The following is a 44,037-nucleotide window of genomic DNA, read 5'->3' on the forward strand; positions in this document are numbered from 1 at the left end:
GGGGGGGGGCGCCGTCCGGTCAGGTGGCGTTGAAGTACTTGGCCTCGGCGTGGTGCACGACGATGGCGTCGGTGGACTGCTCCGGGTGCAGCTGGAGCTCCTCCGACAGGTCCACCCCGATGCGCTGCGGCTGCAGCAGGCGCACCAGGTCGCTGCGGTGCTCCAGGTCCGGGCAGGCCGGGTAGCCGAAGGAGTACCGCGAGCCGCGATAGCCTTGGCCCAGGATGCCGTCGATGTCCGGGGCGTCCTCGGCCACGACGTCGAGCTCCTCGCGGATGCGGGCGTGCCACCGCTCGGCCAGGGCCTCGGTCAGCTGCACCGACAACCCGTGCAGCTCCAGGTAGTCGCGGTAGGAGTGGGCCTCGAACAGGGTCGCGGTCACCTCGGCGACCCGGGCGCCCATGGTCACCAGCTGCAGGCCGAGCACGTCGGGGCGACCGTTGGCCTGCACCCACTCCCTCGACTTGTGGAAGTCGGCCAGGCAGAGCCGACGGTCGCGGCGCTGGCGCGGGAACGTCCACCGGGCCACGACCTCCTCGGAGTCCGGGCCGGCCAGGACGCACAGGTCGTCGCCCTCGGACCACACCGGCACGTAGCCGTAGACCACGGCGGCCTCGAGGATGCCGTCGGTGCGGACCGTGTCCAGCCACTGCCGCAGCCGCGGCCGGCCCTCGGTCTCGACCAGCTCCTCGTAGGACGGCCCGCCGTCGGCCCGGGACCCGCGCAGGCCCCACTGGCCCAGGAACGTCGCGCGCTCGTCGAGGTAGCCGACGTACTCCTGCAGCGGGATGCCCTTGATCACGCGGGTGCCCCAGAAGGGCGGGACGGGCACGGGGGCGTCCGGGTCGACGTCGCTGCGACCGGTCGGGGCGTCCTGCTCGGCCTGCACCAGCGCCGCCGGCCGCTGCCTGACCCGGCGGGCCCGCAGCGCGGGCAGGGCGTCCCGCTCGCCCCGCTTGACCTGCATGATCGCGTCCATCAGCCGCAGGCCCTCGAAGGCGTCGCGGGCGTAGCGGACCTCGCCCTGGTAGATCTCGGCCAGGTCGCCCTCGACGTAGGCGCGGGTCAGCGCGGCCCCGCCCAGCAGCACGGGCATGTCGGCGGCGATGCCCCGGGAGTTCATCTCCTCGAGGTTCTCCTTCATGACGACCGTGCTCTTGACCAGCAGGCCGGACATGCCGACCGCGTCGGCGCGGTGCTCGGTGGCGGCGCGCAGGATCTCCGACACCGGCTGCTTGATGCCGATGTTGACGACGGTGTAGCCGTTGTTGGTCAGGATGATGTCGACGAGGTTCTTGCCGATGTCGTGGACGTCGCCCTTGACGGTGGCCAGCACGATCGTGCCGCGCCCGCCGTCGTCGGTCTTCTCGATGTGGGGCTCGAGGTGGGCGACCGCGGTCTTCATCACCTCGGCCGAGGTGAGCACGAACGGCAGCTGCATCTCGCCGTTGCCGAACAGCTCGCCGACCACCTTCATGCCGGCCAGCAGGTTGTCGTTGATGATGTCCAGCGCGGTCTGGCCGTTGGCGATGGCCTCGTCCAGGTCCGCCTCGAGGCCGTTGCGCTCGCCGTCGACGATGCGGCGGGCGAGCCGCTCGCCCAGCGGCAGGGCGAGCAGCTCGGCCTGCCGCTCGGCCTTGACGCCGGCGGTGTCGACGCCGGAGAACACCTCGAGCAGCCGCTCCAGCGGGTCGTAGCCGGGCCGGCGCCGGTCGTGGACCAGGTCCATCGCGGCGTCGAGCTGCTCGGCGGGGATCCGGGACAGCGGCACGATCCGGGCGGCGTGGACGATGGCGGAGTCCAGGCCCGCCTTGACCGCCTCGTGCAGGAACACCGAGTTGAGGACGACCCGGGTGGCCGGGCTCAGGCCGAAGCTGACGTTGGACACCCCGAGGGTGGTGTTGACGTCGGGGTGGCGCTCCTTGAGGACCCGGATGGCCTCGAGGGTCTCGATGGCGTCGCGGCGGGTCTCCTCCTGGCCGGTCCCGATGGGGAACGTCAGGGTGTCGACGACGATGTCCTCCTCGCGCATGCCCCAGTCCTGGGTCAGCGCGGTGATGAGCCGCTCGGCGATGGCGACCTTGTGCTCGGCGGTGCGGGCCTGACCCGTCTCGTCGATGGTGAGGGCGACGACCGCGGCGCCGTGCTCGACCACGACGGGCATGACGCGGGCGAACCGGCTGCCCGGGCCGTCCCCGTCCTCGTAGTTGACGCTGTTGACGACGCCCCGACCGCCCGACAGCTCCAGACCGCGCTCGACGACCTCGGGCTCGGTGGAGTCGATGACCAGCGGCAGCGTCGACGCGGTCGCCAGCCGGCCGACGACCTCGGCGACGTCGGCGACCCCGTCCCGGCCGACGTAGTCCACGCAGACGTCCAGCAGGTGGGCGCCGTCGCGGGTCTGGCCGCGGGCGATGTCGACCAGGTCGTCCCAGCGCGACTCGAGCATGGCGTCGCGGAACGCCTTGGACCCGTTGGCGTTGGTCCGCTCCCCGATCGACAGGTAGCTGACGTCCTGCCGGAACGGCACGTGGGTGTAGAGGCTCGCCACACCGGGCTCGGGGCGGGGACGACGCTTCTTCGGGGCCGCCCCACCGACCCGGTCGACGACCGCGGTCACGTGCTCCGGCGTGGTGCCGCAGCAGCCACCCACCAGCGCGAACCCCAGCTCGGACGTGAACTGCTCGTGCGCGTCGGCCAGCTCGGCCGGGGTGAGCGGGTAGTGGGCCCCGCCCTTGGACAGGACCGGCAGGCCCGCGTTGGGCATCACCGACAGGCCCATGTCCGCGTGACGGGACAGGTGGCGCAGGTGCTCGCCCATCTCGGCGGGGCCCGTGGCGCAGTTGAGGCCGACGCCGTCCACCCGCAGCCCGCGCAGCACGGTGAGCGCGGCGGGCGTCTCGCTGCCCAGCAGCATGGTCCCGGTGGTCTCGATGGTGACCTGGACGTAGACGGGCAGGCCGACCCCGGCCGCCGCCATGGCCCGCCGGGCCCCGACGACCGCGGCCTTGGCCTGCAGCAGGTCCTGCACGGTCTCGACCAGGAGCAGGTCCACCCCGCCGGCGAGCATCCCGGCCACCTGGTCGGCGTAGCCGTCGCGCAGCGAGGCGTAGGTGGCGTGGCCGAGGCTGGGCAGCTTGGTGCCGGGCCCGATGGACCCGATGACCCAGCGCGGCCGCGAGGGCGTGGACCACGCGTCGGCGGCCTCCCGGGCGATCCGCGCGCCCGACTCGGCCAGCTCACGGACCCGGTGCTCGATGCCGTACTCGCCCAGGTTGCCGACGTTGGCGCCGAAGGTGTTGGTCTCGACCAGGTCGGACCCGGCCTCGAAGTACGCGTCGTGGACCGAGCGCACGATGTCGGGCCGGGTGACGTTGAGGACCTCGTTGCAGCCCTCGTGGCCCTGCATGTCCTCCAGCGAGGGGTCCGCGGCCTGCAGCATGGTGCCCATCGCCCCGTCGGCGACGACGACCCGGGTGGCCAGGGCCTCGACCAGCGAGGCAGCGCGCGAGGTCATGGGCGCGAGTGTAGGTGCGTAGGCTTGCCGCCGGTCCGGCAGTTCCGGGAGGTGGCATGACGGAGAACGACGCAGGTGGTACGGCTCACCCCGATGGTGACGGTCCCGCCGGTGGCGAAGGAGCACCCCTGCTCATCGCCGCGTTCCGGGGCTGGAACGACGCCGCCGACAGCGCGAGCGACGCCGTGGAGCACCTCGTCGAGTCCTGGGCGGCCGTGCCGGTCGCCGAGCTGGACCCCGAGCCCTACTACGACTTCCAGGTCAACCGGCCCGAGGCGGTCGTCGCCGCCGACGGCACCCGTGAGCTGGTCTGGCCCGGTACGAGGGTCCTGCGGGCGCACGTCCACGGCCGCACGGTGCTGCTGGTCGACGGCACCGAGCCGTCCACCCGCTGGCGCACCTTCTGCGCCGAGATCCTGCAGGTCGCGGCCGCCCACGGCGTGCAGCGCGTGCTGACGCTGGCGGCGCTGCTCACCGACGTCCCCCACACCCGCCCCATCCCGGTGAGCGTCACCACGCAGGACCCGGACTCGGCGCAGCGGTGGGGGCTGGAGGTGTCCAGCTACGAGGGCCCGACCGGCATCGTCGGCGTGCTGCAGCACGAGGCGGCCCGGCTGGGGCTGGGTGGCGTGTCGTTGTGGGCCGCGGTGCCGCACTACGTGGCCCAGCCGCCCAACCCCAAGGCGACCCTGGCCCTGCTGGGCAAGCTGGAGGACCTGTCGGGCCTGTCGAGCCCGGTCACGGAGCTGCTCGAGGAGGCCGACGCGTGGCAGCGCGGGGTCGACGAGCTCGCCTCCGACGACGAGGAGATCGCCGAGTACGTGACGCAGCTGGAGGAGGCGCGCGACACCGCCGACCTGCCCGAGGCGTCCGGCGAGGCCATCGCCCGGGAGTTCGAGAAGTACCTCCGCCGCCGCGAACGCTGACCCGCCCCGGGGCGGGGCGCGGTCCCGGTGGGCTCCGACGTCCGCGCGGGGCCCCGGGCCGTACCGACCAGCGACACGACACGCGGGCTCGACGGCCGGACCGCCGGATCGGCAGCTCCTGTGTCGCTGGTCGGTACGGGGGCAGCCGACCCCCGCCCCGGCCCGGCCCCGCCCCGGCCCCGCCCCGGCCCCGCCCCGGCCGCGCCTCGGCCGAGCAGCAGCCGAGCCCTGCTCGCCCTACAGCCGGATGCCGAGCAGGGCGTCGACGGCGCGGGAGACCAGGCCGGGGGCGCCCAGGTCGTGGGGCTCGGCGCCCTCACCGGCCTCCTGACGGGTGCACCAGTCGTCGACGGCCGCCAGCGCCGTCGGGGCGTCGAGGTCGTCGGCCAGGGCGGCGCGCACCCGGGCCAGGGTGGACCCGGCCTCGGGCCCGCCCTCCCGGGACACGGCGGAGCGCCAGCGTGCGGCCCGGGCGGACGCGGCCTCGACCTCGGCGGCGCTCCACGTCCAGTCGCTGCGGTAGTGGTGGGACAGCAGCGCCAGCCGGACCACGTGGGCCGGGACCCCGTCGGCGGTCAGCCGGTGGACGAACTCCAGGTTGCCCTTGGACTTGCTCATCTTCTCGCCGTCGAGCCCGACCATGCCGGTGTGGGCGTAGCTGCGGGCGTACGGGCGCAGGCCCAGGGCGTGGCTGTGGGCGGCGCCCATCTCGTGGTGGGGGAACGCCAGGTCGGACCCGCCCCCCTGGACCGTGAACGCGTGCCCGAGCTCGGCCAGGGCGATGGCGACGCACTCCACGTGCCAGCCGGGACGGCCGTCCGGCAGGCCCTCCGACGGCCAGGACGGCTCCCCGTCGCGGCGGCCCCGCCACAGCAGGGGGTCCAGCGGGTCCCGCTTGCCGGGACGGTCGGGGTCGCCTCCCCGCTCCGCCGCGTGCAGCAGCATCGTGTCGCGGTCCAGGCCCGACACCGCGCCCAGGTCGTCGACGGCGGCCACGTCGAAGTAGACGTCCTCGACGTCGCTGCCGTCCACGGGCAGCCGGTAGGCCGCCCCCGCCTGCTCCAGCCGTCGCACCACGGCCCCGACGTCGCCCACCACCTCGGTCACGCCGACGAACGCGTGCGGCGGGATGACGGCCAGCGCGGCCATGTCGTCGCGGAACACGTCGGTCTGGGTCTCGGCCAGGTCCCGCCAGTCGACGCCGGTGGCGGTCGCACGCTCCAGGAGCGGGTCGTCGACGTCGGTGACGTTCTGCACGTACCGGACCGGGTGGCCGGCGTCGAGCCAGGCCCGGTGCAGCAGGTCGAAGGCGACGTAGGTGGCGGCGTGGCCGAGGTGAGCGGCGTCGTAGGGGGTGATGCCGCAGACGTACAGCCCGGCCGTGCCGTGGACCGGGACGTCGACCACGTCGCCGACCGAGCTGTCGAACAGGCGGACCTCCGGGCCGGTTCCGGGCAGGTGGGGCAGGGACGGCTCCGGCCAGGACTTCACGGCGCGCAGCCTACGACGGCCCCGGACCCGGCCCCGCCACGGTCCGGTCCGGGGACCCGGGCGGCGCCGGGGCGCGACCTGCCGGGGCCGGGCGAAGCGGGGCTCAGATCGCCGGCCACGGGATGGACGGCCAGCCACCGGACGGCTCGGGCATGGCGCCGCCGTCCCGCAGCCCGCGGACCCGTTCCCGGGTGCGCTCGACCTCGTCCAGGCGCAGCAGCCGCTCGAGCATCTCCGTGAGCGGGGAGCCGTCGGCCAGGGCGTCGGCCAGGTGGTCGAGCTCGGACCGCTCCCCCGCGCCCAGCGGCTGCCCGGCCCAGCCCCAGAGCACGGTCCGCAGCTTGTCCTCGGTGTTGAACGTCAGGCCGTGGTCGACGCCCCGAACGGCCCCGCCCGGGCCCCGCAGCACGTGCCCGCCCTTGCGGTCGGCGTTGTTGGCCACCGCGTCCAGCAGCGCCATCCGCCGCAGCCGCGGGTCGTCCCGGTGGACCAGCAGCAGCGGGTCCCCGGCGCCGTTCTCGGCCTCCAGCACCGTCAGCCAGCCGTCGGTCAGGTCGTCGGGGTCGACGACGTCGACCAGCGGGTCGTCGTCGACCTCCTCCACCCACAGCTGGACGCTGCCCGGCCCGAACGGCCCGTCGGGACGGGGGACCGTCAGCGGCACGGTGTCCCAGCCGGCCGCGTCGGCCAGCAGGTAGGAGGCGACCTCGCGGTCGGCGAGCGTGCCGTGGGGGAAGTCCCACAGCGGCCGCTCGCCGCGGACCGGCTTGTAGACCGCCCGCACCGAGATCCCGTCCAGGGACACCTCGACCAGCAGGGTGGCGTTCGACGCCTGGACGAGCCGGCCGACCACCTCGACGCGACCGCTCATCAGGACGACCGCGAGGGCTGCGGGGTCCGCCACCCGGGGGTCGGTCGGGGCGACGTCGGGCAGGTCCGTCGCGGACGTGTCGGGGCCAGGACGAGCAGGGCTCACGCGACCAGTGTCAGCGTCGGTAGCCGTTGGCGCGCGGGCAGACGTGCCCCTCGGGGTCCAGGGGGTCCCCGCAGAACGGGCAGGAAGGCCGGCCGGCCTGCACGACCGCCTCGGCACGGACCACGAACGCCCGGGCGGCCGCGCCGTCCAGGCTGACCCGCAGCATGCCCAGCGCGGGGTCGGCCTCGGCGGCCTCCGCGGGGTCGCTGACGCCGTCGGTCTCGGTGACCTGCAACGCCTCGATGACCACGCGGTCCCGGTCGGAGTCCCAGGCCAGGCTCATCACGCCGACCCGGAAGTCCTCCTCGATCGGGGTGGTGAGCGGGTCGGTGTCGACGCTGCCCTCGGGGGCCAGCGCGGGGACCGGCGCCGTGCCGCCGCTCCGGCTCACGACCAGGTCGAGCAGCTCCTCGACCCGCTGGGCCAGCACCTGGACCTGCGCCTTCTCCACCGCCACCGAGGTGACGCGGCCCCGGTCGCTGGCCTGCAGGAAGAAGGTCCGCTGCCCGGGCTCGCCGACGGTCCCGACGACGAAGCGCCGGGGCGGGTCGTAGTCGTAGACAGGCACCTGGCCACCCTATCCGCGACCGTCGGTGCCAGAGCCCGCTCCCCCACCCACGACGGCGTCGGAGCTGTCAGCCGTGCGCGAACGCCCGCGCCGCGGCTTGGTGCCGGTGAAGCCGGACAGGTCCCCGCCGGTGTCGTTGGACCGCAGCAGGAACGGCCGGGTAGCGGTGTAGCGGATCGCGGTGACCGACGCGGGGTCGGCCACGACCCGCTGGAACGTGTCCAGGTGGGACCCGACGGCGTCGGCCACGACCGCCTTGATGACGTCGCCGTGGGTGACCGCGACCCAGACGGCGTGCTCGCCGACCTCGGCGCGCAGCCGGGCGTCGGTGTCGCGCACGGCGGCCACGGCGCGGGCCTGGACGTCGCGCAGGGCCTCACCGCCGGGGAACTGGGCCGCCGAGGGGTGCTGCTGGACCACGGCCCAGTGCGGCTCCTTGGCCAGGTCCTTCAGCGCCCGGTTGGTCCAGTCGCCGTAGTCGCACTCGCTGAGCCGGTCGTCCAGGACGAGCTCGGGGCGGTGCCGGAGCCGGCCACGGGGCCCGTGGACGGCCCGTACGGCCTCGGCGGTGTCGACGCACCGCTGCACGGGGCTGGACACGACGGCCGACAGCGCGACGGGGGCCAGTCGCAGGGCCAGGGCCTCCACCTGGGCGCGCCCGACGTCGTCGAGCAGCACCCCCGGGGTACGGCCGGCGAGGACACCGGCGGTGTTGGCGGTGCTCCGACCATGACGCAGCAGCAGGACCGTGGGCACGGGGCGAGGGTACGTGCCGCCGGCCCGGGTCGGCGCCGCCGCCCGGGTCAGGCGCGCTCGGCCCGGCTCAGGCCTGGACGGTCCCGGTGAGCAGCAGGGCGTAGATGACCGCGGCCAGGCCGATCCGGTACCAGACGAAGATGCCGAACCCGCGGGTCGAGACGAACTTGAGGAACCAGTGGATGACGACCAGGGCCACGGCGAACCCGATGACGGTGGCCAGGATCGTCGGCCCCCAGGCGACCGGCCCGGAGCTGATCTCCCGCAGCTCGAACAGCCCGGAGGCGTACACCGCCGGGATGGCGAGCAGGAACGCGTACCGCGCCGCGGCGGCCCGGGTGTAGCCGAGCAGCAGGCCCGCGGTGATCGTGCCGCCGGAGCGTGAGACGCCGGGGATGAGCGCCAGCGCCTGGGCGAAGCCGTAGAGGACGCCGTCGCGCCAGGTCAGGTCCCGCAGCACCTTGACCTCGCTGGCTTTCTTGTCCGCGTAGCCCAGCAGCAGCGCGAACACCCAGAGCATGGTGGCCACGATCCACAGGCTGCGCAGGTCGTCCCGGATGAAGTCCTGGAACAGGAAGCCGAGCACCCCGATGGGCAGCGACCCCAGGATGATCAGCCAGCCCATCCGGGCGTCGGGGTCGTCGCGGGGGCGCTTGCCGACCAGCGACAGCGACCAGGCGGTGATGATGCGGACGATGTCGCGGAAGAAGTAGACGACGACGGCCGTCTCGGTCCCGATCTGCGTGACGGCCGTGAACGACGCGCCGGGGTCGGTGCCCATCAGCTCTCCGACCACGCGCAGGTGCGCGCTGGAGCTGATGGGGAGGAACTCCGTCAGGCCCTGGACGAGGCCGAGGACTGCACCCTCGAGGTAGCCGACGCTCATCCCGCACGACCCGAGGCGTCGAGCGCCTCGGCGGCCGAGCGGAGCATCTGCAGACGGGCGGGCAGATCGGGGGCGAAGGGCACGACGTTGAGGGTAGTGACCCCGGCGTCGGCCAAGGCCGCCATCCGTTCCGCGATACGTGCGGGCGGGCCGAGCAGGCTCGTGCGGTCGACGAACTCGGTGGGGACGGCCGCGGCCGCGTCGCGGGGCCGGCGGTCCAGGTAGGCGTCCTGGACCTGCTCGGCGGCCTGCTCGTAGCCCATCCGCCGGGCCAGGGCGTTGTAGAAGTTCTGCTTCCGGCTGCCCATGCCGCCCAGGTAGAGCGCCGCGTAGCCGCGGACCGGGTCGGCCGCCGCCTCGACCACGTCGGCCTCGGGGCCGTCGGGGGTGACGACGAGCGGGCTGGTGGCGCACACGTCGAACCCGGTGAGGTCGTCCAGGCCCGCGACCCGACGTCCGGCCAGCAGCCGCTCCAGGGACTCCCCCACGTGCTCGGCGGACACGAACAGCCCGAGCCAGCCGTCGGCGACCTCGCCGGTCAGCTCGAGGTTCTTGGGCCCCAGCGAGGCCAGGTAGACCGGGAGCCGGTCACGGACCGGGACGACCGTGAGCCGCAGCGCCTTGCCGGGCCCGTCCGGCAGCGGGAGCACGTGGTGGCGACCGGAGTAGGCGACCGGCTGACGGGACAGCGCGAGACGGACGACGTCGACGTACTCCCGGGTGCGACCGATGGGCGCGTCGAAGCGGACGCCGTGCCAGCCCTCGGACACCTGCGGCCCGGACACGCCCAGCCCCAGCCGGAAGCGTCCGCCGGACAGCGTGTCCAGGGTCGCGGCGGTCATGGCCGTCATCGCGGGGGTCCGGGCGGGGATCTGCATGATCGCGCTGCCCACGTCGACGGTCGAGGTCTGCGCCGCGATCCACGACAGCACCGTCGGCGCGTCGGAGCCGTAGGCCTCGGCCACCCAGACGACCGAGTAGCCGAGCCGGTCGGCCTCCCGGGCGAGCGCGAGGTTGTCGGCGTCGTTCCCTGCACCCCAGTACCCGAGGTTCACCCCTAGTCGCACGCGGCCCACCCTAGCCACCCCCCTACGCTGCCCGTGTGGAGCACAGAGCGGTGGGGACCAGCGGGCTGACGATCTCGGCGCTCGCGCTCGGGACCCTGCACTGGGGCGCCGACACCGACGTGCACGAGGCCGGTGAGATCCTCGAGGTCTTCCTGGAGGCCGGCGGCACGACCATCGACACCACCGCGGGCATCGGCGTCGGCGAGGAGGTCCTGGGTGGCCTGATCGGGTCGGTGGTGGCGCGCGAGCAGGTCCGGGTGGTGGCCAAGGCCGGGGTGGACGGTGAGCTCAGCAGCCCGCGGGTGGACGTGTCCCGGGGTCGGCTGATGGCGTCCCTGGACCGCACGCTGCGCCGGCTGGGCACCGACCACGTCGACCTGTGGCTGGTGCAGGCCTGGAGCCCGGAGGTCCCCCTGGCGGAGACCCTGTCGGCGCTGCAGTGGGCCCAGCGGACCGGGCGGGCCCGCTACGTGGGGGTGAGCAACTACAGCGGGTGGCAGACGGCCCGCGCCGCCACGCTGGAGCCGGACCTGGTCGCGACGAGCGTGGAGTGGTCGCTGGTCGCCCGCGGTGTGGAGCGCGAGGTGGAGCCCGCGGCGCTGGCCCTGGGCCTGGGTGTGCTCGCGTGGAGCCCGTTGGGTCGGGGCGTGCTCACGGGCAAGTACCGCGTCGGCACGCCCGCGGACTCCCGGGCGGCCTCGACGCACCTGAGCAGCTTCGTGTCGCCGCACCTGACGTCGACCGCACGTCGGGTGGTCGAGGCGGTGGTCACCGCCGCGGACGGGCTCGGGTGCTCGCCCCAGGCGCTCGCGCTGGCCTGGCTGCTGGACAAGGACGTGGTCAGCTCGGCCGTGACCGGCCCGCGCACGGCCGCCCAGCTGCGGGGGGCGCTGCCGGCCCTGGACGTGGAGCTGCCCGACGAGATCGTCGGCGTCCTGGACGAGGTGTCGGACCTGCTCGCCTACTGAGCGGGGCGCCCAGGGGCGGCCGGGTCGGCGCCGCGGCGGCCGGGTCCGAGCGCCGCGGGCAGCCGGGTCAGAGCCGGGGAGCGTCGACCGGGCCGGAGTCCTCGGACTCGTCGTCCTCGTCCTCGTCGTCGTCGAGGTCGTCCTCGTCCTCGTCCTCGTCGTCGTCGTAGTCCTCGTCGTCCTCCTCGTCGTCCTCGTCCGTGAGGTCGAAGGGGGTGACCTCGTCGTAGGCGTCGAACAGGGCGTCGTCGTAGGCGACGAAGGCCGCGGCCAGCTCGTCGTAGGCCGCCACGACACCGGGGTCCAGCTCCGAACGACGGCCGGACGCCGCCTCGAAGTGACGCTGCAGGGCGACGACGAACTGGTCCAGTGCGGCGCGCGGGTCGGAGGCCATGACGGAACCGTAGCGCCGCCGGGACCCGGTGCGGCAGCCGGATCTGGCGTGCCGTCCGTTTCGGTGTACGCCGGGGTGGCACCATCGGTCCCGATGACGACCGCGACACGTCCACCGGCCGAGTTCGAGTACCGCGTCATGGTGGTCGGCCGAGGTGCCGACCGGGGCGAGCTGCGCCAGCAGCTGACCGACGCCGCGGAGTACGGCAAGTGGGAGCTGGCGCGCACCCGCATCTACGTCGGCGGTGCCCGCAAGATGTGGTTGCGACGGCGGATCATCCGGGTCTCCCGCACGATCTGAGCGGTCCGGCCCGCCCGGGGGCGGGCCGGCGGCCCCCCTCAGCAGGTCCGGATGAACCGTCCCAGGGTGCGGGCGCCGAACTCCAGCGAGGACACCGGCACCCGCTCGTCGGTGCCGTGAAAGAGCGACGCGAAGTCGAAGCCGCTCGGCAGCCGCAGCGGGGCGAAGCCGAACCCCCGGATGCCAAGCCGGTCGAAGTGCTTGTTGTCCGTCCCGCCCGACAGGCAGTACGGCAGCACCGCGGACCCGGGGTCCTCCGCCTGCAGGGCCGCGGTCATGGCGTCGACCAGCGAGCCGTCCGCGGTGGTCTCCAGGGCGCGGTCCTCGTGGACCACGTCGATCGTGATGCCCTCGCCGGCCAGCTCGTGGACGGTCCGCATGACGTGGTCGCGGTCACCGGGCAGGAACCGGCAGTCCACCAGGGCGCCGGCCCGGGCGGGGACGACGTTGTGCTTGTACCCGGCCTGCAGCACGGTCGGGGTCGACGTGTTCTGGGTGGTGGCCCGGATCCAGCGGGCCGTGGTGCCGAGCTCGGCCTCCAGGGCCTCGACGTCGTGGATCGGCAGCGGGGACCCGGACAGCGCCCCGTAGCCCTCGGCGAAGGCCTGGACCGACGCCGGCAGCGACGTCGGCCAGCGGTGGGCGCCGATGCGCGCCACGGCGCCGGCGAGGCGGGTGACCGCGTTGGCGTCGTGGACCTGCGAGCCGTGCCCCGGCCGGCCGGTCGCCGTCAGCCGCAGCCAGAGCAGGCCCTTCTCGGCCACCTGCAGCAGGTAGGCGCGGGTGCCGGCGACCTCGACGGAGAACCCGCCGACCTCGCTGACGGCCTCGGTGACGCCGTCGAACAGCTCGCGACGGTTCTCGACCAGGTGGCGGGCGCCCTTCATGCCGCCGGCCTCCTCGTCGGCCAGGAACGCCAGCACGACGTCGCGCGGGGGCCGCTCACCGGCCCGGCGCATCGCCAGGACGTTGGCCAGGATCATCGCGTCCATGTCCTTCATGTCGACCGCGCCGCGGCCCCACAGCTCGCCGTCGACGACCTCGCCCGAGAACGGGTGGACGGCCCAGTCCGACGCCTCGGCCGGGACGACGTCCAGGTGGCCGTGCAGCAGCAACGCGTCACGGCCGGGGTCCTCGCCCTCCCAGCGGGCGACCACGCTCGCGCGTCCGGGCTCGCTCTCGACCAGCTCCGGTTCCAGGCCCGCGTCGCTGAGCAGGGCGGCGACGTGCTCGGCGGCCTTGCGCTCCCCCGGTCCGGAGCCGTCCCCGTAGTTGGACGTGTCGATGCGCAGCAGGTCGGCGCAGATGTCGGTGACGAGCTCGTCGGCGGTCGGTGCGGTCTGCTCGCTCATGCGCAGCACCCTACGTGCCGCCCCCCGGTGGTCCCCCGGGTCGGTCCCCCGGCGAGCCCGCGGTCAGCGGGTGCGCTCGGTGACCGTCCGCCGCAGCTCGTCGCGGGCGTCGGCGACCGTCTGCGCGGCGTCCGGCAGGCCGGGCTGCTCGACGCCGCTGGTACGCAGCGCCACCTCGGTGTCCAGCGCGTCGCGCAGCCGCAGCAGCGCCTCCGACAGGGCGTTGAGGTCGGCGGCGCGGGCCGGCTTCTGCTCCTCGTTGGTCGCGGCCCAGACCCGACGGTCCAGGTCGTCGAAGCGGTGGGCGCCGTCCTGCCAGCGGGTGGCCAGCGTGCTCGGGTCCAGGGCCCGGTCCTGCACGGCCGGCACCACCCGCTCGTCCAGCCAACGGGCCTCACCGGTGAGCTCGTGCCACTGCGCCGCCCAGGCCAGCTCCGAGGCGCGGGCCCGTCGCAGCGCGAGGATGGCCGCGACCAGGCCGACGAAGGCCAGCACCAGCAGCAGCCAGCCCCACCACGGGATGCCACCCGCGGCGTCCGCGGCGGCGTCGACCAGGCCGGGCTCGGCCGACGCGCTCGCCGCGGGCTCGGACACCACCGCGCTCGGGACGGGTGCGGGCACGGTGGGGGCCGGAGCCGCCTCCGCGTCCGTCGTCGGTGCGACCACGGGCGGGACCGCGGTCTCGACCGGGACCTCGGGGAGCACCGTGGGCACCCCGCTGGGCAGGGCCGTCGGGATGGTGATCGGGAGGTCCGTGGGGATCTGGGTCGGGGTCCCCCCGGGCAGCCCGTTGCACCCCCCGGCCGACGCCATGACCGCCGTGGTCATGACAGCGAGGACGAGCAGCTTCGGCGACATCGTGGGACCTCCTGGGGCGGTGGTGTGCCCACCCAACCTGCCATGGACCGCCGGGACCAGCAGGTGTGCCCGGCGATTCGCCTGCGTGCTATCTTTCCGGTCGCGCTCGTCACGGCCGCACCATGCCCGTGGCGGTCCACTCGTCCGGGTGGCGGAATTGGCAGACGCGCTAGCTTGAGGTGCTAGTCCCTTAACGGGGGTGGGGGTTCAAGTCCCCCCTCGGACACACGAGAACGATCGGGCCGGGTCCTTCGGGACCCGGCCCTCGTCGTGCCAGGGGTCGGACGAGGGCCTGCCGTGGTCGCCGCGCCCCGGCCCATGACCTGCGGTCGTGGCGCCATCAGGAGGAGAGCGGGCCGAAGGCGTCCTGCAGGTCCACCAGCACACCGTCCTTGGCCGCGACGTAGGCCTCCCGACGGACGGCCGCGGCGTAGGGCGAGGTGAAGGTGCCGGGGCCCAGCTCGGTGACGTCGGGCCCCCGGACGAAGAGCGCCTCGGCCAAGGGCACCGGGGTCCCTCCCGCAGCCTCCGCCAGCAGCTCCGCCAACGGCCTCCCGACCCAGGGTTGTGTCTCGGGCAGGCTCCTCGCGAAGTGCCACATGCGGACCGCGGAACGCTCGGCCAGCTCGTGCTCCCCTCGTTTCCACAGCGAGGCCAGGAGGCTGATGGCCCGCGCTCTGATGTCGACGTAGAACTGCATCGTGTACTCGTCCGGCGGGGTGTTCGGGCCGGCGACGTGGAACAGGTACGCGTGCCTGACGGCACGACCCAGCCACCCGGCCGCGTCGTAGGCGTCGCCGTCGATCTGGGCGATGTCGGCCCGGAGCCGGTGCAGGTCGCTCATCAGCTCGTGGTCGGTGTACCCGTCGCCGTCGTCCGACCGCACCTCCGCCCCGGTCCGGCCCCCCTCCGCCCCGGGGTCCAGCGCCTGGATCTCCTCCGCCGCCCGCCTGGCCAGGCTCATCACCCGACGACGATCCGCGGCCGACAGCGCTTCCCCGGCGGTCCTCACCCTGGTGATCAGCGTGTCCGCCATCTCGAAGTCCACCCAGGCCCTGTCCCAGCTGTCGTCCTGCCTGCCCCCGGCGAACAGCTCGTTGGCCTGCTCGTACAGGCGTACGGCGGTCTCGCAGTTCGCCGACGCGTCCAGCGGGTCGACTGCCCGGAAGCGCCACGCGTGCGCGCGGAAGAGGTGGATCAACGCCGAGACGTGCGTCTCCTCGTCGCTGAGCTGGGTGTGTCGCCGACTCAGCCCGCAGGCCGCCTCGATGGAGTCCAGCGCGCCCTCGACCTGGTCCCACCTGGCGACGGGTGACTTGTGCGACCGGAGCGGGTACTCGTGCAGCAGGACCTCGAGGCCTTGCTGGAGCAGAGACATCTCCGGCCAGTCCGTCTGGAGACCGGAGGTGCCTGTCGACCTGTTGGCCCAGGCCCGGCCCACCAGGTCCGTGAGGTCGGCCAGCAGCCGGTCGCAGAAGTCGTAGTGCAGGTACATGCCCCACCACCAGAAGGCGTCGAGGAACAGCGTGGCCGCCTCGAGCACGACCTCCTTCCGTCGTGACTCGCCCACATGGGCCGCGTGGTAGAGCCACTCGCGCTGCTTCTGCTGCCACTCGGGCGACTCCGTGAGGTACCAGTCGCCGTAGCTGCGGACCACGCCCTTGCTGTCCTCCTGGTCCTTCTTCAGCACGGTCCGGTAGTGGGCCTCCGCGAGCTCGTGGAGGTGCTGCAGCTCATCGGGGAAGTTGACCCGCATCCGCGTGAGCATGCTGGTCCGCACGAACCGGCTGACCCGGGCCGCCTTCCGGTCGGTCGAGGGCTCCACGCAGGAGAGGCTCAGGACCGTCTGGAACAACGGCTTGCTCTTCGGCAACGAGCTCGTGTCCACCTCGGGCGTCAGCGTGCTCATGAGCTGGGCGTCGAACCTCCGGGGAACGGCCACGGCACGGACGACGTCGATCAGCCACTCCTGGTCCCTCGCCTCGAGGACGCGCTCGATGAGCTCTGCGGCACGCTCCTCCTCCGTGTCCTCCAGCCCCTCCAGGAGCCTCGCGGCGGAGTTCTGCCGCAACGCGCCGCGCAGCAGGTCGCCCACCAACCGGAGTGTGGCGGCGTGGCCCTCGGTGAGCTCGAAGACCAGCTGCGAGATGGCCTTCTCGACGGCAGGTCCCTGGTTGATCGTGTTCAGGTACTTCCTGACGTCGTTCGCCGACAGGTTCTTCGCCTCCAGCTGCACCGGGGTCCGGGTGCTGTCCGTGTCGTTCTCGTCAGGCGGCGTCCGACTCGGCGGGGTGCGCGTGCGCACGACGAACGAGTCCGCCAGCGCACGCCCCGCGCCGTCGGACCCGTCCCCCGCGACGTGCCGCAGGAGCCAGACCCCCAGCTCCTGCTCGGCCACGCGGTCGAAGTTGTCGAAGAGGACCACCGGTCTCGTCCCGCTCCGCTCGAGGTGGAGCTGCCACTGCACCGCGAAGGTCGCGATCACCTTCTCCGCTGCGTCCACCCAGGCCAGTGCCAGGTCCTGCGGGTCGAAGGCCCTCTCCAGCTCCTCGAGGCTCATGTCCAGGTCGCTGACGCGTCCGGCCACGACGCTCTGCTGCCGCGACTCGTTGACCTTCGCCTCCACGGCCGCCTGACCTTCCGCGGCGTCCACCTGGTGCAGGATCTCCAGCAGGACTCGGCACAGCTGACCGAAGCTGGCCTGCACGGCTCCGACGGAGACCCGCTCCCCGGTCTGCCCCGGGTGCCCCGGGTCGAAGTCGAGGAGGTCCACCAGCACCACGTCCGGGAAGCCGTCCTTGTCGTCCTTGATGCGCCTCAGCAGTGTCGTGCGTCCTGCGCCCGAGTCCCCGACGAGGTCACCGGCCCGGACGCCCTCGGGCCTCCGCACCGCCGCCCGCAGCTTGTCGAGCAGGGCTTCGCGACCCACGAACACCTCGTTGTGCGACGTACTGGCCATGTCATCCCCCTGTCAGGTACCCCTGGATCGATCGATGTCGGCGAACGTCGGTTCCTGCTTCGGCGTGCTGCGGTCCTCCGGCCAATCGAGGTCCTCGTCGTTGCTCACGCCTACTCGGCTGACGCCCCAGAAGGTTGCCCCCTCCACCTCGGTCCTGCGGCCGCAGACGGCGCCGTCGAGACGGACGTCGATGAGAACGGCGTCGCGCAGGTCCGTCCCCACGAGCCTGGCGCGCGCGAGGGACACACCGTTGAGGTACGCCCCTCGCAGCTGGGAGCCCGTGAGGTCGATCTCGTCGAGGGTGACGCCCTCGAGGTTGGCCAGGCACAGGTCCGCGTTGGAGAGGTTGAGCTCGTCGATGTGGTCGCCGAAGTCCTTGACGAAACCCATCAGGAGCTCGAGGGCGGTCTCGACGTCTGCGGGCAGGCCCCCGGAGTTGCGTCCCCAGCGCTCCAGCGCCGCCTTGGTCGCGGTGACGTCAGCGTCCGGGCTGTGCTGGGGTGCGGCTGCGATCTTGTCCTCGAGGCTCGTGCCCACCGGCCCCTCGGACTCGTCGCCGCCCAGCATGGCGCCGCCCCGCTGCTCACGGATGTAGGCGCTGAGCGCTGCCGCGCAGGCGGGCCGGTGCTCCTCCGACTGACGAGCGAGGCTGTCCAGCGAGAAGAGACCGCCGATCCGGACGGCCGACGACTTGTTGGACAGCATCTCCATCGCCTTGCCCAGGAGAGCCAGGTGGCCCTGCAGCAGCACCCGACGACCCTCCTCCTGCTCCTTCTCACGCGTCAGCTGCAGCTGACGCGAGGCCAGGTGAGCCTCTGCACGCTCCTTCTCCTTGGTCCGCTGGAACTGCTGCCACGCCAGCAGAGCGGCGGACAGGCCGGTGATCCCGATGAGGAGCTGGGTCACTGCGGTGCGCGTCTCTGCCTGGTAGCCGAGCCTCGCGATCTCGACCTCCGCCCGGACCCCGTCGCCCACCTCGTCGACATCCATCTCCATGCCGGGCACGACCGGGTACAGCAGCGCCGGGAGCACGGCGAACGACAGCCATCCGATCGCCATCGCGAGGACCACACCCGTGATCGTCAGCAGGACGGTCACCCACCTCGCCACCGGCCTCCGGTCACGCTCCCCCGCCGGTTGCGCCGCACCGTCGCTCTCCTCGGTCTCGGCGTGGGTCTCGGTCGCACCACCGGTCTCGCGGATCTGCTCCCCACGTCCCCCCATGACCAGCCTCAGCCCGACGGCGGGAGGTCGTGGGCCTCGGACGCCGCCCCGTCCGGGCACCGCCAGTCGTACCGCCGGGTCACCTCCGCGACGGTGATGTCGTAGCGGTGGAAGAACTCCCGGCGTCCTCGTTCCCGGCTCAGGACGTGCTCGGGGTGCTCGCGCCAGCGGGTGACGCTCACGGCGTCACCTCCTCGGCGGCGGCACCCGTGCCGCGGACCTCGGGCCATCGGGCCACGTCCCACCACTCGCCCTGCTCGTCGTGGCGGGCGGCGAGCTCGAGGAGGCCCAGGACCTCCGGGTCGTCCAGGGCACCGGGGCCTTCGCAGGCGACGAAGTACTCCCGGAGGAAGTCCGCGAGCCCGGCCACCTCGCCCTCCGCCTCGCCCAGGCGGAGCAGCAGCATGCCGTCCACCCGGGCCGAGCTTCCCTGCAGCGACGGCTGGACGTACGGCAGCGGGGCGAGGCTCGCCCCGTGGCGGCCGTAGAACCGCAACCGCGCCTGCGGGTCGCCTCCCATGGCCTCGCTGGGCCACACGGCCGGGTCGTCCACCTCGGCCAGGACCAGGGGCGCCGGCGCGTCACCCCACCAGGTCGGCAGGTCCTCGGTGAGCAGGGTCGTCCCCAGCCCCGAGCCGCGGGCGGCGTCGGACACCGACAGGTACGACAGCAGCAGCACCCGGCGGTCCTGGAACCACTCCCCGAGCATCACGGCCAGCGGACGACCGCCGGCGAGCAGGACCGTCGACGGCGACCGACCGCCGGTCCCGTAGGCCGTGCGGAGCTCCTCGGGCGACAGCAGCTCCTCCGGACGGAAGACCGGGGCGAGCAGGTCCTCGTAGACGGCGCGCACGGTCTCGTCGTCGCAGTCACGCAGGGTGGCTCGAACGGGCTCAGGCAGGTGCATCGCCCCTCCCGCGGCTCCACCGACTGGAGTGGGAGCATCCCCCGGAGGGCGGCCCCGGTCCAGCACCACCGGCGCGTCGGGTCGTCTCCCGCCCGGCGTACCGGGACAGGGGGGACAATACGGTCGCCGCACCCGACCACCCCCACCAGCAGGAGGCCCTCGTGCCCGTCCCCCCGATGCCCGACGACGTCGCGGAGCTGTTCGCCCGCCCCAACCCGGCGGTCATGGCGACCATCGCGGCCGACGGCCGTCCGGTGACCGTCGCCACCTGGTACCTGGTGGAGGACGACGGCACGGTGATGCTCGGTCTGGACGCCGGTCGCGCCCGCCTCAAGCACCTGGAGAAGGACCCGCGGGTCTCGCTCACCGCGCTGGCGGGTGACGACTGGTACACCCACGTCAGCGTGCAGGGCCGCGTGGTCTCGACCCGCCCCGACGAGGGCCTGGCCGACATCGACCGGCTGTCCCGGCACTACACGGGCCAGGACTACCCGTCCCGCGACCGCCCCCGCGTCACCGTGCACGTGCAGGTCGAGCGCTGGCACGGCTGGGGCGCGGCCAAGGACTGACCGCGAGGCACCGCACGGGGGCCGACCACCGGAGCGACCGCGCCTCCGGCCCCGGCGTGATCGTCCCGACGTGATCGGCCCCGACGTGATCGGCCCCGGCGTGATCGGCCCCGGCCTCAGCCGGTGACCAGCGTGAACCCGCCGGGCAGCACCTGGACCGGTACCGGTCCCGCCCCGGCGTCGGTCCGCCGCACCAGGGCGCCCGTCGCGTCGTGCACCTCGACGACCACGGGGCCGGCGCCGGGTGCGTCGACGGAGACGGTCCGCGCGGAGTCCGCGGCGCTGTGCAGCAGCACCGTCCCGCCGTCCGGACCGTCGGTGACCAGCCGCGACACGAACGGCTTCAGCAGCAGGGCGTCCACCCGGGCCGGGTCGGCGCCGCGTCGGCTGCTGCCGGCGGTCACCTCGGTGCCACCGGGTGCCAGCACGCCGCGCAGGGTGGTCGGCAGGATGGCGCCGGGCGCCTCGGTGACGCCCTGCTCGCCGCCGCTGCCGACCAGGAGCCGACCGAGCGGGGCCCCGTCGGCGCTGAACGTCAGCACCGGGGCCCGTCGGTCCGGCACCAGGTCGACCACCGGGGACACCAGCCGGGGCTGGTCGTCGACGGGGACCGCCCAGGTGACCGACGACCCACCGGCCATCGACAGGTAGGCGCCGGCGCTCCACTGCGACTCCCCCGTCCAGGCCGAGGGCGGGGTGACGACGGTGGCCCCCCGCCCGGTGGCGGACTCCGCCTCGACGACCTGCACCCCGTCCAGCTCGACGAGCTCGGTCGAGGCCTGGGCGAGAGCCGCGACGTCGGGCCGGGCGTCCAGGGCCAGCATGGTCAGCAGGCCGTGGATCGCGGACTCGGCGCCGGAGTTGCGGTTGATGTCCCCCGCCGCGCTCAGCCCGTCGTAGGTGACGCCCGTCTCCGCGACGTACATCGGCTCGCCCGCCCGGTTCGCACCGAAGTACCAGGACGCGGTGAGACCGGCGAGGCGGTCCAGCGACGGCCGGTCCGCGGCGTCGGCCACCGCGACCAGGGACTGCACCCGCGAGTCGACGCCGTAGGCGATCTGGGTCAGGTCCCCGGGCACCGGCAGCCAGCCGTTGACCATCCCCGTGGAGGTCAGCAGGTGCGGGGTGAACACCGCGGAGTCGGTGACCGCGGCGGGCAGCAGGTCCGGACGGTCCAGGCCGTCGGAGGCCACCGCGAGGGCGGCCGGCATCTGCGAGGCCCAGGCGTGCCAGAACGACTGCGAGTGGGTCCACTGCACGATCGCGCCGTAGGGCCACTGCTGGGCGTCACCGCCCGACATGGCCGCGATGCCCTCCGCGAGCTGGGCCATGGCGACCTCGGCCCGCCCGGTCACCGGGTCGTCGGCCGGAGCGGCGTCGACGTAGGCGGCCAGGCCGAGGACGGCCTCGGCGCTGGCGTCGGCGCCGTCCACGATCAACCAGCCGGGCACGCGCCGGCCGTCCGCGACCTCCCAGGTGCCGTGGTCGTCGAGCACCTGACGCTCGAGCGCGGCCAGCGACAGGTCCATCCGCTCGCGCAGGAAGGCGGCGAACGCCGGGTCGTGCTCGGCGAAGGCCGCGTAGCCCTCGCCCAGCGCCCAGACCGTCCGGGCCAGCCAGTAGGAGGCGTCGGAGTCACTGGGGTCGGGCAGCTCGACCGGCTCGGGGCTGGGCTCCAGGGTGCCGTCCGGCTGCATCCACAGCACGACGTTGCCGGCGTCCGGACCGGTCACGGTCTGCAGGTAGGTGGTGCCGCGCAGCAGCTGGTAGGCGCTGTCGCGGCTGTCGAGGTCCCCGGTCTGCTGCCAGTGGCGCAGGTAGACCACGGCCGCCCGGGTCAGGTCGTCGGCGTTGAACGCCCCCTGGCCCCAGGTGTCGGTGGCCGGGTCGTAGGGCCCGCCCCCGACCCGCTCGAACACGCCGTCGCCCCGCGCGTCGGCGTAGGTCCACAGCACGCCCACCCCGGGCTCCTCGTCGAGGCGGTACGTGGTGTGGCCCTCCTGGGCGGGCGGGGCGACCGTGTCACCCAGGAAGTCGAGGTGGTCCAGGTTGGCGAGCGGGCCGTCCACGACCGCGGCGACGGTGGCCCCGGCCGGGGGCGCGGGGGCGGCCGTGGCGGCGGGGGCGAGCAGACCGGCCCCCAGCGCGAGCGCGAGGACGGGCACGAGCAGATGCCGGGGCGTGGTCATGGGGTCTCTCCCTGGTCGGGGGCGGGGGTCGCGGCGACGTCGCCGTCGACCCGGTCGAGCCGGGCGACGCCGATCTTGGAGTCGGCCATGCCGTAGAACACGTAGCGCTGGCCGTCGACCTCCTCGACGGCGGTGGGGAACACGACGTTCGGCACGGTGCCCGACCGCTCGTCCGGGGTCTCCGGTGCGAGCAGCGGGTGGTCGGTCCGGGCCAGGACGCGGGCGGGGTCGGCCGGGTCCAGGAGCATGGCGCCGGCGGCGTAGTGGACGTGGCTCTGCGGCGCCCAGCCCTCGGCGATCTCCCCGGCGACGCCGTGGTGGATGAGCAGCCAGCCCTCGGGGACCCTGACCGGCGGTGGCCCGGCCCCGATCTTGGTGACCTCCCAGTCGTAGCGCGACAGCGCCACGGGTCGGTGGTGGGCCTGCTCGACCAGGGCCGTGATGTCGGCCTCGACCGCCTCGGCGTCGGCGTAGGAGATCCAGATGCCGGGCCGGGGGTCGGTGGTGCCCGCCGGCAGGTGGTGACCCTCACCGGGGCGGACCCAGCCGATGTCCCACATCGGGCGGTGGAGCATGGCGTAGGTCGGTCGCCCGTCCGGGCCGGGCACCGGCTCGGGGAAGAACACGGCGTCCTTGTTGGGGAACAGGTTGAGGTCGGTGTCCAGGTCCGGCTGGTAGCCGAAGTGCACGGGCCCGAGCCGGCGCCAGCTCCTCAGGTCCTCCGAGACGGCCAGGGCCAGCCGCGGCCCCAGCGGCCCGAACGCCACGTAGGTCATCAGGTGCAGGCCCAGGCGCGGCACCCAGGTCACGCGGGGGTCCTCCACGCCGGCGTTGCTCGTGCCCCGCTCGAAGCCGACGTCGGGCGCCAGCACGGTGCCGCGGCGCTGGACCCCGGTCGGGACGCCGTCGGTGAGGAGCACCTCGGCCAGCCCCACCCGCGACACGTTGCCCGCGCTGACCAGTCGGGGCAGCAGGTGCAGCCGCCCCTCGGGGTCGCGACCGCTGGCGGGGTTGAGGACACCCTCGGCCTCGTGCGGGTCGTCCGGGTCCGGCGACATCACCACCCCGACCCGGGTGAGCGTGTAGGGGACGTGGGTGCTCGGGGTCGTGCTCGTGGGGGTGGTCATGGTCAGCCCTTCACGCCGGAACCGACGTCGTTGGACACGAAGTGGCGCTGGAAGGCGACGAACAGGGCCACCGCCGGCGCGGCGAGGACGCAGGCGCCCGCGAGGATCGCGCCGAACGGGTTGGCCGCCCGGGCCGAGACGTTGCTGATGTAGTTGGCGAGCGAGACGGCCAGGGGCTGCATGTCCTGGTCCTTGGTGACCAGGAACGGCCACAGGAACTCGTTCCACGGCCCGATGAACGTCAGCAGGACCGCGGTCAGCAGGGCCGGTCGGACCAGCGGGACGGCGATCGCCCACAGGATCCGCAGCTCTCCGGCCCCGTCGATCCGGGCCGCGTCGAACAGGTCGCGCGGCAGCTGCAGGAAGTACTGCCGGAAGACGAACACCGCGGTGGAGTTGATCGCGAAGGGCAGGATCATCCCGAGGTAGCTGTCGGACAGGCCGTAGTCGCGGACGATCAGCACGTACAGCGGGATGATGAGCAGCTGGAACGGCACGACCTGCACCAGCAGCATGAGCGCGAACACCGCCCCGCGGCCGCGGAACTCCAGCTGGGCCAGCGCGTAGCCCACGAGGACCCCGAGGACCACCGTGGCCAGCAGCACCCCTCCGGTGAAGATGCCCGAGTTGATCAGCGACCCGACCAGGTCGACGGAGCCGTCGATCTCGGCGTAGTTGGAGGTGGTGAGGTCGCCCGGGGCCGGGACCAGCCCGGTGAGCCCGGGGTCCGGGTCCTCGGTGAAGGACCCGACGAGCATGTAGTAGAAGGGGAACAGGAACAGCAGGGCGCCCAGGAGCAGCAGCAGCATGCGGGGCACTGAGGTGTGCGTCCCGTCGCGGTGCGACCGCCTCGGCGCGGCGGGCGGGAGCACGGCGAGGGAGCCGGGCGTGGTGGTCGCGCTCGCCATGGTCAGTCCCTCTCGAGCAGGTAGCGGTTGACCAGCGAGACGGCGAGGACGCCGAGGACGAGGACGACGCCGAGCGCGGCGGCCACGTCGGGGTTGCCCTGCTCGATCCCCCGTTGGTACATCAGCAGGACCGGCGAGGCCGACGCGCCGTTGGGGCCACCACCACCGGTCAGCAGGTACGGCTCGGTGAACAGGTTCGCCCCGGTGATGGTGGACAGCAGCACGACCAGCGTCGTCGCCGGCCGCACGCTCGGCACCGTGATGGAGACGAACGTCCGCACCCGTCCCGCGCCGTCGACCGAGGCGGACTCGTAGACCTCCTTGGGCACGTTCTGCAGCGCGGCCAGGTACAGCAGGATGAAGAAGCCCAGCTGCTTCCAGGTGACGAAGATCGCGATGACGGGCATCGCCAGGCCGGAGTTGACCAGCCAGGACGGGTCCGGGGCCAGGCCGCCGAGCACCTGGTTGACCAGCCCGGTGGTGCTGAACAGGTACAGCCACACCGCCACCACGGCGACGCTGGCCGTGACGTAGGGCACGTAGTAGGCGACCCGGAAGAACGACCGGAACCGGATGGCGCCGTTGAGCGCCGTCGCGAGCACCAGCGACAGCGCCACCGTCAGCGGCACGTTGATGACGAGGAACACCACGATGTTGCGGAAGGAGCGTCGGACGTCGGGGTCCGACAGCACCGTGACGTAGTTGTCGACGCCGACGAACGGCCGGTCCACCACCACCCCGGGGGCGGAGAAGAAGAAGTCGTGGAACGACATCCAGAACGCCAGGCCCAGCGGGTACGCGAAGACCGCGGCCAGGAACACGACGTACGGGGCGGCGAACAGGTACCCGACGGGTTGGCGGCCGAAGGTGCGCGTCCACCGCCGGCCGGCCCTCGGCCGTCCCCCCGGCTCCCCTGTCCCCGCACGCGCGGGGACCGGGGTCGAGGTGGCCATGTCGGCCTAGCCCTGGCCGACGAGTCCGTCGACGTCCTCGGCCGCCCCCGTGAGGGCCTCCTGCACGTCGACCTCGCCGAAGATGACGGACTCGGAGTACGCGTCACGGAAGGTCTGCCACACCTCGATGGAGCCCGGGACGTTGGGCACCTCGACCGTGCGCTCGGCCTGCGCGGCGAACGTCCGGTAGTCCGGGTTGGCCTCGAAGTACGCCGCGAACGTGGCCGGCAGGTCCTGGCGCATCGGCATCTGACCGGTCATCTCCAGCAGCGCCGCGTCCTGCTCCTCCGAGGTCGAGAACTCGAGCACGTCCCACGCGGTGCCCTGGTTCTCGCAGGCGGTGTACATGGCGACGTTCTTGGCGTCGCTGAAGGTGACGACCTCCTCCGCGGCGACGCCGCTGGAGGTCGGGACGGGGGCGACGCCCCAGTCGATGTCCTCGCCGTAGACCGCGACGGCCCACGGGCCCACGATCGACATCGCGGACTGCGCGTCGCCGAACGCGTCGCCGTTGTAGGCCTCGCGACCGGCCAGGCCCTCGTCGTAGACCGTCCGCCAGAACTCCGCGACCGCGACGCCCTCCTCGCCCGCGAACTGCGCCTCGCCGTCCTCCACCAGCAGCGTGCCGCCGGTCTCGGCCGCGAACAGCGGGTAGAAGTCGAACCACGGCTGGAAGAACTCCGAGCTGGGCGAGGGCCAGATGGCGTGGGTGGCGACCCCGCTCTCGACCAGGGTCCGCGACGTGGAGAGGAACTCCTCGTAGGTGGCCAGCGGCGGGTTCTCGGCGTCGAGGCCCGCCTCGGTGAACATGGCCTTGTTGTAGAAGATCATGACGGGGTTGGCCTTCCACGGCAGCTGGTAGAACGCCCCGTCAGGCGAGAGGTACTGCTCGGCCTTGTCCCCCGTCCGCTCCTCGATGTAGGCCCGTGCGCCCTCGACCTCGTCCAGGTTGACCAGGCCACCGGCCTGCTGGAACTGCGGGACCGCCGCAGGGGAGGTGTTGTAGATCAGGCAGGGTGCGTTGCCGGCGGTGATGGCCGCGGCGATGGCCTCCTCCGAGCTCTGCCCGGCGGGGATCTCCTGGGCGCTGACCTGCGCGTCGGGGTTCTCGCTGTTCCAGGCCTCGACCATCGCCTCGCCCCAGGCCACCTCCTCCTGGTTGTTGGAGTACCAGATGTCGATCGGGCCGGTGGCCCCGGCCGCGGAGGCGTCGCCGGACGGCTCGCCACCACCTCCGCAGGCGACGCCGGCCACCAGGGCCAGCCCGGTCAGGGCTGCGGGCAGGACTCTTCTCACGGTCACTCCTCGGGGGTGCGGCGGGACGGACGGGACGGTGACGACGGCCCGAGGTCCGGGGGCCGGTGCGCGGTTCGGGGGCGCGGGCCCGGGGGGCCGCTGGAGCGACGGACGACCAGGCGCGCGGGCGGGAGGTCGACGTCCTCGCTGGTCCGCCCCTCGACCAGGTCCAGCAGGACGGTGGCGCTGCGCTCGCCCCACCCGACGGTGTCGGCGCGGACCGTGGTCAGCGGCGGGTGCATGTGCGCGGCGGGCGCGATGTCGTCGAACCCGGTGACGGACAGGTCACCCGGCACGCTCAGGCCGAGCTCACGGGCGGCGGTCGCGCCCGCCATGGCCATCAGGTCGTTGGCGTAGACCACCGCGGTCGGCGGGTCGGCGGCGCGCAGCAGCTCGCGGGTGGCCGCCGCGCCGCTCGCCGGGGTGAAGTCGCCCTCGACCTCCGGCCCGGGCGGCAGGCCCAGCTCCGTCATCGCCGCCGCCCACGCGTTGCGCCGGGAGTCGCCGTGCAGGTAGGAGCGGGGACCGGACACGTGGCCGATCCGGGTGTGGCCGAGCGCGGCGAGGTGCCGCACCGACGCCGTGATGCCGGCGCGGTCGTCCAGGCGCACGGCCGGGAACGGGGACTCCCCCGACGTGGCGTTGAGGGTGACCGCGGGCAGCCCCAGCCGGTGCAGCCGGGCGGGGCGGGGGTCGTCGTGGCGCAGGTCGGACAGGAACACCCCGTCCACCCGGCCGTCCCGGGCCAGGCGTTCGTAGCCCTGCGCCTCGGCGGCCTCGTCGCGGACCACCTGCAGCACCAGCACGTGGCCCTGCTCGCTGAGGACGGTCTCGACCCCGGCGATGAAGCTGAGGAAGAACGGGTCGGCCCCCAGCAGCTCCGGCGGGCGGGCCACCACCAGGCCCAGGGCGAAGGCCCGCGACGCGGACAGCGCCCGGGCCCGGTGGCTGGGCCGCCAGCCGAGGTCGTCCGCTGCGGCCAGGATGCGCTCCCGGGTGTCGGGACTGACGCCGGGACGGTCGTTGAGGGCGAAGGAGACCAGCGTCTTGCTGACGCCTGCGTGCCGGGCGACGTCGACGATGGTGACCGGTCGCTCCGCCACGGTCACCTCCCAGCGCCGGGTGCCCGCCGTCGGGCACCTCGTCACTTAAACCGGTTCAGTCCCGGCTGTCAAGGAAATGGGGCGTACCGGACCGATCAGGCGAACGGGGCGGCCAGGTGGCCGATCCGGGCCTGCTCGAGCACGTGGTCGCGGAACAGCAGCGCGGACGGCAGCATCCGGCGCGACTCGGACCAGACCAGGCCCAGCTCGCGCGTCGCCCCCCGGTCCGTCAGCCCGACCACGTCGCACCGGTCCCCCACCGCGGACGCCGGCACCAGCGCGACCCCGAGCCCGGCGGCGACGAAGCCCTGCACGGTCGCCAGGTCGTCGGCCTCGAACGCGATGTCGGGCTCGACCCCCGCTGCGGCCAGCAGCTCGTCGTGGGAGCGACGAAAGGGCGACGGGCCCCGCATCACGACGAACGGCTCCTCCGCCGCGGCCGCGAGGCCCGTCGCCCCTCGACCGGCCAGCCGGTGACCCACGGGCACCACCAGCACGAGCGGCTCGGTGAGCATGCGCGCCCAACCCAGCCCGGGGGTGCCGGGCCGTCGGCTGGCCAGCTGCAGGTCGACGGGGCCGGAGTCCGGTGGTGCGTCCGTCGAGGCCGCGCTGCGCAGCAGCCGGACCCGGACGCCCGGGTGGTCGGCGTGGAAGCCGCGCACCAGCTGCGGCAGCAACCAGGTGCCCATCGACCGCTCGAACGCCACCCCGACGGAACCGGTCTCGGGGTCCAGCAGCTGCTCGACCGCCGCCAGGCCGTCGTCCAGCTCGTGCAGGGCCACGTCGACGTGCCGCTTGAACGCCGCCCCGGCCTCCGTCATCCGCAGCGTGCGGCCCTGCTTGCGCAGCAACGGCGTGCCGACCTCCACCTCGAGCCGGGCCAGCGCCCGGGACAACCCGGGTTGGCTGATGTGCTCGACCTGGCTCACCTCGGTGACGGTCACGCCGTCGGCGACCTGCTGGAACCAGCGCAGCGTCTCGGTCTCCATCCCATGACGCTAGCGCATGCTTCGTCGCCATCATGGTCATTGGACGCATCGACGCAGGTCACGGACACTTGCACCATGACGAACCTGACGACCATGTGGACCGCCACCCGCGACGACCTCCGTGCGCGCCGTGTGCACCGGGCCGAGACCCGTCAGCTGCAGCGCGAGCTGGCGTCCTACAGCTCCCCGTCCGACCGCGCCGAGCTCGACGCGATCCTGTCCCGCCACCCGGCGGACGCCGTGGCCCCTCTCGAGGACCTGATCAACCGCAACCGCGCCGCCTGACCCACCCGCCCCGCCGCACCACCCGTCCCGGCCCTCAGGCCGGGCCCGCGAGCTCTTGCCGCAGCACCCGTCGCAGGATCTTCCCCGACGCGGACTTCGGGATCGCGTCCACCACCAGCAGCCGGTCGAGGTGCTTGTACGTCGCCGTCCGCTCCGCGACGAACGCCATCACGTCCTCCGCGCCGGCCTGTGCTCCCGCCTTCAGCACGACGTGCCCCACGGGCAGCTCCCCGGCCCGGGCGTCCACCACCCCCACCACCGCGGCGTCCGCCACGTCGGGGTGGGTCAGCAGCAGCGCCTCGAGCTCCGCCGGCGCCACCTGGAACCCCTTGACCTTGATGAGCTCCTTGAGCCGGTCGACCACGAACAGGTAGCCGTCGGCGTCCACGTGCCCGATGTCCCCGGTGCGGAGCCAGCCGTCGGCGTCCAGCGTGGCCGCGGTCGCCTCGGCGTTGCCCAGGTACCCGGCCATCACCTGCGGCCCGCGCACCCACAGCTCGCCGTCGGCGTCCACGCCCAGGTCCTCCCCCGTGGTCGGGTCCACCACCCGGTGCTCGGTGCTGGCCACGGCCACGCCCACGGAGCCGGCCCGGTACTGCCCCGGGCGGGTGAAGTGCGACACCGGTGACATCTCCGTCATGCCGTAGCCCTGGACGATCTCCACCCCCAGCCGGGCCGAGGCCTCGGCCGCGAGCTCGGCCGACAGCGGCGCCGCGCCGGAGACCACCTGCACCAGGGCGGACAGGTCCACCCCGTCCACCGCGGGGTGCTTGGCCAGCGCGACGACGATGGGTGGGGCGACGAACGAGCGCGTCACCCGGTGGTCGGCGTGCAGCTGCAGGAACTGCTGCAGGTCGAAGCGCGGCATCGTGACGATGGTCGCCCCGGCCACCAGGCCGACGTTCATGACGACGTTCATGCCGTAGATGTGGAAGAACGGCAGCACCCCCATGAACACCTCGCCCTCGCCGGTGCCCAGGACGTCAGCGGTCTGCGCCACGTTGGCGACCAGGTTGCGATGGGTGAGCATGACGCCCTTGGGCAGGCCCTGGGTGCCGGAGGAGTACGGCAGCGCGACGACCGCGTCGGTCCCGACGGGTACCTGCTGCGCCAGGGGCGGACCCATCAGGGAGGCCAGCGGGACCGCCGTGCTCCCCTCGGGCACCTCGCCGATGACGACGACCTGCTCGACCGCCGTGCCCTGCGCGGCCGCCGTGGCCGTGTCCAGGAAGGCCGGGACGGTGACCAGGAGCCGGGCCCCGGAGTCCCGCAGCTGCTGGCCGACCTCGTGCGCGGTGTAGGTCGGGTTGATGGTCGAGACGGTCCCGCCGGCGAACGCCACGCCGTGGAACGCCACCGCGTACTCGGGCACGTTGGGCGCCATCAGCGCGACCGCGTCCCCCGGGGCGTACCCTCGGGCCACCAGCCCTCCGGCCAGCGACCGGATGCCGGCGTCGAGCGCGCCGTAGGTGAGGACCCGTCCGGTCGGCCCGTCGACCAGGGCGGGCCGGTCGGCCATCTCGGAGGCGCGGCGCAGCACGTACGGCGTCAGCAGCTGGTCCGGGATCTCGATGTCGGGGACGGGCGTGGGAAGGCTCACTGGCGGGCTCCTCGTCGAGCGACCGTGGCCACCGGCGTCCCCGGCAGCCCGCCCATGAAACCCCACCCGGGCGGGCTCGGCCCGTCGGACGGGCCCGGGCACGAGGGTGAGGAGGGTGCCCGCGGTCGGCGGACCGCGCGACCGGGTGCCACCATGGCGCGGTGCCCGCCACCGACCCCGCTGCCGACGAGAGGGCCGTGCCCACCGACGCCTGGGACGCCGCAGCCGCCGCCTACCGCTGGCAGGAGCCGCTTGAGCGTCAGAGCCTGCAGGCGATGCTGACGGTCCTGGCCCCCCGGGCGGACGAGGTCGTCGTGGACCTCGGCTCCGGCGCGGGCCACGTCCCGCGACTCCTGGGCCGGGGGCCGGGCAGCCCCACCGTGGCGCTGGAACGCAGCCCGCGGATGCTCGTCGCCGGGGACTTCGCGGGGGCGGTGCCGCTGCGCGCGGACGTCACGTCGCTGCCGCTGCCGGAGCACTCGGTGGACGTGGTGACCGCGGCCTGGGTGCTGCACGTCCTCGACGGGGCGCAGCGCGCGGCCGCGGTGGCCGAGATCGCGCGCGTGCTGAGACCCGGTGGGCGCCTGGGGGCCGTGGTTCCCGCGCACCCGCGCACCCGCGCGCAGGCCCTGCTGCGCTCGGCGGCCCGGGCGGCGGCCTCCGCCCGCGGGCTCGGGGCGTTCACCGTGCCCCACGACCTGCCGGCCCTGCTGACCGACCACCGGCTGCAGGTGCGCCACCACCGCCGCACCGGTCGCGGCTACCTCGCCGACGTGCTCGTGTGCACCCGCGCATGAGGCCGGCCGTCGCACGCGCCAGCGGCCCCGTGCACCCCGACGAGGCCTGGGACCGCTACGCCCGGCCCGAGCGCTGGTCCCAGTGGTCGCCGCAGGTCCGCGGGGTCGAGATGGACGCCGACGTCATCGTGGCCGGCTCGGCCGGCACCGTGCGCACCCTGGGCGGGGCGCAGGTGCAGTTCGTGGTCCTGGACGTGGACCCGCGCGCCCGCTCGTGGAGCTGGCGGGTGCGGGTCGGCCCGGTCGGGATGGTGCTGGAGCACCACCTGCAGGCCCGGCCCGAGGGCGGCACCCGGGCCGAGGTGGTCATCCACGCCGCCTGGCCGGTGGCCCGGCTGTACCGGCTGCCCGCGACGGTCGCGCTCCACCGCCTGGTGCACTGAGCGGCCGCGCTCTCACCGCACCCGGGTGGCCCAGAAGGCGACGGCGGCGGCCGAGGCCACGTTGAGCGAGTCGACCCCGCCGGCCATGGGGATGCGGACCACCCGGTCCACGGCGGCCACGGTGCCCGCCCGCAGCCCGTGCCCCTCGGTGCCCAGCACCCAGGCCAACCGCTCCGGGACGTCCTCGGCAAACGCGTCGAGGTCCTCGGCCCGGGCGTCCAGGGCCAGCGCGGCGACGGTGAACCCGGCCTCGCGCAGGTCGGCGACCCCACCGGGCCAGGGGTCGATGCGGGTCCACGGGACCTGGAACACCGTCCCCATCGACACCCGGACGCTGCGGCGGTAGAGCGGGTCGGCGCAGCGCGGTGTGACGAGCACGGCCTCCACGCCCAGGGCGGCGCAGCTGCGGAACACGGCCCCGACGTTGGTGTGGTCGACCACGTCCTCCAGGACCACGACCCGGCGGGTGCCCGCGACCACGTCGGTCAGCGGCGGCGGGACCGGGCGGTGCATGGAGGCCAGCGCCCCCCGGTGCAGGTGGAACCCCGTGATCTGCTCCAGCAGGGGCTCCTCGGCGACCAGCACCGGGGCCCCCTGCTGCTCGGCCGCCGCCAGCAGGTCCGTGATCTCGGGCAGCCAGCGCGGCGCGACGAGGATCGAGCGCAGCCGGTGCCCCGCGGCCAGGGCCCGGCGGATGACCTGCGTGCTCTCGGCCATGAACAGGCCCTCGGCGGGCTCGCGGACGCTGCGCAGCCGGACGTCGGTCAGCTGGGTGTAGTCGCGCAGCCGCGGGTCGTCGACGGTGTCCAGCACCTCCAGGGGCGTGTCGTCGGCCACGGCCTCAGCCCGTCACGAGGGACACGATGGCCACCAGCCCGACGACGACGATGACGCCCCGCAGGAGCGCCGGGGGCAGGCGTCGACCGATGCGGGCGCCGACCAGGCCCCCGACGACCGCCCCCAGCGCGACGGCGGCCACGACCGGCCAGACCACCCGCTCGGGCGCGACCAGCACGAACACGATGGCGGCGACGGCGTTGACCGAACCCGACAGCAGGTTCTTCAGACCGTTCAGGCGTTGCAGGTCCTCGTCCAGCACCGCCCCGAGCGCCCCCATCAGCAGGACCCCCTGCGCGGCGCCGAAGTACCCGCCGTACACACCCGTGGCCGCCGTGATCGGCAGCGCCGCCGCGTAGCGGTCGTGGTGCCGGCCGCGGGCGTCCAGCGCGGCGCCGTCGGCCGCGGCGGCCTCCCGCCGGCGCCGCAGCGAGGCCTGCAGCCGCGGCTGCACGACGACCAGCACGAGGGCGACGGCGATGAGCACGGGCACCACCGTCTGGAACGCGGACTCCGGCAGCACCAGCAGCAGCACCGCTCCCACCAGCCCGCCGAGCAGGCTCGCCGGCAGCAGCCGCACGATCCGTCCCCGCTGCCCCACCAGCTCGCGCCGGTAGCCCCAGGCACCCGTGAACGACCCGGGCACCAGGCCCAGGTTGTTGGTGATGTTGGCCGTCAGCGGCGGCAGCCCGATGGCCAGCAGCAGCGGGAACGAGATGAGCGTGCCGCTGCCGACGATGGTGTTGATGGTGCCGGCGGCGACACCCGCCAGCGCGGCGATCAGCAGGTCAGGCACGTGCGGCGACGCTACTGCACCGGTGGGCGCCGCCCGGCACCGGCGCTCACGGCCCTGGCGTCACGGCCCCGGCGTCACGGCCCCGGCGTCACGGCCCCGGCCGCGCGGCTCAGGGCACCGCGTCGCCGCGCTCGGCCTCCTGGGCCAGCACGGCGTCCCGGTCGGTCAACCGGTCCAGGCCGGACACGGCTCGCGAGGTCCGCGGGTTGCTCCCCAGCCGGTCCCGGTGGCGGTCGACGAACGCCCAGTACCCGGCCGTGAACGGGCACGCGTCCTCGCCGACCCGCACCTTGGGGTCGTAGACGCAGGGCTTGCAGTGGTCGCTCATCCGGTCGATGTACGCCCCCCCGGCGGCGTAGGGCTTAGTCGCCATCACCCCGCCGTCGGCGTGCAGCGCCATCCCGACGACGTTGGGGACCATCACCCAGTCGTAGCCGTCGACGAAGCTGCGGTGGAACCAGTCGGTCATGGCCTGCGGGTCGTAGCCGTGCTGCAGCGCCCAGTTGCCCAGCAGCATGAGCCGCGGGATGTGGTGGGCCCAGCCGTCCTCGCGGACCGAGGCCAGGGTGTCGGACAGGCAGGCCGCCCTGACGGTGCCCTCGGCGTCCAGGTCGGCGAACCAGGCCGGGATCGGCGTGGTGGCGCCCAGGTCGTTGCGGTCGCGGTAGTCCTCGCCCTGCTGCCAGTACAGGTGCCAGACGTAGTCGCGCCACCCCACCACCTGGCGGACGAAGCCCTCGACGCTGGCGAGGCGAGCGCCGTGGGCCAGGCGGGCCTCGGCGGCGCGGGCCACGTCCACCGGGTCGAGCAGACCCAGGTTGATCGGCACCGACAGCAGGGAGTGGGCCATCCACCGGTCACCGGACAGCATGGCGTCCTCGTAGGAGCCGAACGCGTCCAGCCGGTGCTGAAGGAAGTGCGCCAGCGCCGCCCGGGACTCGGCCCCGGTGACGGCGAAGCGGCGGGGTCCGTCCTCGCCCAGGAACTCGACCCCGTCGGCGGCCATCGCGTCCAGGTCCCGGCGGACCTGCTCGTCGATCTCGTCCTCCTCCGGCCACCACGGGTCGGGCAGGTCGACGGCGTCGGACAGCTTGTCGACCTTGCGCGGCGGGCGTTCGCGGTTGTCCTCGTCGAAGGACCACTGCCCTCCCACCGGGGCGCCGTCCGGCTCCACGAGCAGCCCGAGCCGGGTCCGTTGCCGGCGGTACCAGTCGTCCTGCAGCAGCCGGCGGCGGCCGCGGCCGTCGACCCACCGGGCGAACTCGGCGTGGTCGGAGGCGAACCCGCGGGCCTTCAGCACCTGCACCGACCCGGCCCCGGGTCCGACGCTGCCGTCGGCCAGGGCACGCACCAGCCGGCGGGCACCCCACGTCGTGGGGTCCGCCACCGAGACCGGCCGGTCGGGGCCGACCCCGGCCCGGGCCAGGCCCTCGGCGTAGGTGTCGGCGGCGACGTAGCGGGCCCGCTCGCCCAGCTCGGCCGCGCGGTGCCGCATCGCCGACAGCACCAGGTGGGCCTTGCGGCGGTGGAACGCCCGCCGCCGGAACACGGCGGTGGACTCGATGATGAGCAACCCGTCGTCGGCGTCGTCCACGAAGTGCTCGCCGAGCTGGTCGGCGAAGCACCAGCGGGTCGTGCCGGGGGCGTCAGCCGGCAGGTCGGTCCCGAGCAGCGGGTCGGCCTCGGCTCCGGACCGACCCACCGGGTCCTCGGTGCTCAGGTGAGGGGTCCGCCCGGTGCGGCGGTGCTGCCGGGACCCTGGGTGGACGAGCCCGGCTGCTGGTCGTCCGGCAGGGCCGGGGGCGACTGCGGCGCGGGGGCCTCGTCGGTCTGCTGCGGCGTCGGCGCCTGCGGGGCGGCCGCCGGCGTGCCTGCGGTGTCCGAGGCCGACCGGGCCCGACGGGCGGTGGTCTTCTCCTCCGCGAGCCGGGCCTCCCGGGACGCGTCGGCGGCCTCGGCCTTGGCCCGCTCGAGCGCGGTCTGCGGGTCCTCGAGCTCGGGCACGTCCAGGTCGTCGTCCCCGCCGCCCGTGCCGACGGTCGGGACGCCCATGAACCCGCCGGTGTCCTCGGCGCGACCGCCGATGGCGCGACCGATGCCACCGAGCGCCTCCGTCAGCTCGCTCGGGATGATCCACATCTTGTTGGACTGCCCGCGCGCGATCTGCGGCAGCATCTGCAGGTACTGGTAGGCGAGCAGCTTGTCGTCCGGGTTGCCCTTGTGGATGGCCTCGAAGACCTGCAGGATCGCGCGGCTCTCGCCCTGCGCCTTGAGGATCGCCGACTGGGCCTGACCCTCGGCGGTGAGGATGGCGGACTGCTTCTCGCCCTCGGCGGTGAGGATGGCCGACTGCTTGACGCCCTCGGCGGTCAGGATCGTGGCGCGGCGGTCGCGCTCGGCGCGCATCTGCTTCTCCATCGAGTCCTGCACGCTGGCGGGCGGGTCGATGGCCTTGAGCTCGACGCGGTTGACACGGATGCCCCACTTGCCGGTCGCCTCGTCGAGGACCCCGCGCAGCTGGCCGTTGATCTGGTCGCGGCTGGTGAGGGTCTGCTCGAGGTCGAGCGAGCCGATGACGTTCCTCAGGGTGGTGACCGTCAGCTGCTCGATGCCCTGGATGAAGTTCGCGATCTCGTAGGTCGCGGACTTGGCGTCGTTGACCTGGAAGTAGATGACCGTGTCGATGCTGACGACCAGGTTGTCGGAGGTGATCACCGGCTGCGGCGGGAAGCTGACGACCTGCTCGCGCAGGTCGACGGTGGCCCGGGGACGGTCGATGAACGGGACGAGGAAGTGCAGCCCCGCGCCCAGCGTCTTCTGGTACTTGCCGAGCCGCTCGATGATCACCTCGGTCGCCTGCTGGACGATCCGGACGGCCCGGATCACGGTGACCGCCGCGACGACGATCACCAGGATCAGGACGATCACGGTCAGTACCTGGGTGAAGTCCACGCTCATTGCTCCATCGGTGGTGGTGTCCGGCCCGGTTCGTCACCGGTGCCTGGGTCGTGCTGCCGGGGGTCCGGCCCGTGCGGGTCGGCGTGCTGGTCCGCGGGCTGCTCGGCCCGCACCAGCGCCGTGGCGCCCTCGATCTTGACCACGACCACGTCGACGTCGGCGTCGATGCGCGTCCCGCGGTCCGCTGTGCGGGCGGTCCACGTCTCCCCGCTCAGCTTGACCTGCCCGCCCCGGCCGTCGACCGGCGTCAGGGTCACCGCGCTCCGCCCGGCCAGCGCGTCGACGTTGGTCGGCACGTCCGGGTTGGAACGCATCGCCCAGCGCTTGAGGTACGGGCGCACCAGGAGGAGGCCGAGGAGGCTGACGCCCGCGAACACGAACGCCTGCACGGTGAAGGAGTACCCGAACGCCGCCGCCAGGGCCGCGGCGAGCGCACCGCCGACGAGCATGGAGAAGACGAAGTCCAGCGCCGTCAGCTCCAGCAGACCGAGGATCAGCGCGCCGGCGACCCAGAGCAGCCACTGCGACTCCCGCAGGAAGTCCTGCACGGCGCTCCCCCCTCCCTCAGCGGACCGCTCGCGCGGCCCAGCGCCCGTCGTCGACCGCGAGGTCCAGGGCGATCCCGAAGGTATCCGACAGCGCGCCCGACGTCAGCACCAGATCGAGCGGACCCGCCGCGACGACCTCGCCGCCGCGCAGCAGCAGGACGTGGTCGAAGCCCGGCGGGATCTCCTCGACGTGGTGGGTCACGAGCACGGTCGTCGGGGCCGCCGCGTCGCGGGCCAGGGCCGACAGACCGGACACCAGGTCCTCCCGCCCCCGCAGGTCCAGACCGGCGGCGGGCTCGTCGAGCAGCAGCAGCTCCGGGTCGGTCATCACCGCCCGGGCGACCAGCACGCGCTTGCGCTCGCCCTCGGACAGCGTGCCGAAGGTGCGGGCACCCAGCCCGGCCACGCCGAAGGCCGCCAGCAGGGAGTCGGCGCGCTCGACGTCGACCTGCTCGTAGTCCTCGCGGAAGCGGCCCAGCACCCCGTGGGCCGCGGTCAGCACGACGTCGCGGACCCGCTCGCGGCCGGGCACCTGCGCCGCGAGCGACGCGCTGCTCAGCCCGATCCGGGGGCGCAGGTCGAAGACGTCGGTCTCCCCCAGGGTCTCGCCCAGGATCGTGGCCCGGCCCTCGCTGGGGAACGTCCGCGCGGACATCACGTCGAACAGCGTCGTCTTGCCGGCCCCGTTGGGGCCCAGGACGACCCACCGCTCGCCCTCGCGGACCGTCAGGTCGATGTCGCGCAGCAGGTGGGTGCCGCTGCGGACGACCCCGAGAGCATCACAGTCGACGACGGCCTCGGGCATGCGGGCAACCGTAGCGGGGCGCCTACCCTGCTCGCGTGACCATCCCCCGCTCGGCGTTGCTCGCCGCATGGGCCGGTGCCGTGGCGGCCGGCCGGGCCCGCGTCGGCGACGCCCTCGACGCCGTCGCCGGCGACGACGAACCGCACCAGGTCGAGCCCGCCCCCGGGTTCACCGCGCCGGCGTCGCTGCCCGTGCCGGACCCCGGCTACCTGTCGGACCTGCTCGTCCTGCTGGCCGCGGCCGGGGAGCGCGCCCCGGTCGGGGTGCGCTGCGTCCTGCCGGTGCCCGGTGACGTCCTGGGCGTCCCCGGGCCCGCGGACCTGCAGGCGGCCGCCGTGGCCGCCGGGGAGTGCGTGGTGGTCGACGGCCTGCCCGGGGGCGACGGGTCGCTGGCGCTGGTGCCCGAGGTCGAGGAGTTCGGCCCGGTCGACGACGTCGGCGTGCACGTCCGGTGGCAGGCGCACCGGGCGACCCCGGTGCCGGGCACCCCGCTGGCCACCAGCGTCGCCGAGGCGGACATGGCGTTCCGGCTCGCCCTCGCCGAGGCCACCACCGTGCTGGAGGGCCTCGACCTGCAGAGCTGGCGTCCCGACGCCACGGCGGGGCTGCGGCGCGGTCGCGACTCCGACGGCCAGCCGCTGCCGCCGACGCTCGGCCCGCGCTCGCTGCGGCTGCTGACCCGCGCGGAGCGGGTGCTGGCCATCGTCGAGGCGGCCGAGGCCGACCACGGCGGCGTCGTCACCGGCTGGGAGGCCGGCCGCCGCAGCGCGTCGCTGGTGGAGCTGTCACGCGCCACCCGGGCCGCGGTGGTCGCCGCGGTGAGCCTGCCGGGCTGAGACCGGGCGAGGCGGCCCGGCCCGGACCGGCCCGGACCGCCCGGCCCGGACCGCCCGGCCCGGTGCCGGTCACACCAGAGCGGCCCGCTCCGCCCGGACGGCCCCGACCACCTCGGCCAGCACCCGCTCGGAGTCGGCGTGCGGGACCTGGCAGGTGCCGGCGGCCTGGTGCCCGCCGCCGCCGTAGGACAGCGCCACCGCGCCCACGTCGACGGGTGAGGTCCGGTCGAGGATGGACTTGCCGACGGCGAGCACGGTGTTCTGCCGGCCCTTGCCCCACAGCACGTGCACCGACACCCGCGCCTGCGGGAACAGGGCGTAGACCATGAACCGGTTGCCGGCGTGGATGACGTCCTCCGCGCGCAGGTCGACCACTGCCACGTCGCCGTGCACGGTCGTCACCCGGCGCAGCTGCTCGACGAAGAGCGCCTCCTGCGTCCGGTAGAGCTCCGCGCGCTCCGCGACGTCCGGCAGGGCCAGGATCTCCGCCACGTCCTGGTGCTCGGTGCACCAGTCGATGAGCTGCATCATCAGGTCGTAGTTGCTGATCCGGAAGTCGCGGAAACGGCCCAGGCCGGTGCGGCTGTCCATCAGGAAGTTCAGCAGGGTCCAGCCCTGCGGGTGCAGCACGTCGTCGAGCTCGTACTGCGCGGAGTCGGCCTGGTCCACCGCCCGCATCAACCCGTAGGACACGTCCGGGAAGCGGTCCGGCCCGCCGTAGTGGTCGAACACCACGCGGGCGGCCGAGGGCGCGGAGGCGACGATGACGTGGTTGTCGGCCGTGCCGCCGGTCCGCAGCTCCTCGGAGTGGTGGTGGTCGAACACCAGGTGCGCCGCCGGGGCGTAGGGCAGGTTGGTGAGGATGTCGCCCGGGCCGATCTCGACGAGGCCGTCCTGCACGTCCTTGGGGTGCACGAACAGCACGTCGTCGATGAGGTCGAGCTGGCGGAGCAGGACGGCGCACACCAGGCCGTCGAAGTCGCTTCGGGTGACGAGTCGGTAGCGCACGAGGGTCCTGTCCGTCGGGGTACTCCCGGCGGGCACCGGGTCGTGACCCACCATCGGCCGCCGGGGCGCGCCGCTTGAGCCCCCGGACGGGGGACCTGCGGCGCGACCCGTCAGACCGTCAGCCTCGCGAGGCCAGCGCCCGCTCGTACACCGCGATCGTCCGCTGGGCCACCGTGGTCCAGGAGAACTCCTCGGTCGCGCGGCGACGACCCGCCTCGCCGTGGGCGCGGGCCCGGTCCGGGTCGCTGACGGCCTCGCGCAGGGTCGCGGCCAGGTCGGCGACGTACCGGTCGGGGTCCACCGGCGTGCCGGTGCCGTCGGTCAGCTGCTCGATCGGGACCAGCCAACCCGTGACGTCGTGCTGCACGACCTCGGGGATGCCACCGGTCGCGGTGCCGACGACCGCGGCGCCGCAGGCCATGGCCTCGAGGTTGACGATGCCCAGCGGCTCGTACACCGACGGGCAGACGAACACGGTGGCGTGGCTGAGCACCTGGCAGACCTGGGCCCGCGGCAGCATCTCCTCCACCCACACCACGCCGTCGCGACCGGCGCGCAGGTCGGCGACCAGCTGCTTGACCTCGGCCATGATCTCCGGGGTGTCCGGCGCCCCGGCCAGCAGGACGACCTGGACCTCCGGCGGCAGCGCCGCGCACGCTCGCAGCAGGTACGGCAGGCCCTTCTGGCGGGTGATGCGCCCGACGAACACGACGGCGGGACGGTCGGGGTCGATCCCGAGCCGGGTGACCACGTCGGTCCCGGTGTCCCGGACCCAGTCCGCGGTGTCGATGCCGTTGTGCACGACCTCGACCACCTCGGGGTCGAGGAAGTCGTAGCTGCGCAGGATGTCGTCACGCATCGCCGAGCTCACGGCGATGATGCGGGCGGCGTCCCGGTAGCTGGACGACTCGGCCCAGCCGGACACCTTGTACCCGCCGCCGAGCTGCTCGGCCTTCCACGGCCGCAGCGGCTCCAGGCTGTGGGCGGTGATGACGTGCGGCGCCCCGGTCAGCTTCGCCGCCAGGTCGCCGGCCAGGTTGGCGTACCAGGTGTGCGAGTGGAGCACGTCGGGCGCCGGGTCCTCCTGCGCCAGGGCGGCCGCGATGTGCAGGTCCACCCCCAGCGTGCGCAGGGCTGCGTTGGCACCGGACAGCTCCGCGGGCTCGGTGTGCCCGTGGACACCCGGCGCCTGCTCGGGCTCGCCGAACGCGTGGACGGAGACGTCGACGCCCGAGGCCCGCAGCGCCCGGGTCAGCTCCACGGCATGCACCCCGGCACCGCCGTAGACCGCCGGTGGCCACTCCTTCGTGATCACTGTGATCTTCACTCGGCACACGCTAGGGCAGGCCACTAGGGTCGGGCCATGCCTCGACGGACCGGTGCAAAGGTGCTCGCGATCGTCCTCGCCGGCGGAGAAGGTAAGCGGCTCATGCCGTTGACCGCCGACCGAGCCAAGCCAGCGGTGCCCTTCGCGGGCAACTACCGCCTCATCGACTTCGCCCTGTCGAACGTCGTCAACTCCGGCTACCGCAAGGTGGTCGTCCTCACCCAGTACAAGTCGCACTCGCTGGACCGCCACATCGCCCAGACCTGGCGGCTCACCACGCTGTTCGGCAACTACGTGGCACCGGTGCCGGCGCAGCAGCGGATGGGCAAGCACTGGTACCTGGGCAGCGCCGACGCCATCCTGCAGAGCCTCAACCTGGTGCGCGACGAGCGTCCCGACTACGTCGTCGTGGCCGGTTCGGACAACGTGTTCCGGATGGACTTCTCGCAGATGCTCGACGCGCACATCGAGACCGGCGTCGGCTGCACGGTCGCCGCCATCCGCCAGCCGTTGAGCCTGGCCGACCAGTTCGGCGTCATCGAGAACACGCCCGAGCGCCCGGACCGGATCGCCCGCTGGCGCGAGAAGCCCGACGACGCCGTCGGCCTGGCCGACTCCCCCGACGAGGTGCTGGCCTCGATGGGCAACTACATCTTCACCACCAAGGCCCTGATCGACGCGGTCACCGCCGACGCGGACGTCGAGGGCAGCAAGCACGACATGGGCGGCGACATCGTCCCCCGCTTCGTCGACGCCGACGACTGCGGGNATGGGCAACTACATCTTCACCACCAAGGCCCTGATCGACGCGGTCACCGCCGACGCGGACGTCGAGGGCAGCAAGCACGACATGGGCGGCGACATCGTCCCCCGCTTCGTCGACGCCGACGACTGCGGGGTCTACGACTTCATCCGCAACGACGTGCCCGGCTCGACCGACCGGGACCGCGACTACTGGCGCGACGTGGGTTCCATCGACGCGTACTACGACGCCCACATGGACCTGATCTCGGTCCACCCCGTGTTCAACCTCTACAACTACGACTGGCCGATCATCACGGCGCAGACGTACTACCCGCCGGCCAAGTTCGTGCACGGCTGGCAGGGCCGGATCGGGCACGCGGTCAACTCGATCGTCAGCCCCGGGTCCGTGGTGTCCGGCGCGTTCGTCGAGAACTCGGTCCTCAGCCCCAACGTGTACGTCCACTCCTGGGCCACGCTCAGCGACTCCGTCGTGATGGACAACGTCGAGATCGGCCGCCACGCCGTGGTGCGCCGGGCCATCATCGACAAGGACTGCGTGATCGGTGAGGGCGTGCGGATCGGCATCGACGCCGAGGAGGACCGGGCCCGCGGCCTGGTCGTCACCGACTCCGGCCTGACCATCCTCCCCAAGGGCATGGTCCTGGAGCGATGAGCGGGGGCGAGACCGGGGCGGAGCCCGCCTACGACGGGTCCCGCGCGTCGGAGGGCCGTCCCGTCCGGGTCGGCGTGCAGCTGCAGCCGCAGCACGCCAGCTACGACCAGATCCGCCGGGCGGTGGACGAGGTCGAGGCGGCGGGCGTCGACGTGATCTTCAACTGGGACCACTTCTTCCCCCTGTACGGGGAGCCCGACGGGGAGCACTTCGAGTGCTGGACCATGCTCGGCGCCTGGGCGGAGCAGACCGACCGGGCCGAGATCGGTGCCCTGGTGACCTGCAACAGCTACCGCAACCCCGAGCTGCTGGCGGACATGGCTCGCACCGTCGACCACATCAGCGGCGGTCGTCTGGTCCTGGGCATCGGAGCGGGCTGGTTCGAGCGGGACTACACGGAGTACGGCTACCGGTTCGGGACCGCCGGGGAGCGGCTGGCCTCCCTCGCCGACGCCCTGCCGCGGATCGAGGCCCGTTGGTCGCTCCTCAACCCGGCTCCGACCCGCCGGATCCCCGTCCTGGTGGGCGGCGGCGGGGAGAAGAAGACCCTGCGGATGACCGCGCGCCACGCCGACATCTGGCACGGCTTCGGCGACGCGGACGTCATCGCCCGCAAGCACCGGGTGCTCGACGAGTGGTGCGACTCCGAGGAGCGGGAGCCGTCGGCCATCGAGCGCTCCGCAGGGGTCGAGGGCGAGCCCGGGGCCACCGCCGAGCGGCTGCTCGGCCTGGGCACCCGGTTGTTCACGACCAGCGCGGGCGGTCCGGACTTCGACCTGACCACGGCGAGGAAGTGGCTGCGCTGGCGGGACGAGGTCAACGAGCGGGACGGCCTCGGCGGCTGAGGACGCCCGCCCCTAGGCTGCCCGCGTGACCAGCGGCGAGGCACCCACCACCCTGCTGGTCACGGCGACGGGTCGGGACCGTCCGGGGGTGACCGCCGCGCTGTTCGCCGCCGCCACCGCCCCCGGTGTGGACGTCCTCGACGTCGAGCAGGTCGTGGTGCGCGGGCACCTGACGCTGGGGTTCCTGCTCGGTACGTCCGGGGCCTCGCCCCAGGTGCAGGACGCGATGCTGGCCCGGCTCGCGGTGGCCGCCCAGGAGCTCGACGTCACCGTGGCCACGGAGCCCGGCACCGGCGAGACACCGGGGCTGCGCGGCGCGCGACTGCACGTCACCATGCTCGGGCGGCCGCTGTCGCCGGACGCCGTCCGGGCCGTGACGGGCGAGCTGGCCGAGCGGGGCGCGAACGTCGACCGGATCAGACGGCTGGCCTCGGACCCGGTGACCGCGCTCGAGCTCGACGTGTCGGGCGTGCCCGACCTGGCGCAGCTGCGCCGGGACCTGACCCGCGCCGCCGTCGGTCACGGGGCCGACGTCGCCGTGTCCCCCGCCGGGATCGTCCGCCACGGCCGACGGCTGGTGGTGATGGACGTCGACTCGACCCTGATCCAGGACGAGGTGATCGAGCTGCTGGCCGCGGAGGCCGGACGCGAGGCCGAGGTCGCCGCCGTCACGGAGCGGGCGATGCGCGGCGAGCTCGACTTCGCGGAGTCGCTGCACGAGCGCGTCGCGGCCCTGGCCGGGCTGCCGGTGTCGGCGTTCGCGGCGGTCCAGTCCCGGGTCCGGCTCACCCCGGGCGCCCGGACGCTGGTGCGGACGCTGCACGAGCTCGGGTTCACGGTCGCGCTCGTGTCGGGCGGGTTCATGGAGGTGGTCGGTCCTCTGGCCCGCTCGCTCGGCATCGTCAACGCCCGCGCCAACCGCCTGGAGGTCGCCGACGGCCGGCTGACGGGGCGGGTGCTGGGCACCGTGATGGACCGTCCGGGCAAGGCCACCGCGCTGCGGGACTTCGCCCGCCACGAGGGCCTGGCCATGAGCCGCACCGTCGCGATCGGCGACGGCGCCAACGACCTGGACATGCTGGGTGCCGCCGGCCTCGGCATCGCGTTCAACGCCAAGCCGGTCGTGCGGGAGCAGGCCGACGCGTCCCTGACCGGGCCCTACCTGGACTCGGTCCTGTTCCTGCTCGGGCTGTCGGCCGACGAGATCGCCGACGCCCAGGCCTCCGCCTGACCACAGCCCCGGCCACCCCACGCCGGCCACGCCGCCCCGGCAACGCAGCCCCGCCGCACCTGTGGGACCAGATCGGGCCCA

41 protein-coding genes, 1 tRNA gene and 1 pseudogene are annotated in these 44,037 nt (G+C 73.8%); 13 read left to right on the forward strand and 30 right to left on the reverse strand.

The features are described from left to right. Positions 1-19: 19 nt before the first annotated feature. Entirely contained in the window at positions 20-3,517 is a 3,498-nt protein-coding gene (metH, locus tag ACR80Q_RS11520; protein ID WP_435377755.1) for a methionine synthase, read from the reverse strand. A 56-nt stretch (positions 3,518-3,573) separates the two neighbouring features. Between metH and ACR80Q_RS11525 the strand changes: the two genes are divergently transcribed. Next, positions 3,574-4,443, forward strand: coding sequence for a PAC2 family protein (locus tag ACR80Q_RS11525; RefSeq protein ID WP_435377756.1), 870 nt, complete (start codon positions 3,574-3,576; stop codon positions 4,441-4,443). Between the two features lie 237 nt (positions 4,444-4,680). On the opposite strand, the gene mshC is transcribed toward ACR80Q_RS11525, so the two are convergent. The 6 genes from mshC to ACR80Q_RS11555 all read right to left on the reverse strand — a co-directional run bounded on the left by mshC (position 4,681) and on the right by ACR80Q_RS11555 (position 10,187). Further along, positions 4,681-5,934: a cysteine--1-D-myo-inosityl 2-amino-2-deoxy-alpha-D-glucopyranoside ligase gene (gene mshC, locus ACR80Q_RS11530; protein WP_435377757.1), complete on the reverse strand. Its 1,254-nt coding sequence runs from the start codon at positions 5,932-5,934 to the stop codon at positions 4,681-4,683. A 103-nt stretch (positions 5,935-6,037) separates the two neighbouring features. Continuing rightward, complete coding sequence (locus tag ACR80Q_RS11535; RefSeq protein ID WP_435377758.1) at positions 6,038-6,910, reverse strand: SCO1664 family protein; 873 nt, start codon at positions 6,908-6,910, stop codon at positions 6,038-6,040. Positions 6,911-6,920: 10 nt separating this feature from the next. Further along, positions 6,921-7,478: a DUF3090 domain-containing protein gene (locus ACR80Q_RS11540; RefSeq protein ID WP_435377759.1), complete on the reverse strand. Its 558-nt coding sequence runs from the start codon at positions 7,476-7,478 to the stop codon at positions 6,921-6,923. Between the two features lie 9 nt (positions 7,479-7,487). After that, the gene (locus ACR80Q_RS11545; protein ID WP_435377760.1) at positions 7,488-8,234 is read right to left on the reverse strand and encodes an MSMEG_4193 family putative phosphomutase; all 747 of its coding nucleotides are present in this window, start codon (positions 8,232-8,234) and stop codon (positions 7,488-7,490) included. A 67-nt stretch (positions 8,235-8,301) separates the two neighbouring features. Next, entirely contained in the window at positions 8,302-9,120 is an 819-nt protein-coding gene (locus tag ACR80Q_RS11550) for an undecaprenyl-diphosphate phosphatase (protein WP_435377761.1), read from the reverse strand. Beyond that, entirely contained in the window at positions 9,117-10,187 is a 1,071-nt protein-coding gene (locus ACR80Q_RS11555) for an LLM class F420-dependent oxidoreductase (RefSeq protein ID WP_435377762.1), read from the reverse strand. The genes ACR80Q_RS11550 and ACR80Q_RS11555 overlap by 4 nt, the downstream gene beginning before the upstream one ends. A 35-nt stretch (positions 10,188-10,222) precedes the next feature. On the opposite strand from ACR80Q_RS11555, the gene ACR80Q_RS11560 reads away from it, so the two are divergent. Continuing rightward, positions 10,223-11,155, forward strand: a complete 933-nt coding sequence (locus ACR80Q_RS11560; RefSeq protein WP_435377763.1) for an aldo/keto reductase — start codon at positions 10,223-10,225, stop codon at positions 11,153-11,155. A gap of 67 nt (positions 11,156-11,222) precedes the next feature. Here the strand turns inward: ACR80Q_RS11560 and ACR80Q_RS11565 are convergent, their stop codons facing one another. Further along, positions 11,223-11,549 (reverse strand): primosomal protein, encoded by a 327-nt coding sequence (locus ACR80Q_RS11565; RefSeq protein WP_435377764.1) that lies wholly within the window; start codon positions 11,547-11,549, stop codon positions 11,223-11,225. A gap of 93 nt (positions 11,550-11,642) precedes the next feature. On the opposite strand from ACR80Q_RS11565, the gene ACR80Q_RS11570 reads away from it, so the two are divergent. After that, positions 11,643-11,849: a DUF5703 family protein gene (locus ACR80Q_RS11570; RefSeq protein ID WP_435377765.1), complete on the forward strand. Its 207-nt coding sequence runs from the start codon at positions 11,643-11,645 to the stop codon at positions 11,847-11,849. A 38-nt stretch (positions 11,850-11,887) separates the two neighbouring features. Here ACR80Q_RS11570 and ACR80Q_RS11575 read toward each other — a convergent pair whose 3' ends face one another. Further along, a complete protein-coding gene (locus tag ACR80Q_RS11575) occupies positions 11,888-13,201 on the reverse strand; it encodes a M20/M25/M40 family metallo-hydrolase (RefSeq protein ID WP_435377766.1) in 1,314 nt (437 codons plus the stop codon). 63 nt (positions 13,202-13,264) lie between these two features. Next, positions 13,265-14,059: a hypothetical protein gene (locus ACR80Q_RS11580; RefSeq protein ID WP_435377767.1), complete on the reverse strand. Its 795-nt coding sequence runs from the start codon at positions 14,057-14,059 to the stop codon at positions 13,265-13,267. A gap of 142 nt (positions 14,060-14,201) precedes the next feature. Here ACR80Q_RS11580 and ACR80Q_RS11585 point away from each other — a divergent pair. Beyond that, positions 14,202-14,285, forward strand: a tRNA-Leu gene (locus ACR80Q_RS11585). A gap of 114 nt (positions 14,286-14,399) precedes the next feature. Here the strand turns inward: ACR80Q_RS11585 and ACR80Q_RS11590 are convergent. Genes ACR80Q_RS11590 through ACR80Q_RS11605 form a run of 4 tightly spaced genes read right to left on the reverse strand, consistent with a single transcriptional unit; the run spans position 14,400 to position 19,149 of the window. Beyond that, on the reverse strand, positions 14,400-17,018 hold the full coding sequence (locus ACR80Q_RS11590; RefSeq protein WP_435377768.1) for a hypothetical protein: 2,619 nt from the start codon (positions 17,016-17,018) through the stop codon (positions 14,400-14,402). Positions 17,019-17,030: 12 nt separating this feature from the next. Further along, positions 17,031-18,242, reverse strand: coding sequence for a pentapeptide repeat-containing protein (locus ACR80Q_RS11595; RefSeq protein WP_435377769.1), 1,212 nt, complete (start codon positions 18,240-18,242; stop codon positions 17,031-17,033). 8 nt (positions 18,243-18,250) lie between these two features. Continuing rightward, positions 18,251-18,424 carry a hypothetical protein gene (locus tag ACR80Q_RS11600; RefSeq protein WP_435377770.1) on the reverse strand — a complete coding sequence of 58 codons (174 nt, stop codon included), beginning with the start codon at positions 18,422-18,424 and terminating at the stop codon, positions 18,251-18,253. After that, entirely contained in the window at positions 18,421-19,149 is a 729-nt protein-coding gene (locus ACR80Q_RS11605; RefSeq protein WP_435377771.1) for a GNAT family N-acetyltransferase, read from the reverse strand. The genes ACR80Q_RS11600 and ACR80Q_RS11605 overlap by 4 nt, the downstream gene beginning before the upstream one ends. Before the next feature lie 161 nt (positions 19,150-19,310). On the opposite strand from ACR80Q_RS11605, the gene ACR80Q_RS11610 reads away from it, so the two are divergent. Continuing rightward, positions 19,311-19,718, forward strand: a complete 408-nt coding sequence (locus ACR80Q_RS11610) for a TIGR03618 family F420-dependent PPOX class oxidoreductase (protein WP_435377772.1) — start codon at positions 19,311-19,313, stop codon at positions 19,716-19,718. A gap of 116 nt (positions 19,719-19,834) precedes the next feature. Here the strand turns inward: ACR80Q_RS11610 and ACR80Q_RS11615 are convergent, their stop codons facing one another. The 7 genes from ACR80Q_RS11615 to ACR80Q_RS11645 form a co-directional block, all read right to left on the reverse strand. Beyond that, a complete protein-coding gene (locus tag ACR80Q_RS11615) occupies positions 19,835-21,907 on the reverse strand; it encodes a hypothetical protein (protein WP_435377773.1) in 2,073 nt (690 codons plus the stop codon). Then, complete coding sequence (locus tag ACR80Q_RS11620) at positions 21,904-23,034, reverse strand: glycoside hydrolase family 130 protein (protein ID WP_435377774.1); 1,131 nt, start codon at positions 23,032-23,034, stop codon at positions 21,904-21,906. The genes ACR80Q_RS11615 and ACR80Q_RS11620 overlap by 4 nt, the downstream gene beginning before the upstream one ends. 2 nt (positions 23,035-23,036) lie before the next feature. After that, positions 23,037-23,843 (reverse strand): carbohydrate ABC transporter permease, encoded by an 807-nt coding sequence (locus ACR80Q_RS11625; RefSeq protein WP_435377800.1) that lies wholly within the window; start codon positions 23,841-23,843, stop codon positions 23,037-23,039. Positions 23,844-23,944: 101 nt separating this feature from the next. After that, complete coding sequence (locus ACR80Q_RS11630; RefSeq protein WP_435377775.1) at positions 23,945-24,895, reverse strand: carbohydrate ABC transporter permease; 951 nt, start codon at positions 24,893-24,895, stop codon at positions 23,945-23,947. Positions 24,896-24,901: 6 nt separating this feature from the next. Beyond that, positions 24,902-26,191: an extracellular solute-binding protein gene (locus ACR80Q_RS11635; RefSeq protein ID WP_435377776.1), complete on the reverse strand. Its 1,290-nt coding sequence runs from the start codon at positions 26,189-26,191 to the stop codon at positions 24,902-24,904. Positions 26,192-26,193: 2 nt separating this feature from the next. Continuing rightward, complete coding sequence (locus ACR80Q_RS11640; RefSeq protein WP_435377777.1) at positions 26,194-27,294, reverse strand: LacI family DNA-binding transcriptional regulator; 1,101 nt, start codon at positions 27,292-27,294, stop codon at positions 26,194-26,196. Positions 27,295-27,389: 95 nt separating this feature from the next. Further along, positions 27,390-28,283, reverse strand: coding sequence for a LysR family transcriptional regulator (locus ACR80Q_RS11645; RefSeq protein ID WP_435377778.1), 894 nt, complete (start codon positions 28,281-28,283; stop codon positions 27,390-27,392). Between the two features lie 75 nt (positions 28,284-28,358). Between ACR80Q_RS11645 and ACR80Q_RS11650 the strand changes: the two genes are divergently transcribed. After that, positions 28,359-28,568, forward strand: coding sequence for a hypothetical protein (locus tag ACR80Q_RS11650; protein ID WP_435377779.1), 210 nt, complete (start codon positions 28,359-28,361; stop codon positions 28,566-28,568). 34 nt (positions 28,569-28,602) lie between these two features. Here ACR80Q_RS11650 and ACR80Q_RS11655 read toward each other — a convergent pair whose 3' ends face one another. After that, positions 28,603-30,168 carry an AMP-binding protein gene (locus ACR80Q_RS11655; RefSeq protein WP_435377780.1) on the reverse strand — a complete coding sequence of 522 codons (1,566 nt, stop codon included), beginning with the start codon at positions 30,166-30,168 and terminating at the stop codon, positions 28,603-28,605. 161 nt (positions 30,169-30,329) lie between these two features. Between ACR80Q_RS11655 and ACR80Q_RS11660 the strand changes: the two genes are divergently transcribed. Together ACR80Q_RS11660 and ACR80Q_RS11665 are read left to right on the forward strand one after the other, a co-directional pair. Further along, positions 30,330-30,965 carry a class I SAM-dependent methyltransferase gene (locus ACR80Q_RS11660; protein ID WP_435377781.1) on the forward strand — a complete coding sequence of 212 codons (636 nt, stop codon included), beginning with the start codon at positions 30,330-30,332 and terminating at the stop codon, positions 30,963-30,965. After that, positions 30,962-31,348: an SRPBCC family protein gene (locus ACR80Q_RS11665; RefSeq protein WP_435377782.1), complete on the forward strand. Its 387-nt coding sequence runs from the start codon at positions 30,962-30,964 to the stop codon at positions 31,346-31,348. Before ACR80Q_RS11660 ends, ACR80Q_RS11665 begins: the two co-directional genes overlap by 4 nt. 12 nt (positions 31,349-31,360) lie before the next feature. Here the strand turns inward: ACR80Q_RS11665 and ACR80Q_RS11670 are convergent, their stop codons facing one another. The 6 genes from ACR80Q_RS11670 to ACR80Q_RS11695 all read right to left on the reverse strand — a co-directional run bounded on the left by ACR80Q_RS11670 (position 31,361) and on the right by ACR80Q_RS11695 (position 37,292). Beyond that, a complete protein-coding gene (locus ACR80Q_RS11670) occupies positions 31,361-32,185 on the reverse strand; it encodes a TrmH family RNA methyltransferase (RefSeq protein WP_435377783.1) in 825 nt (274 codons plus the stop codon). 4 nt (positions 32,186-32,189) lie between these two features. Further along, entirely contained in the window at positions 32,190-32,981 is a 792-nt protein-coding gene (locus ACR80Q_RS11675) for a sulfite exporter TauE/SafE family protein (protein WP_435377784.1), read from the reverse strand. Positions 32,982-33,090: 109 nt separating this feature from the next. Further along, on the reverse strand, positions 33,091-34,683 hold the full coding sequence (locus tag ACR80Q_RS11680; protein ID WP_435377785.1) for a cryptochrome/photolyase family protein: 1,593 nt from the start codon (positions 34,681-34,683) through the stop codon (positions 33,091-33,093). Positions 34,684-34,697: 14 nt separating this feature from the next. After that, positions 34,698-35,939: an SPFH domain-containing protein gene (locus ACR80Q_RS11685; protein WP_435377786.1), complete on the reverse strand. Its 1,242-nt coding sequence runs from the start codon at positions 35,937-35,939 to the stop codon at positions 34,698-34,700. Then, entirely contained in the window at positions 35,936-36,487 is a 552-nt protein-coding gene (locus ACR80Q_RS11690) for an NfeD family protein (protein ID WP_435377787.1), read from the reverse strand. Before ACR80Q_RS11690 ends, ACR80Q_RS11685 begins: the two co-directional genes overlap by 4 nt. Before the next feature lie 16 nt (positions 36,488-36,503). Beyond that, positions 36,504-37,292 (reverse strand): ABC transporter ATP-binding protein, encoded by a 789-nt coding sequence (locus tag ACR80Q_RS11695; protein ID WP_435377788.1) that lies wholly within the window; start codon positions 37,290-37,292, stop codon positions 36,504-36,506. A 35-nt stretch (positions 37,293-37,327) separates the two neighbouring features. Between ACR80Q_RS11695 and ACR80Q_RS11700 the strand changes: the two genes are divergently transcribed. Next, positions 37,328-38,128: an Rv1486c family protein gene (locus ACR80Q_RS11700; RefSeq protein WP_435377789.1), complete on the forward strand. Its 801-nt coding sequence runs from the start codon at positions 37,328-37,330 to the stop codon at positions 38,126-38,128. A gap of 69 nt (positions 38,129-38,197) precedes the next feature. Here ACR80Q_RS11700 and ACR80Q_RS11705 read toward each other — a convergent pair whose 3' ends face one another. Next, a complete protein-coding gene (locus tag ACR80Q_RS11705) occupies positions 38,198-39,136 on the reverse strand; it encodes a hypothetical protein (RefSeq protein ID WP_435377790.1) in 939 nt (312 codons plus the stop codon). Positions 39,137-39,254: 118 nt separating this feature from the next. Continuing rightward, positions 39,255-40,463, reverse strand: a complete 1,209-nt coding sequence (gene glgA / locus ACR80Q_RS11710; RefSeq protein WP_435377791.1) for a glycogen synthase — start codon at positions 40,461-40,463, stop codon at positions 39,255-39,257. 36 nt (positions 40,464-40,499) lie between these two features. Between glgA and ACR80Q_RS11715 the strand changes: the two are divergent. The 4 genes and pseudogenes from ACR80Q_RS11715 to serB form a co-directional block, all read left to right on the forward strand. After that, positions 40,500-41,229 (forward strand): annotated as a pseudogene (locus tag ACR80Q_RS11715) (sugar phosphate nucleotidyltransferase); the annotation flags it as partial. Positions 41,230-41,232: 3 nt separating this feature from the next. Continuing rightward, positions 41,233-41,880, forward strand: a complete 648-nt coding sequence (locus ACR80Q_RS11720; RefSeq protein WP_435377801.1) for a GlgC family sugar phosphate nucleotidyltransferase — start codon at positions 41,233-41,235, stop codon at positions 41,878-41,880. Then, complete coding sequence (locus ACR80Q_RS11725) at positions 41,877-42,725, forward strand: LLM class F420-dependent oxidoreductase (protein WP_435377792.1); 849 nt, start codon at positions 41,877-41,879, stop codon at positions 42,723-42,725. Before ACR80Q_RS11720 ends, ACR80Q_RS11725 begins: the two co-directional genes overlap by 4 nt. Before the next feature lie 25 nt (positions 42,726-42,750). Beyond that, positions 42,751-43,956, forward strand: coding sequence for a phosphoserine phosphatase SerB (gene serB / locus ACR80Q_RS11730; protein WP_435377793.1), 1,206 nt, complete (start codon positions 42,751-42,753; stop codon positions 43,954-43,956). The last annotated feature ends 81 nt before the right edge of the window (positions 43,957-44,037 follow it).

It is taken from the genome of Aquipuribacter aurantiacus, assembly GCF_051216895.1.
Classification (GTDB): Bacteria; Actinomycetota; Actinomycetes; order Actinomycetales; family JBBAYJ01; genus Aquipuribacter.

Coding starts and splice junctions, on each gene's coding strand:
- ACR80Q_RS11630 (WP_435377775.1), bottom strand. CDS start 24,895: ATGGCCACCTCGACCCCGGTCCCCGCGCGTGCGGGGACAGGGGAGCCG.
- ACR80Q_RS11615 (WP_435377773.1), bottom strand. CDS start 21,907: ATGACCACGCCCCGGCATCTGCTCGTGCCCGTCCTCGCGCTCGCGCTG.
- ACR80Q_RS11580 (WP_435377767.1), bottom strand. CDS start 14,059: ATGTCGCCGAAGCTGCTCGTCCTCGCTGTCATGACCACGGCGGTCATG.
- ACR80Q_RS11720 (WP_435377801.1), top strand. CDS start 41,233: ATGGGCAACTACATCTTCACCACCAAGGCCCTGATCGACGCGGTCACC.
- ACR80Q_RS11665 (WP_435377782.1), top strand. CDS start 30,962: ATGAGGCCGGCCGTCGCACGCGCCAGCGGCCCCGTGCACCCCGACGAG.
- ACR80Q_RS11590 (WP_435377768.1), bottom strand. CDS start 17,018: ATGGCCAGTACGTCGCACAACGAGGTGTTCGTGGGTCGCGAAGCCCTG.
- ACR80Q_RS11570 (WP_435377765.1), top strand. CDS start 11,643: ATGACGACCGCGACACGTCCACCGGCCGAGTTCGAGTACCGCGTCATG.
- ACR80Q_RS11625 (WP_435377800.1), bottom strand. CDS start 23,843: ATGCTGCTGCTGCTCCTGGGCGCCCTGCTGTTCCTGTTCCCCTTCTAC.
- ACR80Q_RS11645 (WP_435377778.1), bottom strand. CDS start 28,283: ATGGAGACCGAGACGCTGCGCTGGTTCCAGCAGGTCGCCGACGGCGTG.
- ACR80Q_RS11725 (WP_435377792.1), top strand. CDS start 41,877: ATGAGCGGGGGCGAGACCGGGGCGGAGCCCGCCTACGACGGGTCCCGC.
- ACR80Q_RS11685 (WP_435377786.1), bottom strand. CDS start 35,939: ATGAGCGTGGACTTCACCCAGGTACTGACCGTGATCGTCCTGATCCTG.
- ACR80Q_RS11695 (WP_435377788.1), bottom strand. CDS start 37,292: ATGCCCGAGGCCGTCGTCGACTGTGATGCTCTCGGGGTCGTCCGCAGC.
- ACR80Q_RS11565 (WP_435377764.1), bottom strand. CDS start 11,549: ATGGCCTCCGACCCGCGCGCCGCACTGGACCAGTTCGTCGTCGCCCTG.
- ACR80Q_RS11550 (WP_435377761.1), bottom strand. CDS start 9,120: ATGAGCGTCGGCTACCTCGAGGGTGCAGTCCTCGGCCTCGTCCAGGGC.
- ACR80Q_RS11575 (WP_435377766.1), bottom strand. CDS start 13,201: ATGAGCGAGCAGACCGCACCGACCGCCGACGAGCTCGTCACCGACATC.
- ACR80Q_RS11525 (WP_435377756.1), top strand. CDS start 3,574: ATGACGGAGAACGACGCAGGTGGTACGGCTCACCCCGATGGTGACGGT.
- metH (WP_435377755.1), bottom strand. CDS start 3,517: ATGACCTCGCGCGCTGCCTCGCTGGTCGAGGCCCTGGCCACCCGGGTC.
- ACR80Q_RS11650 (WP_435377779.1), top strand. CDS start 28,359: ATGACGAACCTGACGACCATGTGGACCGCCACCCGCGACGACCTCCGT.
- ACR80Q_RS11620 (WP_435377774.1), bottom strand. CDS start 23,034: ATGACCACCCCCACGAGCACGACCCCGAGCACCCACGTCCCCTACACG.
- ACR80Q_RS11595 (WP_435377769.1), bottom strand. CDS start 18,242: ATGGGGGGACGTGGGGAGCAGATCCGCGAGACCGGTGGTGCGACCGAG.
- ACR80Q_RS11605 (WP_435377771.1), bottom strand. CDS start 19,149: ATGCACCTGCCTGAGCCCGTTCGAGCCACCCTGCGTGACTGCGACGAC.